Below are 56,211 nucleotides of genomic sequence, written 5' to 3'. Positions count from 1 at the left end.
AACCCACGGCCGTTTGAACAAGGTCCGATCGAAGCGCTGTTGACCCGTGCCATGAATGGTCTGGCGCCAGCCTGATTGACCCGTGCAGACAACCCACGTCGGAATAAAAACAATGACCGATCAAGACAAAGCCATAGAAACCCTGATCTCCGAGCAGGCGGTCAGCAGTTTTGGCGATGCGCCCAATGCGCGTTACAAACAGATCATGCAGAGCCTGGTTCGCCACCTGCACGCATTCGTCAGCGACGTCGAACTGACCGAGCAAGAGTGGTTTGAAGGCATCCGCTTTCTGACCGAGACCGGCCACAAGTGCGATGGTCAGTTGCGCCAGGAATTCATCCTGCTGTCAGACACCCTGGGTGTGTCGATGCTGGTCGATGCGATTAACCATCGGCACAGTGCAAACGCCACCGAGACCACCGTGTTCGGACCGTTCTACATCGAAGGCATGCCAGAGCGGGACTTCGGTGAAAACATGTCCTTCACCGCAGGCGAGACGGCGCTGGTGCGCGGTCGTGTGGTCGATACTCGGGGCAATCCCCTGGCCGGCGCAGTGCTCGACGTCTGGCAGACTGCCGAAAATGGCATGTATTCAGGTCAAGATACCGAACAGCCTTTCGGCAACTTGCGCGGTCGCTATCGCACCGATGCCGATGGCTATTTTGCGATTCGCACGATTGTCCCGGTGTGCTATCCGATCCCCACCGATGGCCCGGTCGGGCGCATGCTCAACGCCGCCAACCGTCACCCGTGGCGGCCTGCGCACCTGCATTTCATGATCGATGTGCCTGGCTATCGCAAACTGGTCACCCACCTGTTCAATCACGATGATCCGTACCTGACATCCGATGCGGTGTTCGGCGTCAAACAGTCATTGCAGGTGATCTATGAAGACCGGATCACCCACGATGATCTGTCCGCCGACCTGGGTATCGACTTGCCGTTCAAGCGCGCCTGTTACGAATTCGTCATGGAAACCGAGTGAACCATGGGACAGTTTTTTGCAGTATTCGCTACAGACCACCCGGATTCCCTGGCCTTGCGTCAGCGCTTGCGGCCGAGTCATCAGGCGCACTTGCGAGCGACTGAAACTCATCGAGTGGTCGTCCGGTTCGGCGGCCCGACCCTCGATGAGACGGGTACGGCCATGAATGGCACGTTGCTGGTCATCGAGGCGGGCAGTCTGCCGGAGGTGGAAGCGTTCATCCAGGACGATCCGTATGTTCAGGCAGGACTGTTCGCCAGTGTTCAGATTCGCCCCTGGTACTGGAGCCTTGGCAACCCGGAATTGCGCGGCTGATCATGACCATCATTACGTTATGCCAACTGGATGACATCATTGATGGCGGCGCCCTGGGTCTGCCCGAACACCAGCAATTGCATCCCGGCGGGCTGGTGGCGGTGCGGCAAGGCGAGCAGGTGTGGGTTTACATCAACCGTTGCCCGCATTTCTCGGTGCCTCTGGACTATCGCCCGCAAGAATTCTGCACCTATCGCGGCAAAATCCTGATGTGCGCTCATCACAGCGCGATGTTTCGTTTCGAAGACGGGCATTGCATCGACGGTCCCTGCAAGGGCGCGCAGTTGGAGCCCGTGCCGGTGCGATGGGTCGAAGACCGGTTGGTCATGGAGGTCTAGCGCCACGCGGTTCACGAATGGAGAAGGGGGGCGGGTGAGAAGGGGTGATCTACAATCTTTTATGCTGAACCACGCTCAGGATCACGAGGTGTGACGTATTGAGCGGTCTGTCTACCGACCCAGTGTGCTTGCAGAGTGCCGGGCCCTGTCGGAGGTCATCATGAAAAGGTTGTCATCCATTAGCCTGTGCATCGCACTGTCGGTTTCCTGGACCCTGGGGTGGGCGGAAACGGTCGTGCCGATGAAAGGGCAGAGTTCGCAACAAACCCAAACGGACATCACCGAATGCCACAACATCGCGGCCGGTCAGAGCGCCTCGGCGGCACCGCCTCCTAGCGGCGGAAGGCTGAAGGGCGCCGCGGCGGGCGCTGCCGCAGGGGCTGCGGGGGCGCAGGTGCGGGGACGTCAGCATGACGAGTTTTATGATCAGGTCGATGATGACCGCAAGCAGGACTATCGCCAGGATCGCGCCAAAGAAACCGCCGTGGCAGGAGCTGTCGTCGGAGGCTCGCGTCAGCGTCAGGAACGCCGGGCGCAAGATAAAACCAGTGCTGCGACCAGTTCTACCGCCTATACCAGTTGCCTCCAGGGTAAGGGGTATCAGGTTAATCCTTGAGCACTTTCCTGCCGTTGATCGAGCAGATGGACCATCAGGCAGGCATACAGCGTCACGAGGATGAACAAGCCCATACGGATGGCGAACGCTGTGTAAACGTCCTTGCCTGCTGCGCTGTCCTGTACCGACTGCCCCAACAGGATGATCAGCGTGATCAGGGTATTGAGCCAGAACCCCGGGGTAAACCGCGTCGGGCTCAGGGCATACAACTTGCGCGCCATCACCAGGCCGAACAGCAGCATCCACAGAAAGAACATCCACAGATGCACGAACAGGCTGAGGGCGCTCCAGAACAGGATCGCCAACAGACCTGCGAGTAACGTCGAGCCGAGCAGCTCGCGACCGGCGATACGGGCGTTCGTCGTGGAGCTTTGCTGACCCAGGCCGACGGCCTTCAGGATGATCGGCAGATAACCGGCCGGGTCGATCAGCGCCAGCAGGAATGCCGGCAGCACAATCAGGGTGGCGCGCAGCGCAATCCGACTGACTTCTTCTGCCGGCAGGGGTGGTGCAGCTGGCGGGGAAGGGGCATTGGGTGGGTCCGGGAATAAGCCATGACTGAGCGCCACGACGACAACGGCCAGCAGTAAACCCTTGACCAGTGCGCCGATGACCATCGCCGCCAGATCGTATTCGGCGATACCGGCCGAGGAAATCATGGTCAGGCCAATCACCAGGAAGGTCATGATCAAGGCGTTGCCGCCGCGCAGGCCAAAGCGGAACGCCAGGAACAGACCGACACTGATCAATAGCACGCCGCTGACGGGGTAATAACGCAGGACCGGGATCAATAGCAGGCCGATGCCGGTGGTCAACATGGCGGCCAGTGCGAGAACCAGTCCGGCCTTGAACGGCAGCGGGCGATTGACCGAGGCCAGCAACAGAAGGCAAAGCACCGGTGCCATAAAGGGAATCGGCAAGCCCAGGCCGAAGCTGGCGGTGAGGCTCAACGCCGTGCCGGTGGCCAGGCGCAGTGCGCGCTGATCCCGCGGCGTGCGCCGAGTCGACATACCCTTAATAGGCATAGCTCAGCCAGCTCATGAACCCCACAAACACGTGGCCGAGTGGGTTCAGCGGATTGCCCTCGGTGGGGAAGGCCATGACTTCGGCCTGCCCTCCGGCACGGATGGCGCGACCGTCACGCAGTATGTCCATTGAGTCTTTGGAAAACTCGATAATCACCGGGAAGCGCTGGGCCGGACGCAACCAATCGCGGCTGTTCTGCACGCTGGGCAAGGTTCCCGGCGGGGCTGTTTGCCCCACGCTGACGCCGTAACCGACACTGCGCACGCGCCCCTCGAAGACCTCGCCCGGCAGAGCATCCAGAACAATCGAAACCGGCGTATCGAGCTTCACCAGGCCGAGGTTGTTCTCGGTCATGTCCGCACTGATCCACACATCATGAATGGCGATCAGGGTCATGACCGGGCTGCCGGCCGCGGCGAATTGCCCAGCGTCAGTGCGCAGATCCGTAATCAGTCCGGCCGAGCGAGCGCGAATCTGCGTGTTGGACAGATCCAGTTCGGCTTTGGACAACGCCGTGGCGGCACTGCGCAGCAAGGCGTTGTCTTCCTCGCTGCCACCTTCCTGCTCACGCGCGCGCTGCACTTCGGCGCGGGCAGCGGCGACCTGGCTGACCGCTTGTTCGCGGTTGGCGCGCGACACTTCGAGCAGGCGTACGGAAATGGTGCCTGGGTCTTCGCGATACAAACCCTCAAGACGCTGATTGTCCTGGCGCGCCTTGAGTTCATTGGCCTGGGCGGCGCGCAGGTTGGCTTGCGCCGAGGCGATACCGGCGGTACTCGCACCGATCTGTCGGCGGGTCGATTCAAGGTCAGCACGCGCACGGTCGACGGCAATCTGGTACGGCTGAGGGTCCACCTCGAACAGAACTTCGCCGGCTTTCACGTCCTGGTTGTTGCGCACGTTCACCCGGATCACGCGGCCCGCCACTTCCGAGGCAACCGGAATCACAAAGGCCCCCACCCGGGCCTGTTGTGTATAGGGTGTGAAACGATCGGCCAACAGGTACCAGGTCAGACTCAGGAGGATCAGCAGTAGCACCCACTTGATGCCTTTTTTCGCCGGGTCGGCAGCCGGCGCTGGCGCCTGGGTGACAGGTGTCTCGGGCGTGGGCTTGGCGGCTTCACTCATTGGTCTTTTACCTTGTAAGACATTGGAATGGCGGGCTGTGCAGTGGCGGGCTCTTCCAGCAGATCGCCCCAGTCGGTACGTTTTTCCATTTGCTGGCGGGTGGCTGGATCAACTTTCGGCTGGGCGCTGTACCAGCCACCGCCCACGGCTTTGTACAAGGCAATGACATTACTCACGGCATTGCTGCGCGCGACCAGATAATTGTCCTGCTGCTCGAGCAAGGCACGCTGCGCATCCAGCACCCGCTGGAAGTCCGAATAACCTTCGCGATACTGCGCGCTGGCCAACACCAGCGAACGCTTGGCGGCTACTTCGGCCTCACCCAGAATGCGTTCGCGCTCCAGGGATTTGATCAGGCCATAGGCTGCATCGTCCGCCTCGCGCGCCGCCTGGCGAACCTTGTCGCGGTAAGCCTCGATCAGTTGCTGCAACCGCGCATCCTGCACGCGCACGTTGTTGCTGATCTGGCCGTGATCGAACAGATTCCAACGCAGACTGGGGCCGCCGATCAAATCCAGATTCCGAGGCGTGCCACTGAGCGTGTCGGTGGACCAGACGATGCTGCCCAGCAAGGTCAGCGACGGATAGAAATCGCTCTCGGCCACACCGATCAGCGCTGACTGGGCGGCGACATTAAGCTCGGCGGCGCGCACGTCGGGCCGACGCAGGAGCAGGTTGGCCGGTACATCTTGCAACACGGCACGGTCGACCAGCGGGATCAATCCCACATTCTCGACCAGTTGCGGCAGCACGCCGGGCGGCTGACCAATCAATACCGCCAACGCATTGCGCGTGCGCTGGCGCTGATCTTCGAAGTTGGGGATGGTGCTCAACGTACCCAGGTACTGGGTCCTGGCTTGTTGCAGGTCGAGCTCGGCGGTTTGGCCGCTATTAAAGAGTTTCTCGGTGATCTCGAAGTTGCGCTTTTGCTGTTTGGCGTTTTCCCGGGCGACGCGTAAACGGGCCTCGGTGGTACGCAGCGAGAAATAGGTATCGGCCACTTGCGCGCGCAGCAGGACGAGCACGTCTTCATAGTTGGCCTGGGCGGCGAAGTAGCTGGCATCGGATGACTCGATGGCGCGACTGAAGCGGCCCCAGAAGTCCAACTCCCAACCCACATCGAACCCCACGCTGTGTTGCCAGAAGTGGCTGTCTTGCGGGTTGGTCCCGCCGGATTGCCTGCGGTTGAAGTAAAGACTGTCGGCACTGGCTTGCTGCACTTGAGGGTAAAGACCGCTCTGAGCAATGCCAAGCTGGGCGCGGGCTTCCATGACGCGCAGGCCGGCGATTTTGAGGCTGGAGTTGCGTGCATCCGACTCGGCAATCAAATGATTGAGGACCGGATCGGCGAAGATTTTCCACCATTGACGCAGATCCGGGTTCAGTCCGCGCTGGCTGGATTGCTCAAGGGCAGGGGTGCTCCAGTGTTTGACCCATTCTTCGCCGGGCGGCTGGAAGTCCGGCCCAAGCCGTACGCAGCCACTGAGGCCGAATACGCCAAGCAGCACGAACCGGCCAGGCCAATTCAGCAGGGTTGTACCTGGATGCATTACGCATTTCCCGACCAACAAAGATCACTGGAGCATAGCCGTCCAAATGGGCACACGGCTGCTACGCTTTTTAAGCGCCATCAAATCTACTGTGATCTGTTAGAAAGGTACGACGATTATGAATAACACCCCAGGTGTTGTTGAACCCCATTCAGCCGGTTGGCGCTTTAAGTTGGGCATTGTCATTATCTGCTTGATGCTGGGTTCCTGGCTGTTGGTGCCACTCGCAGCGGCAGCCGATGTGCCGGGTTCAAAGATCGCTGCACTGACCGGCGTGCTGTTCATCAGCAACAAAATCCTGTTGATCATCGTTATTGCGGTGATGGGCAAAGCCGGATTCCAGCAGTTAAAGCGCAGCCTGTTCGGTTATGTGTCCTCACTTGCTCCTAGCACAGAAGTCGAAGTGGGCCCATGGCGTCACAGAGTTGGCATCGTTATGTTCTTTGTGCCACTGATTTCTTCCTTTCTTGAACCCTACGTCGACAGCATTTGGCCGGGGCTCAGACCCAACCTCTGGCAAGTTCAAGCACTGGGTGACGTCATGCTAATCGGCAGCTTTTTCGTATTGGGGGGGAATTTCTGGGAGAAAGTGCGCGCCTTGTTTATTCGCACCGCTCGTGTCGCAAACACAAGTGCGGCGTGAATAACAAAAGTGGGCGAGGGTGAGGTAGTGAGTACTCGTGTGCTCAAGCTCTAATGGCTAGCTCTACTAAAGAGCTATTTAGCATAGTTATTATTAATCATTCGCATATCTATAATAGACTAAGCGCATTAATTGCACGCTATTTCAAAGGCTGGAGGGCTCAATCAACATGACTACCAACACCTTTGATAGACACATTCCCAGCGCAGAGGCTGTGATCGCAGCACTGAACCTGGAACCCCACATGGAAGGCGGTTTCTACCGCAGAACCTTTCAAACCGATCACCACGCGATGGTTGAGACCGCTGGGGGCCGGCGCTACCTGATGACATCCATTTACTACTTGCTGACCAAGGATTCGCCGATAGGTCATTTTCATCGGAACCAATCGGACATCGTGCATTACTACCATGTCGGAGATGCGATTCAGTACAGCCTGATTTTTCCAGACGGCACATTAAAAACGGTTGTGATGGGCACCGATATAATCGCCGGACAATGTCTGCAGTTGCATGTGCCTGGCGGCGTCTGGAAAGCTTCGCAGCTTACAAATGGACTGGCAGGATACGGCCTGATCAGCGAAGCGGTTACACCTGGGTTTGATTTTGCAGATATGGAGCTGGGCAGTCAGCAAAAGCTTACCGAGCAATTTCCTGAACACGCGGAGCTGTTTGAGAAGCTGATGGGAGAATGAGGGCTGGGGTGAATTGATCGCCTCAAAATCTGCGTGCAACCGGGCTAATCTCGAAACACATTGTTACGTGTAATGTATATTATGTTAAATGATGTGTCAGGGCGGAACTTTTACAATATTCGAGACCAGCAGCACAGTACCCCGAAGTAATTCTCCGAAATCCGAGGTACTAATTATGCGAAACGGGGAATTTATTCCCCATTTCGGAAAATTACTTCGCTTCGGTCCTGAGCCAATCCGCAGCAGTGCACCGAACTAACTCTCGAAATTTTCAGCATGTAAAATTCAAAACTGGGATCGACGTTACCGTTTCTGAATTTCAGTTCCCACGTTTTCACCGTGCGATCCAGACAGCACGGCGAAGAGTTTACCGTCATAGAAATTTAGTTCTTGGGCTTCCGGCGACTGGATACCGCTGGACTACGTGACTTCCTATTGCGAGGCCCTCGCGGACCTAGCCATGCATGACACCGCTAGCTTCTTCGTGTGCAGCTGAAATCACGCGGCTTGGCTCGGTGGAAAGGAGGTCCTGTGGGCGCTTGCCTCCAAGCCATCCGTTGGGAGAGATAAACCAGAATGAAACTCCCCAACCATCTTTCATGGGACAGAGAACAGATAATACGTCTCTAAGGCCGGGAATCGGGCTGGCGCCGCCTTGCGATGGGAACGCGTAAACTGGAAAAAACCTGCAGCCATCGTGATCGATCGAGAAAATCCGGTGGTCCGCTTCCCACTCCTTGAGTGCGGGACTCATGAGCTCAACGTGAATACCCAGATGGTTAGCCAAGTCCTGAACTAGAAAGAAATCGCCGCACGTCAGAATATGAGCTCTGGCAAGGGCAACCATCTTCTCTTCTCTTTCTTCGATAGTCCGACGCTGCTCATCGCTTCCTGCAGGCGCCGCCCTTGGACGAGGACACACGTCTATTCCATGGTCCTTTTGTGGTTTACCTGCAGGAAGTGAGCTCTCGACCCGACTGAATGCCTCGATCGCGGTAGCTTTGACATCTTTATCGGGATCAATCGTCATGGGTTTGCCTTCTACGTACCTTCCAATTCTCCTGCTGCACGAAGCGCGCTGCTGGTGAGCTGCGGGCGAAGTGCCTGACACCTCAGACGTCAACATTGCTATGGCTTGATTATAAACGTCAAAGTGAATGATTGCGTTTAAGCCTGGCTCTCCTCCGCTGTGAAAATACGATTCCAATCTCGAGCCACCAATGTCCGACACGCGATCTCTGATCCCCCGAAGCAGCGTCTTGAGACCGTCTGCATGTTTGCTTCTGTTACATAGCAAATTGACTCACCATTTTCATTGAGCAAAATGCCACCCGCACCTCGCAACAACGCGTGTCCTGCAACGACGTCATGTGCAGAAACCGCGTACAGAGAAACTCCGCAGACGCCATCTCCTGCGGCGACTTTTGCAAGCCTATAGGCAATTGAGGGCATCGCAACAAAACTGCTGGGGGTGCAGAGCTCACGATTGATATCTGGCTTGATGATCGCGGCGGCACTCACCATCACGTAGGAGCTGCTCGACAACGCCAGTCCAGTAAGCTTTCTTGCTACTGGCTGTCCATTGCGTAACAAATCGGGTAGTCCCTCAGACCAGGCGATGCAATCAGGCGAGCCCTCAGCAGTGACTGGTGCGTAGACCACGCCCAATACCGGAATTTGCTTATGCAGAAGGCCTACAGAAATGGCAGACCCTTTGAGACCTTTGAGAAAATCACTCGTACCGTCGTTAGGATCGACGACCCAACACCAGGAATGTCCCGTGAGGCTATGTCCGGTTTCCTCGCCCCAGAAGTCACAAGAAAAAAGTCCTAGAAGTTGCTGGCGTAGAACACGTTCGATTTCTATGTCTACTATGGCCTTATCGCCCTTCCCTCGTGGTCCATTTACCCTCGCCCATTCCGCAATAAGTAGCTGCCCCGCGCGGATAACTACCTCGATAGTCTGAGTGAGTAGCATTGGAAGATCTGATTTGTGCATGGGGCTCTCAATATCGGAAGAAATACTGGGACGCTTGATGAGGGTTAGGCTGTCAGCTAGGCAATTCAGATTTGTCTATGCATCCAGGGGGCATTCTCTGACCACATGTAATGGGTCGAAAATAGGCGTTTGCAGCCACGGTCACCTTGAGGATTAGGGTTATGCTAGCCGCCCGCAAGGCGCCCAGCAGGTTCATGTTCTATTCCGAATTGCGAGGCCGCATCAAGAAATCTATGTGCTACTTCATTAGATCTATTTGCCATCATGCGCTGAGCTTCGGCCTCAAATTGAGCTTTTAAAAACCACTTAGACGTTTTGACTTTACGTCTTCCTTTCATGGCCGCCTCTCGTGAACACTGTTGGGTAAGCGTGCTTCTTCGTCGCGCTCGTAGTGGCCTATCGCCGGCAGCGATGATTAGCGTGGAGGTCGATAAGTTTGAAAGCCTGAAGTATCCGTACCCTCCTCCCCGGTTTGATCTGCAAAAAGGTCTCCTTTGGGATTGAGCTACGGTACCAATGGAGAGTCGACAACTACTCAGGGGCATCCTCCTCATCAGGTAGATTTACTGCGTTGACCATTCGAGTGATGACGATAGACAACCAGGTTTGATGGGCGACAAGCTCTGGATCAACGTCACCATCCGCATTGGACGTTTCATAGAGTGATCTCCAGCCCAGGATATCTGCTGGGTCGACCATAGCGTTGTCTCTGAATACAGCTTTTGAAGCAAGCCGGTAGGCGTATGTATCCAAGCAAGCGTCATCCGCTAACCTTAGCTCCACTCGGCCAAAATCAAACACATTCTCAGCGATCCATCGCGGAGAGCCGTTAAGTTTTGGAGGAATTGCCAGCAGGACACCAACGATGGCCTTATCTGAATCAGGCCGATCCATTTCGTTGAACAGGTCGATCAGATGTTGGCCGGAGAAGCGTTTGACTATCTCTATCCCCTGCTCCGGCTGAGCAACGTTCGCCACCGCGACCATCAGCATGGTTGAAGGACTGTGCTCATTACTCGTCGCAGATAACTGACGGGCGCTTATCTGAAGTGCGGACATAAATCTCTCTCAAAATGAACACTATAGATTGTAGCTCTATAGAGTTCAAAAAGGCTTCATCGTTCCTTTTGTGGATTAAGCAAAATGGAACTGAAGGAAGCGTTCGCCATTGCGTTACGTAACACACGGCTTCGCCGGGGCTTGACCCAAGAAGATTTTGGAATCGTCAGTAGCAGGACATATCTCAGTACGCTTGAGCGCGGCCTTAAGAACGTGACATTGGAAAAGGCATCGGAGCTTGCCGACAGAATGGGTGTGCATCCACTCACCCTCCTCCTTGAGAGCTTTTTGCTCCTCGATCCGGATACAGATTTAGACTCGCTGCTTGAACGAATTCGGCGTGAGATCAATACGGACCAAAACTCTTAGCTAAGCGCCGGTGATGTCGAACTATTGCAGAGCGTTGTCTGGCGTCTCGTGCAGAGTCAAGTAATCTCGACCTTGAGCAACTTGAGGGTTCCGGGGAAGTCCCCCTAGTCAATCTCAAGGTATACGAGAATCTCCAGCATGGCCCCTATGGCGTGCTGGCCAGGTAGGCGACTGGTTTTCCGGCGATATGTCACCTGCCGTTGACCAACCTCTCAGCGGCCACTGAACGATGTTTGCAACGCAGACTACAAAAGGTGCTTCAGCGAAGACAACACCTGCCTTCTTCGCCACAGCGTGGATGGCCCTGCCGGCCGACATCTGCTGCTGGCTGTCATAGAGGCACTTATTGCAGAGCAGACATACCAGATAAAATTGCGCCAAGTGTTCGGCGCTCTCGTGGATTCAGCGGCCATGGCCCAAGTGCGGTCCATCTGACAGCGAGCGTAAAAGCTCAGTGTGAGCCGCTATGTATTGACGCTCTTTAGAGTGACGAGGACGGAGCGATCCTCGGGGATCCTGCAAGCGGCTCACTGCACGGCGGGCCTGGAGGACTGATCTTTACCCAGTATGTGGCTAATGTCCTAGAGGCAACGCTGGAGCACGCTACGGTTCGTAACCTTTCGGATGAGCTAGATCGAGGTACCCTTTCATCCCTAGTAATGCCTGGCGACTTTATATTTGTGCAGGGTCGTTACCAATTCACTGACCTGACGCCTGCATCTCCCGGCAGTCAGCCAGTGACGGGCACTCGCTCAGTAAATAGCGTCGAGATCAAGTTCGTATTTAATCGGAATGAAGGCACGTCGACGTCAGCACGGGAGCTTTGGTTGACTGGGACTCAATCCTTGGGCTGTCTGATAAAAGTGGTATGCCTCGAACGATCCGGAAGCAAGATACATTTGGCCGGTACGGTCCTTGGCATTCGAAACGCCCTACCTGAGCTCAAGACGAGAACCTATGAGTATCGCCTTCACGACTATGGGCTTGGGCTTGATTTTATGGTGGATGAGGGAGCGGAGGATCTTTCAGCTTTTGATGACTTGTGCAGTTAGTTCAGCTCCTTGCTTCGCACCCGGGCAAGGCAGCAGGACTTGGAACGGCGATAACGTTCCGCTATCGTCATAGAGTGTAAGCACAGATTCATCTCCAGGATTTGGCTAGGCGTCCCCGCCTTGCCCCCCCCCCGCCCCTGCAGCACCAGCGACCAATAAGGACATCTCCCAACCCGTATGGAAACAGCGAAACTCAGCACGTATGCAAAGGGCGATGTCTTTGAGGAGAAGGTATTCGATTTCTTGTCCCGCGAAATCGAGGAGGGTCGGTACCTGTTTTTGCCCAAGTACTGCACGATTCACAGAAAAAAGCGTTACTACTCCCGCGACCGGGAGGATTACATCGTCTTCGATATCGCGATCGAGGTCACCATGACTGGCCAAGACAGAGCATCTCTGATCACCCTGGTCGAGTGTAAAAACTACGAGGGAACGGTACCCGTCGGTGATATTGAGGAGTTCGGATCGAAGATCAGCCAGGTTACCGGTTTCAACGTGAAAGGCATTTTTGCTTCAATGAGCGCATTTCAATCGGGCACGCTCAACATAGCCAAGAACAAGGGGTTCGGTGTTGTACGGTATTTCGAGCGAGAAGGTTTTCAATGGGAGCTTGCTCGCACATTGCTGACCGGTGTTAGAAATGCAGGCGCGCGCACGCGAGCCCAGATCGAACATGGGCTGACCCACCCTGGGTTTCAGTCAACCATCTATGACGTCTATGCAAGGACGCCCCAAGGTTATACCAACGTTTGGGACGGGATTTGGCAGGGTCTTGATTTAGAGGGCGCGTTCGACGATCAGAGCCTAAACGCAATCCGCCAGCCTCGCCAGTCGGTGAAGCAACGCGTTGCCTTTCTTTCCAGAGATAAGATTGAAGAGCGCGCTAACCAAATATTGGGTGAGCTTTCGTATATCAGAGGAAGTGTCGACCTAGAAAAGCTGGTCTCTCGTGAGCAGCAAGCCGGCGAGTTCACCGTCAGCTACCTCCCGGAATCTGATTCCGCGTTGGGCAGCATTTCTTTCAGTCCGCCAGAGATTAAGATTTTTACCGATGATCCTCATGCTCATCTGGCAAGGTTCACCCTGGCGCACGAGCTTGGGCATTTTTACTTAGGCCACCAGCGGTATTTGACGCGGGAAAGAATCCGAGCACAGGACATTTCGCAGAGCCAGAGCATCACCATTCCGAAGGGTGATATTGAGCGCCTGGAGTGGCAGGCGAATACGTTCGCGTCTTACCTGCTAATGCCCCGAGAAGATTTTTCCACTGCATTTAAGCTCTTGATTGAGCACCACGAAATTCGGAATCGAGGACATGGAGCGCTGTTCCTCGACACCCAGCGCGCGAACGTGAACAACTTCCATCTTGTCGCCGGCGCGCTCAGCAAATACTTCAGCGTATCCAAGGCAGCGATCAGATTCCGCCTCATTGCGTTGGGGCTACTAGTCGAGGTTTGAAAGTCTTACAGATCAGGACGTTTGCCAGCTCACGCCTCCGCTGACATGCGCTTGATGTGCAGGGCCGTCGTCTAAACAAGAGGCCATAGAAATTTCCATGGGACGCTTCGCTCCGACGAGTTTCGCGAACGCCTCTGGCAGTTCCTGGGCGATTCATGGGACGCGTGGTGGCAACTAGTAGACGCCATGATGGGCCAGGAGTAATTTCGCTTTCTTCTGGATGCTTGGGCTAACAAGCACATCATCAGTATCGGCTGCTTCAAATCACAGCCACGCTTGGGTCTGTGGTTTTCTCACAAGGGACGAGAGAAATGATCGATTCACTGCGCCTGGCAAATATTGCCACCTACGGAAAAGCCCCGGTCGATGTCGACGACCTCAAGGAGATCAATTTCTTTTACGGCGCCAATGGCGCCGGTAAAACCAGTATCAGCCGCCTGATTGACTCACCCTCTTCCTGGTCTGATTGCGAAGTCAGGTGGCGAAAAAGCGCGCCCCTCGAAGCCATGGTGTACAACAATGAGTTCATCGAAAAGAATTTCACCAAAGCGACTGATCTGAAGGGCGTGTTTACACTTGGCGAGGCACAGCAAGCCCAGCTGGATCAGATAGCCGATACCAAGGCAGAAATTGGCAGGCTGGAAGCCCTCAGGGACTCACTCCGTGAGACGTTGAGTGGAGCTGACGGCACTGGCGGGAAAACCTCTGAGCTCAAGAACCTTGAAAGCGCTTTCAAGGACAAGTGTTGGGATCAAAAGCGAAAGCATGACGCTATATTCCAAGAAGCCTTCACAGGATTCCGAAACAGTGCGGACAGCTTTCGAACTAAAGTCCAATCGGAGCAGAAGTCTAACTCCTCAGCTCTGACTACTCTGGAGTCCTTAGCCGAACGCGCAGGGCTACTGTATGGCGACACTCCAGCTCTGGCTTCTAGCATCCCAGGGATTACGCTGGATTCACTGACGGCACTCCACAGCGACCCCATCCTGAAAAAGCGAGTCTTGGGTAGGAGCGACGTTGATATCGCGGCCATGATAGCCAAACTCAACAACAGCGACTGGGTCAGACAAGGCCTCAAATATTTCGAGCAGAACAACGATGCCTGCCCGTTTTGCCAGCAAGCCACCACGAAAGAGTTCGAAAACAGCCTCGCTGAATATTTTGACGAAACCTTCGAGACCGACACATTAGCGATCGAATCATTGCAAAGCGCCTACCAGATCAAGGTCGCGGCAGCGAATGAGCAGACTAACCTTCTCCTCGCGGTCGAATCATCGTTCCTCGACGCTGACAGACTCGCCCCACACATAGGTCAGCTGAATTCACTCCTGGCTATCAATCAGCAGCGAATTCATTCGAAAAAAGCTGAGCCGAGCGCACAAGTTACCCTGGAGTCATTGGACGATGTCGCTGGGGAAATTTCGGCAATCATCAATGCCGCCAACACGAAAATCGTAGACCAGAACAAAATCGTTGCGAGCTTTGCGGCCGAGAAGAAAAAACTCACCGGGGAGGTATGGAAGTACATCCTTGATACAGAATTGAAGGATGCTCTAGGCGATTTTGATGCCAAAAGGGATGCGCTGGACAAGGCAATTTGGGGGCTCAACACAAGGCTGCAAAAAGTTGTGACGGACATCTCACAGAAAACCCGGGTACTGGGGGAGCTTGAGAAAAATATTACCAGTATTCAGCCCACCGTAACCGCTATTAACCATCTACTGAAGAGCTTTGGTTTCCGAGGCTTTTACTTGGACATCGCATCGACGGGCAGCGCTTACAAGCTTGTGCGCGCAGACGGAAGCGATGCGAAACACACGCTCAGTGAAGGGGAAAAAACATTCGTCACCTTTTTGTATTTTTATCACCTGCTTAAGGGCAGCTCCACCACCACAGGCATGACTGCAGACCGAGTTGTTGTCATTGACGATCCAGTATCGAGCTTGGATAGCGACATTCTTTTCATTGTCGGCAGCCTCATCAAAAGGCTGTTCAGCGAGATCCGGAGTAAAACTGGGTACATCAAACAGATCTTCATACTTACCCATAACGTCTATTTTCACAAAGAAATCACCTTCAATCAGGATCGACGTGAACTGGCCCTGAAGGATGAGAGCTTCTGGATTGTGAGAAAGCCTGGGCTGCAGTCGACGCTTGAACGCTACCCCACGAACCCAATCAAGACTTCATACGAGTTGCTTTGGGCGGAGCTCAGGAAACCTCAAATTCAGAGCCTAACCATCCAGAATACGCTACGGCGTATCTTGGAGAATTATTTCAAGATATTGGGTGGTGTCGACCTGAACAACCTCTATCAGCATTTTGAGGGCGAGGAAGTCATCCATTGCAGGTCGCTGATTTCATGGGTGAACGACGGCTCCCATTACACGCATGACGATTTGTATGTGGCGATCGAACAGCCCATGGTTGCCAGTTATACGAAGATTTTCTTCAAAATCTTCAAAGTGACAGAACAAATGCCTCACTACAAAATGATGATGGGCGACAGTTTCGTAGACTTGGATGCTCCGAGTGCTCCAGCCGAGACTCAAGCGCCTGATGCCATGCAGCCACAAGGTGAGACCACAATCGAGGCACTCGACAACACGCAACCCATAATCGTAGACCAGCAAGCACTGCAAGGTGGAGTTGTTAGTAGCTCTAACGTTACGCTGCCGCCAGCTCCAAGCCCACCTGACTCACATGAAGACTCGGATATCCCCTTCTGAGGAAGTTGACCTGAACCAGTACAAAGTTGGCTTGCGACCCTTCGAGATACTTGTCGACAATCATATATAGCGAAAACAGCTCCCTGAGGGGGATTTCTCCTTGGGAGTCATGGGGTTTTTACCTATGAACCGGGTTGTCCGGGATGGTGTAAGAATTTTTGGTGCTGGTCATTTTGAGCCGATTACAGGGTTGATTTTCAGGACAGAGGCCCCATTTATGTTGCTCGATCAAGGGCATTCACCTTGATGCGAGCAATCGCAGCATTGGTTGCCATAGACAATAACTTTCTAAAAAGTTGATGTTATGAAGAAGCAGCAATTCAGCATGCAGATTTTCGGGCTGCCCCGTAGCCCTGATCCGCCGCCATTATCCTGTGCCACACCATGGCCGCCTTGGTAAACCGTGGCCATTGGGAAAGCCAACTTCCAGCCTTAGTCGTCGACTTCTTTCGCGATGGAGTTTTGAACCGCATTTAATTCTTTTGCCAGCTCCGTCGCCTCTCGTGACCTATTTTCTAGAGCCTCAGAGAGCTCGTTGACGTCGCGCTGCAAGCTGCTTACCTGATCCAGCAACACCTGCTTGCCGCCCTCGCCTTGCGCAATCAGCGTTTTCAACGAACTAATTTCGCCCGCTTGGCGCTCTCGGACTGTTTCCAAATCCAAATACCCCTTCTGCTGCTGTCGAGCCTCGGTCAGCAGACGTTCATTGTCGCGATTCAGCTGAGTCAGCTCATCCTGCTTGATGATCAGCGTTTGCTGCAGGTGGCGCAGCTCCATCTGGATCTGTTGCAGCTGTCCTTCGTGCCGAAGCTGTTCTTGCTCGCGCTGCTCCTTAATCGCGCTGCGATAGTGCTCCAGTGCATCGCGCGTATGCAGGTGCTTCTCATCCAAGGAGCGAATCTGCTCGTCTTTCTCCTTCAATCGCACTTCAAGATCCTGGTTGGACTGGCTGAGCCGCGCATTCCGGGTTTGTTCGGCCTGTAATGTCGTACGGCAAGTCTGTAATTCGCTCGACTCGGTGTCCAGCGCGCTACGCTGGATATCGAACTGCTGCTGGAGCTGGCCCAAGGCGTGCTGACTGGCTTTCAGCTGTTCGCTTAATTCACTTTTGTCGGCGTCCGCAGCGGCGAGCGCCCGTTCAATTTGCTCCTCGCCCTCCTCTTTCAGGCGCTGTGCCAGGCGCGCCACCAGCTCACCCAACTCGTCACTGAGCGCCTGCTGGGGAGCACCACGGCGCTGGTCAACTTCGTCCAACTCCTTCAAATAGCGATGAATCGTCGTCTTTGAGCCGGTATTTCCGAGCTCAACGCGCACCGCATCAATGCTCGGGTTCTCCCCGCGCGCCAGCAGCGCCTCACGCGCCTTCTGCACTATTGCCTTGTTGACGCCGCCACGGGCCATTTTCTGCTCCTACGATTTCGTACTGTTTTACATACCATGTATTTACGTTCTATTTTGCCATGATGTAAAGCGCTATAAAACCGCATTTATCTGATAAAATAATCGAGCGTTATCGCATCATAGAGCTGATTTTCATCTTTTCCACGCAGGAAAAGGTACGTTTCGCGCTGAAGGGTCGAGATGAACAAAGTTGATCGTTATCTGCAGGCCGGCACCCGGGAAAACACCCGGCTCAGCTACCGTGCCGCGGTGGAGCACTTCGAAGTGACATGGGGCGGGTTCCTGCCGGCAACAGGGGATGGAATCGTGCGTTACCTTGCCGAGTATGCGGACAAGCACGCTATCAACACGCTGAAGCAGCGCTTGGCCGCATTGGCTCAGTGGCACATCACGCAGGGATTTCCGGATCCGACGAAAACGCCCACCGTTAAACAGATGATCAAGGGCATTCGGACATTGCATCCGTCCCAAGAGAAACAAGCGACCCCTCTCCTACTACTCCACCTGGAACAAGCAGTGAGTTGGCTTGAGCGAGAGGCGGCCCTGGCCGCTGAGCGCGACGACTACAAAAGCGTGATGAGGCATCGACGAGACATTGCCTTGGTGCTGATTGGATTCTGGCGAGGTTTCCGTGGTGACGAACTAGCACGCCTGCAGGTTGAACACACCCAAGCCGAATCAGGGATAGGGATCACTTTCTACCTGCCGCATACGAAAGGCGATCGACAACACCTAGGGACAACATTCCACACCCCCGCGCTCAAGAAGCTCTGCCCCGTTCAGGCTTACATCAACTGGATCACCGTCGCCGGCATTGCGCAGGGCCCAGTCTTCAGAAAGCTCGATCGTTGGGGGCATCTGGCTGAAGACGGCTTGAATGCCAACAGCCTGATTCCACTGCTGCGGCGAATTTTTAATCGCGCGGGGGTGTCTGGCGATCTGTACACCAGTCACTCACTGCGTCGCGGCTTCGCCACCTGGGCCGCGGCAAATGGCTGGGATATCAAAGCACTGATGACGTACGTCGGTTGGAAGGACATGAAGTCAGCAATGCGCTACATCGACACGGCAGATTCCTTTGGGGAGTTGGCGACAGGTCGGCCGCTCACTTCCTTAGCTATTCCCCAAGCGCAAGCGTTGACAGTGGCTGAAAATCTCTAAGGACCGGGTGAGGTGCCGCGAGTCAATTTGTTTCACCGTTGATGGAACGGTTGGACTCGGTTCGCGGGGTTGTGCGCCATCTACTAAGATTTCCGGCCATGGCATCTCGCCATGAGGCCGAGCCCCGCAAAGCGGGCGGCCAATTCGCATGAGAGAGGAAATCACGTGCGCCTATCCAAGCTGAGCATTCGTAATTTCCGCAATTTCACGACCATTGATATCCCGCTAGCAGGCAATGTCGTGTTGCTGGGCGAGAATCGCGTAGGCGAGAGCAACCTGCTGTTTGCCATTCGCTTGGTGCTGGATCCGACGCTCCCTGACTCCGCACGGCAGCTGAAGCTTTCCGATTTCTGGGATGGCGTAGTTGGCAGATAAAGACGGCAAGATTGGTAGCGGATCCTGGAGCGGTGTAGCAGTGAACTTCATGGCGCAATCACGACTCAGTGGAATAGACGTTGTGGCGCCAGTAATGAGCCCGACAGTACGTTGCGTGTACTGGTCTTTATGATCTACATAAATGACAAGGTAATGGGATAGGCCATGCGTTTTTATGTATTGTTTAGGCAACCTGGCTGCACGTCTCATGCTGGCAGCGCGCGCCGGTGCCCTATACTTTCGATTACGTTAATCAATACGCTGGTGGTGGTAATTGCGGTGATCATTCATTACGAATGTTTAATGCGCCTCAATGAATGGCTACCCAAGGCTGAAAGCCTGGAGCTGATTCAGAATGGTTGTGGGGGTATTCGGGGCACTGATGGCCCATGCAGTCGAAGTCTGGTGTTTCGCGCGGGCCAACTGGCCAGTGGGGCAGTTTGCAGGGCAGCTTCGATGGCTCGTTCATGGACTGCGTGTACTTTTCCTTTACCACCTATACGACCATCGGTTTCGGTGATATCTCACCTCTTGGCGATCTCAAGTACCTGTCCGGACTGCAAGCGCTGACAGGTCTGGTGCTGATCTCCTGGATCGCGTCATTTCTATTTGTCGAAATGCAGAAGACGCTCAGGCGCGCTTTCTCGGTTTTGAATGTCATCGCGATCTCGACAATGCAACCCAGGTTATTTACCACCTCCAGCTTTGAGTGTCGGACGGTTAAAGCACGCGTTTCAAAGGGTCTGACTCACGCCCTTTGAAATTGGGCTGATGAGCAGTTCAGGGGAATGGCAGCACCCGACCTGACAACTGATCACGCTTAACTTGACATGGATCAAACGTGGCACCTTGATGTGCTATAGGTTGAAAAAACCAAATCCCGTAATTGAGTTGCCGGGGAAAGCTCCATGCTCTGGTTTCGCCATCATCAAGCTGCGTTCATGCGCCTCGCCATCGTGCTGTGGGTGCTAGCGTTCGGCATGGCGGCGAGCCAAGGATGCCTGGCGCAATCCAGCCATAATCCAGCCACACCCCACGTGTCACTCAGCACCTCACAACACGACGATGGTCACGACGCCCATGCCATCGGCTGTCTTCAATACTGTGCCGATACGGCAATTGCCATTAGTCCATCGCTGCATCTTCCTGTGCTTGATTTCACCAGCTGGGCGTTTCTATTGCTGGCCCCCGCATTGCTGTTGTATCCGACCAAACCCTCTGCTTTCGCCTTTCTTGCATTACAGCGCCCGGCTCCCGCCAGGCCGCCCGCACGCCTGACTTTCGTCCGCTTCAACGATTAAACCGACCCTCAGCGCGCCGAGTTCCGGCCGCACTGCCTGGCTGCGCCAATCTGGCGCGGCTGGGTATTACCTGTGTTGTCCTGACCTTTTGGAGATTGCCATGCATGCCTCATTGAAATTGATCCTCGCCACCCTGCTTGTAAGCAGCCCGCTCATGGCCTCGGCCGCTGATGAGCACCACCCTGAACAGACACCGACCACGCCAACTCAAACGAGCGAAGCGGCCACACCGACGCAAAACAAAGCTATGACCGAGCAAGTGCAAAAAATGCAGGCTGCACATGACAAAGCAGCAGCAGCCAAGACCCCTGCCGAACGACAGGCCGCAATGCAGGAGAGCATGAAGACGATGAAGGACAGCATGGCCATGATGCATAAAAACTGTAATGGCATGGGCATGTCCGGCGGCAAAGACGGTATGGAGATGGGGATGATGAACATGATGATGAACATGATGGATCAGCAGTCGAGCATGATGAAGATTCCCATGAGCAAGTGATGCAGACAAGCCTGTAGCCAATGCCACGGCGGTTTCCCCTTAGCCAGCATGGCAAGGGTAAAACGCCGAGCGTTGATCCTGCCCGACGCCCTACTAGAAATCACTCTTCGGGAGTGCCAAACCATGATGAGTTCACAGCACTCGACCAACGATTCTCCAACATTCTGGAGAAGCAAAACCGGCATAGCGCTGGGCATGCTGCTGGTCATCGCACTGTTCTACCTGGCCAGGGAGCACTACGGCCATATCCTGGGCCTGCTGCCTTACATGATTTTGCTGTTGTGCCCGCTGATGCATCTGTACGGACACCACCACGGTGGTCACCGCCATCACGGTGAAACTGCGAGCTCCGTCAAGGACGACAACAGGAGTTGACTCATGCACGGCACTGAGCTTCATGTCCATCAGACACCTGCGCAATCGTCAGCGGCTACCGCTGAATACACCTGCCCCATGCATCCGGAAGTCCACCAGATCGGCCCCGGCACGTGCCCCAAGTGTGGCATGACCCTGGAGCCGGTGATCCCCGAACTGGAGGAAGAAGAGAACCCCGAACTCAAAAACTTCACCCAGCGCTTCTGGTGGACATTGCCACCGACAGTGATCGTCACCGTGCTGGCCATGGGCGGCCATACCCTGGAGCTGTTCCACGGTCCCACACAAAACTGGATCGAGCTGGGACTGGCCACACCCGTGGTTCTTTGGGCTGGCTGGCCATTTTATGTACGCGGCGTGTATTCGGTGATTCAGCGCAGTCCGAACATGTGGACGCTGATAAGTCTTGGCACGGCAGCAGCCTTCCTTTACAGCGTCGTCGCCACCCTGGCCCCCGACGTCTTCCCCAGCACGTTCATGATGGACGGTCGCATCGGTGTGTACTTCGAGGCGGCGGCGGTGATCATCTCACTGACCCTGCTCGGCCAGATACTCGAGCTCAAGGCTCGCTCGCAAACCTCGGCAGCCATCAAGTCGCTGCTCGGACTGGCACCCAAAACCGCCCGACGGATCAATGCCAACGGCACAGAAGAAGACATCCCATTGACCCACGTACACAGCGGCGACACCTTACGCGTGCGACCGGGCGAAAAAGTGCCTGTCGACGGTCAGGTGCTGCAAGGCGAAAGCGCTGTAGACGAATCGATGCTCACCGGCGAACCGATGCCGATCATGAAAGGGGCTGGCGATGCACTGATCGGCGCCACCCTCAACCTCCACGGCAGTCTGGTGATGCAGGCACAGAAAGTCGGGTCGGCCACCCTGCTCGCGCAGATTGTCCAGATGGTGGTGCAGGCACAACGCTCGAAGGCGCCGATGCAACGTCTGGCCGACGTGATTGCCGGCTACTTCGTGATCGTGGTGATCACCATCGCCGCGCTGACGCTGGTCGGCTGGGGGCTGTGGGGGCCCGAGCCAAGCTGGGTATTTGGCCTGATCAACGCCGTAGCGGTAATGATCATCGCCTGTCCCTGTGCCCTCGGATTGGCGACCCCAATGTCGGTAATGGTCGCCACCGGCAAAGCTGCCGGCAGTGGCGTCTTGTTTCGCGATGCCGCCGCCATCGAGAACCTGCGCAAGATAGACACCTTGATTGTCGACAAGACCGGCACACTTACTGAAGGTCGGCCAGCGTTCCATAGCGTCGAGGCTGCACCGGGATTTACTCAGGATGAAGTGCTGCGCCTGGCGGCGTGCCTCGATCAGGGCAGCGAGCACCCGTTGGCTCAGGCCATCGTCGAGCAAGCCCGCGCCGCGGGCCTGACGCTGAGCACACCTGAAACCTTCGAGTCCGCCTCTGGTATTGGCGTAAGCGGTCAGGTCGAGGGGCGCCGCCTGACGTTGGGCAATACCGTGCTGATGCATGAGGCTGGCGTCTCCACCGAGAGCTTGCAAGTACAGGCCGAGACGCTACGCAGTGACGGCACGAGCATCATGTTCCTGGCGGTCAATGGCGTCCAGGCGGGATTACTGGCTGTAGCCGACCCCATCAAACCTACCTCGAAGCTGGCAGTCGAGCGTCTACAGGCAGACGGAGTCAAGGTCATCATGGCCACTGGCGACGGCCTTACGACGGCCCGTTCGGTGGCTCGTCAATTGGGTATCGAGGAAGTGCATGGCGAGGTTAAACCGCAAGACAAAGAGCGCCTGGTCGCGGCTCTGCAACAGACCGGGCACCGTGTAGCGATGGCTGGCGACGGCATCAATGACGCCCCTGCACTGGCGCGCGCCGATGTGGGTATCGCCATGGGCACTGGCACTGACGTGGCGATGAACAGCGCTCAGGTCACCTTGGTCAAGGGCGATCTGCTCGGCATCCTGCGTGCTCGCAGCCTGTCAGTAGCAACGGTGAGAAACATGCACCAGAACCTGGCCTTCGCCTTCCTTTACAACGCCATGGGTATCCCGTTGGCCGCCGGTTTGCTCTACCCGCTTACCGGCCACCTGCTGTCGCCACTGATTGCCGCACTGGCTATGAGCGTGAGTTCGGCGTCGGTGGTACTTAACGCGTTGCGCCTGCGCCAGGTTTTAATTTAATGAGCGATAAAGGCTGCTTGACCTTACCGTCGTGGCAAGGTTGAGAATAAAACCAGGGTCGCGAAAAAGCCGCATACATTGGCCCTTTTACGATCAATTCCTTATGAGGAGTCATTGATGAACAGCGTTGAACTGCAAGTCCAGGGCATGAGCTGTGGCTCCTGCGTCAAACAGGTAACCCAAGCGTTGCGCGCGCTCAACGGAGTCAGCGAAGTGTCTGTCGACTTGCAATCCGGACGAGTGAGGGTCAACGGTGATCCGGACAGCAATGCATTGCTTGCAGCCCTGCAGGAAGCCGGCTATCCAGCACAGACTTCGGAAGGCGCCCAGAGCGAGAAGAAAACCGCAGGTTGTGGCGCTAAAGGCAGTGGTTGCTGCTGCCGGTAAACTTCTTTTGAACGAAGGTTGTTGGCTAAATTCCCTTGCCGATGTCCATGATCGGCACCCACTATCCTGCGCAAGAGCACTCAATGGTAATTGACTGGATCAATTTCACCCCTTGGAAGTCGTTGGCCGGAGGGGCTCTGATTGGCTTGGCCGCCGGGCTTTTTCTCATACTCAATGGGAGAGTGGCCGGGATCAGCGGTTTACTGGGTAGCTTACTCAGTCGAGATCATGAAGGCCGTTTGGAAAAAGCTGCATTTCTACTCGGGTTGTTCATTGCCCCTCTGATCTGGCTGCTTTTCACTCCCCTCCCCGTCATCGAGTTTCAGAATGGCTGGCTCAGCCTGCTGCCGGCAGGGTTACTGGTAGGACTCGGTGCTCGTTATGGATCAGGGTGTACCAGCGGACATGGCGTGTGCGGCATCTCCAGACTGTCGTTACGCTCCACGGTGGCGACACTGAGCTTCATGACGGCGGGATTCGTCACCGTTTTCGTCGTTCGCCATGTATTGGAGGGCTGACTATGCGTGCGCTGATTGCGTTGCTCGCAGGATTGATTTTCGGACTGGGCTTATTGCTCGCAGGTATGGCAAATCCTGCCAAAGTATTGGGATTTCTCGATCTGACCGGGACCTGGGATCCATCACTGGCTCTGGTGATGGTCAGCGCCATTGCCGCAGCGATCTTGCCTTTCAGTTGGGCAAAACGGCAGAAGCGTTCTCTGCTGGGCGAAGCAATGCAGCTGCCTCAAAACCGAGTACTTGATCGACGTTTGATCGGAGGAAGCCTGACGTTCGGCGCCGGCTGGGGCATCGCCGGCATCTGCCCGGGACCTGCAATCGTTGGACTGGGTGCCGGATTCTGGCAAGCCGGTGTGTTTTTTGGTGCCATGTTGACGGGTATGATCCTCTTCGAAGTGGTTGAGCGCTTTACCGAGAAGGTAGGCATGGGTAATGCCACCCCATAAGGGGCCCCCTCCTCAATGTGACTGCATACGGCGTCGGCTTGCCTGTAATAGAAATCAACGCAGCTGTTGCTAGGCAGCTATAGATTCGAGAGAAGCCATAGTTAGCTGCCCCTTCACTACCCGTCTATTTATCCGTTCTATTACCCATTCCTGGTGGGGATGTCATCACCACTCGTTGAGCTAGCGCTAACGAACCTAATCGGTGACAAACAAAGCCCCTACCATTACAATTTGATTATCATCGAACGACTTAGGGTACCGGTAAAATCATGGAAAATAAGACTGCACGACTGACTGTGCTCATTGATCCCGTCAAGAAAAAAGCCCTTGAGGAGCTCTGTGCATCCCAGGACCTAACCCCTTCACAGGTCGTCCGTCAGCTTATTCGAGACTACTTGGATACGCATGGCGTGACCTACTCGACTTCGACCAAAAGCAGAATTGCGGCCAATGGTAAGTGATGCAATCGCGAATGGGCTGGCACGGCGGGAGTCAGCTCACCGCGCTACCTGAATGCTCCAGTTCAGCTGCGGCCAGGTAACGTGTCGGTCTCTACATAACTGCCCAGTGCAGAACTGAAGTCAGCATGATAATGCTCTGAACCGAGGGCTTGCAGAATCCCTGCCCTGTCGAGCTTGCCAAGGACTTTCTCGTTGGCTTCACACAACTTCACGACGATGCTGCGCTTGCGCAGCTGCTCAATAACCTCGAGCAGCGTCTGTAAGCCCGTGATGTCCATGAACGGCACCCGCTTCAAGCGAATAATCAACGTCCCGGGATCGGTGTGCGTTTGAGCCAGAACGCGCTCAAAGGTTTCTGCTGCGCCAAAGAAGAGCGGCCCCTCAATGGTGTAAACCAAAATACCGGGGGGAAGATGTACATACCCATTCATACGCAACTCTACCTCCAGCTCTTTTTCAACCATTAGCTGAATCTCCACAGAAGACGCCATCCGACGCATAAATTGCAGCATGGCGAGAATGACCCCAATGTTCACGGCGATCGTCAGATCACTGAAAACGGTCAGGCTGAAGGTGATTAAAAGGATGGCAACGTCCGCTTTGGGGGCTCGTTTGACCATGCGCTTGAAGTGCTTCAGTTCGCTCATGTTGTAAGCGACCACGAACAAGATTGCAGCTAACGCGCAAAGCGGGATATCCGAAGCCAAAGGAGCCAAGAAGAAGATCAGCAAAATCAAAGTGAGGGCGTGCGTAAAACCCGCGATTGGACTATTGCCGCCATTGCGGATGTTGGTTGCTGTTCGAGCGATCGCACCTGTCGCAGCAAAGCCACCAAACAGAGGAGTAACCAGGTTAGCAATGCCTTGTCCGATTAACTCCTGATTGGAGTCATGTTTGGTACCGGCCATCCCGTCGGCGACAACAGCCGAGAGCAGCGACTCGATCGCCCCCAGCATCGCGATCGCAAACGCAGGGCCAATCAACTCAATGACCTGCGGCAGCGTTATTTCAGGAAGGCCTATCTTGGGAAGCCCTTGAGGAATGCCCCCAAATGCACTCCCGATCGTGGCCACGCCGTCGAATTGAAAATAGGAATTCAACGCCGTCACAACGACCATAGCAATCAAGGGGCCGGGAACACGCCTTATGCCTGCCGTTTTAGGTGCGAGGATCACCAACGCCAGGCTCAAAAGCGCTAACAGTGTTGTGGGTACATGAAGGCTGGGCAGCGCCTGGATGAGGTGCCACAGCCGCTCGTGGAAATGGTCACCACTGATTTTCGGCAAGCCCAAAAAGTCTTTCCATTGCCCGACCCAAATGATCACCCCGATGCCGGCGGTGAATCCCACAATCACGGGGTCAGGGATGAACTTGATGAGTGCGCCAAGCTTGGTGACACCGAGCAGTAATAAAATTGCCCCGGCCATCATTGTTGCTATCTGCAAGCCATCCACACCGTACTTGGCCGTCACACTGGCCAAAATGACGATAAACGCCCCAGTTGGGCCGGCAATCTGAAGCCGGCTTCCGCCGAACAGCGAAACCAACAAGCCCCCCACAATGGCCGTGTAGATCCCTTGTTCCGGTTTGACGCCTGAGGCGATGGCAAATGCCATCGCCAACGGCAGCGCCACGACGCCGACGATGACGCCTGAGACGATATTTCGAAGCCAATGCTCGCGCCCTAACAAGCCCGCTTTCCAAGCTTCTTGTATCGCAATCATGACTAGCCTCGCTCTGGTGGCATGTGCATACTATTTACACGTAGTGATAATAGAAAAGCAATTGGCCTAGCCTCGGCAGGACACCTGCAACGCTGTCGATTCGATCCTCAGAGAGCTTAACCCTATGCCCGGAGACCCTGCATGAAACGCGAAGACGTCAAAACCAAACACGGTGAAGGCATGCACTTCGACACGCATGTGATCGCCAACCCGGCCAACACGCACGAGTGGATCATTCTTTTCAAAAAGGATGCAGGAAGAAGCTATTTTCTGGTCAATGACAACGAGGAGATTGAGTCATTTGGACGCCTCGATGATCTGATCCATGAGCTTCGCGAGCTTGGTATCAAGTCTGCCGAAGTTCATTTCTGATAGTTACACTCGGGGGGGGATCATGTCAGTAAAGATTGAGCATCTGTCCGGTCAAAGTGAAGAGCTTTGGTCTGTTTGTTTCGGTAGCCGCCGCATCCAATTTCGTACTGAGCAAGGAGCGAAGGACTATGCGGCCACACTCAAAGAAAGAATCGACGCACCGCATACCTTTCCGCGAACTCACCAAGCAGCCCCCAATCCAGACCACTGATCATCGCTGATCTGGACTTTTCCCTCCGTTGGACAGGCTCGACGTCTGGCCAATAGGAACAGAACACCAAGCCCCTTGATGAAAGGCATCGAAGACAGCTCAGAACAACACTGAGCTGTTGCCTATTAATTGACGCTGGCTGACCAGGTTTTTATCACGCTCGATGCTGGAGTCCCAGTGTGGCAAAATCAAAAGACGTGTCAGGTGCCACCATCCCTCCCGGGCTCTCGAACGAAGCAGCCGGAGGTGTAGCATTGCTGGGTACCTCTCTCATCGCCTTTGTCTTGGCCAACTCCCCATTCGCTCCCAGCTATTTTGACCTGCTACACCGCGTCCACTTGGGCCTGTCGCTAACCCACTGGGTCAATGACGGCCTGATGACGTTGTTCTTCTTGGTCATCGGACTGTAAATCAAGCGTGAATGGTTCGGCGGACATCTGGCCACCTGAGAGCAGCTCGCATTGCCTGGCTTTGCGGCGTTGGGTGGCATGATCCTGCCGGCACTTATTCTCTGGACGTTTGATTACCCCCAAGACGAAATCCCAATATTGATGGTTATACCCACGGTCACTGACATTGCATTTGCGCTGGCCGTCCTATCGTTACTCGGCGACAGGGTTCCAGCTTCGCTGAAAGTATTCCTAACCGCCGTCGCGATTCTGGATGATCTTGGCGGGGTCATGATCGTTGCCTTTTTTCACACTCAGCACTTTTTTGTTCCGATGCTGCTCGCCTTATTGCTGCTGTTAAGCCTGCTTGTAGCGCTGAACAGCAAAGGGATAACTCTCCTGCGCCCGTACATACTGACAGGGGTGTTTTTGTGGATTGCTATCGGGTTATCCGGCTTGAGCCCGACACTCGCCGGACTCGTATTGGCGTTGTTCTTACCGCTAGGTAACCCCGATAAAAGATCCAGTTCTCTGTTGCGAACCGTTGAAGAAAAGCTCAGCCCTTATGTGACATTTCTGATATTGCCGATTTTCGGTTTTGCCAACGCCGGCATGTCCCTCAGTGGCATGTCACTGCAAGATTTCACAGCCCCGGTCACGCTGAGTATCGCGACGGGGCTGCTGATCGGGAAGCAACTGGGTCTCCTCGCTGTAGCTGGTCTTGTAGTTGCGCTTGGGCTCGCCAAGCTCCCCGAGAGAAGCAACTGGTTGCAGCTTTACGGGGTTGCGGTAATTGGCGGCATTGGTCTTACAGCGAGCCTATTGATCGGCACCCAGACCGATTCAACGACTTCTCTACCGATGACTGACGTAAAAATCGGAGTGCTGATGGCTTCAGTTTTGTCTGTGCTATTCAGCGTCTTGATTTTGCGTTCTCGAGCCACCCGTTCAGGCCCATCCAGAACTCTACATTCCACCTGCGTCCATCACGCAGAGATCAATCATTCACCACGAAGCAGCACTGATCGGCCTTACCAAGGAGAAACCTAAATATCACGAACACTCATCATAGGTCACAGTCTCTAAGTTATGTAATTGCATCGATTTGACTACCTGTTTGTATTCGACTTGACCAGTTATTTGCATTCGAATTGACCGTGACACCGTTCATGATGTATCGCGCGGTTGAGATGGCATGCAGTGTAAAATAAATAAAGTCAGCATAGACAAAGCGGAGGTTTCGAGTGATGGCGACAGAATTGACGGTGCGAGTAGCACAACAGGACGATCACGAGTGGATTATTGCTGCGAATGGTGACGTCTATGCCACAGAGTTCGGTTTTGACAGGCGCTTTCAGGATGGCATCGCCGAAAAGATGCGCACCTTTCTTGAATTACCAAGTCCATTCAATCGCATTTGGGTTGGATTGGTAGGGGACAAACGCGTAGCGTCGATAGCGATATCGGACAGAGCTGACAGCGTGGCATTTCTTAACTTCGTGCTAGTCCTGCCGCAGTATAGGGGTAAAGGTGCTGGTTCTACGATGATGAAACTCGCTCTTGATCATGCTCGCCAGCACTCATTTAAGCAGGTGCAGCTAGAAACCTATAGCTGCCTTGTCGACGCAAAGGCGCTTTATGGGCGCCTCAACTTCCGAGTGACTGAGGTGTTGCCTGGGCAAAAGGCTTATGGGAAGAAATTCGATCTGGAATTCTGGTCGCTGAAACTCTAGGGATTCTACGAGCCACATCCTCGAAGGTGCTGAAATATAACCTCACCACCTGATCCGAGCCGCCCTTGAGCCAGATGAGCTTTCCGACTTTGAATACGCCGACAAGCGCAAGCAGACACGCCGCGAACGGTTCCTCGCCGAGATGGATCAGATAGTGTCCTGTTGCGGTTTACTGGCATTGATTGAGCCGTATTACCCAAAGGCCAGCGGTGGTCGAAAACCCGCTCAAGCCACCGGCTGACCAACCCTCATTTGTTGAGTTTCAATCGTGCTTGATCGCAGTGTACCAGCGACCCTGCGCCCAAACTTCCCAAGTCACTACGTTGATTATTTGGCAATGCTTGCACTGAACCTCGAACCGATGCCTCGCGTTATCGGGAACGAAATCCATCGTTAGGTCACAGTACGCACAGTCAGACATCCTCTGTTCTTCCTTTTCGCCGTCGCTCATAAAGCAAGCCCCAAGTGAAGCGATAAGCATACCCGTCCTCCCCTTGCATCAGCGTGTTCGACTGGAACAATCGGGGGCAGACCACGGTATTGATGTTGAGGGGCCAGCTCCTGGCCGGTTTCTGCCTGCTTATCTGTCGAGTCGTACGGGAATTGCCATTCAAACAGTGCAGGACCTTATTGATTTCAACAGGTACGTTCCAGGATCTACTGAGGAACGCGAATAATGGCTGTAAATGCTGCGCTGGTATTGATTCACGGGCGAATGACCTACGCAGAAGCCCTATGCAACTGGGTCATGAGCTCACGCAATTGTCGAAATACGCGGATCAGATCCAAGAGGCCATGAGAAAACTCTGAATCCTAATGTGCCGCGCTTAGGGCGTGACACCGCTTGGGACATTCGAGCGCGCAAAAAAATGGCCACACGAGGTGGCCTAAGACGGGTTCAAGCATAGGAGGATCTCTATTGACCAACAGATACAGGCCCACCCTGAAGTCTTAAGGCCAATAGAGTTGGTCCGCTGGCTGACAAACCCCTTCATCAGCAGCGTTCAAGCCGGCAATTTGACCCTGGTCTGTGGGTCAGGATCTCGCTGACTTGTATTATAATAGTGTTAACATCACATTGTAATCAACGTCTAATTAGGGGATCGCATGACTACCGACTTCAAGAAGGCTGCACTGGATTACCACGAATTCCCAACCCCAGGGAAAATCAGCATTGAGCTGACCAAGCCCGCCGACACAGCCGCCCAACTCGCACTGGCGTACAGCCCAGGCGTAGCCGAGCCCGTTCGCGAAATCGCGAAGGATCCGGAGAACGCCTATCGCTTTACTGGAAAAGGGAATCTGGTGGCCGTGATCACCAACGGCACTGCCATTCTGGGCCTCGGCAATCTAGGCCCCTTGGCCAGTAAGCCGGTCATGGAAGGCAAAGCGTTGCTGTTCAAACGTTTTGCCGGCATCGACTCGATCGATATCGAAGTCAATGCTGAGAGTTCCCAGGCCTTTATCGATACAGTCGTGCGCATTGCCGACACCTTTGGTGGCATCAACCTGGAAGACATCAAAGCCCCTGAGTGCTTTGAAATCGAAGAAGCACTGATCGAACAGTGCAGCATCCCGGTCTTCCATGACGACCAACACGGTACTGCCATCGTCACTGCCGCCGGTATGCTCAATGCGCTGGAGATTCAGGGCAAAACCCTGGAGAGCGCGAGAATTGTTTGCCTTGGCGCGGGTGCCGCAGCCACTGCCTGCATGCGCCTGCTCCTCAGTCTCGGCGCTCAAAAAAGCAATCTGTACATGGTCGATCGCACCGGTGTCATCCACTCCGCACGAGAAGATCTCAACCAATACAAAGTACAATTCGTAAACGACGGTGGCCCGCGTACGTTAATGGAAGCCATGAGCGGTGCTGATGTGTTTGTTGGTCTGTCCGGAGCCAACCTTCTTCCGGCTGAAGCGTTGGCAGCGATGGCTCCCAATCCGATCGTGTTTGCCTGCTCAAACCCCGATCCTGAAATCAGCTACGAGCTGGCCATGGCCACACGTGATGACCTGATCATGGCGACCGGTCGTTCTGACTACCCGAACCAGGTTAATAACGTTCTGGGCTTTCCGTTCATCTTCCGCGGGACCTTGGATGTTCGGGCAACCCGAATCAACGAAGCGATGAAAATTGCGGCGGTGGAAGCACTGCGCCAATTGGCCAAAGAGCCAACCCCTGTGGAAGTGCTGCAAGCGTTCAACGTCGATAAGCTTGAGTTTGGGCGCGATTACATTCTTCCCAAAGCGCTCGATGCTCGCCTGCTCGGAGCAATAGCCGGCGCAGTGGCCAAGGCCGCTATCGACACCGGCGTTGCGAAGCTGCATTACCCGACGCACTACCCGCTCTAAGCTGACGTCAATCATGCTGATGTGCCGCAGCTGCACGACCTTTTACAAGGTTGGTAGCTGTCGCACTCGGGGATCATCCAGCCGCAGCACGTCCTGAATATCGACAGCCCGCCACTTACAAGATCATCCGCTCTTGGCTGATCGCGGGGTGAAGCTTTCGGGATCCCCGTCTGCTCCCCCAGCAGGTAATCAGCACACAGAGTTGCCATCCCAGGCAATCCTGATCACCGATCAGAAAAAACGACAGTCAGCGGCTTTAACACTCAACGAGCAGACCAGCCTAAATCGCGAGGATCTGGTGATATCAGATGCGCATAATCGGTTGGCTTTCTTGCTCCTCATACACTTGGGACAGGGGTGAATGAATGCCGATCAAATATGTTAGGAGCCTCACTGGGCGACGGCGTACCACAGACGCAAACCGACATCTTGGATTTGCCTTGGCCTTCGTAGCGGGGGCAATCAACGCCGGTGGTTTCCTGGCGGTGCATCAGTACACCTCACACATGACGGGCATCGTCTCCTCGATGGCAGACAACAGTGTGCTGGGAGCCTACGACCTGGTGCTCAGTGGCACCGGCGCTCTGTTGTCCTTTCTGATTGGGGCAGCGTGCTCGGCGGTCATGGTCAATTATTCCCGCCGCAGACGCATGCACAGCGAGTTTGCAGTGCCACTCTTGTTCGAAGCCTTTTTGCTCATCTGCTTTGGCTTTCTAGGAGCTCGGCTATCCACCGTGGATGGTCTATTCGTGTCCGTCACCGTGATGCTGCTGTGCTTCATCATGGGGCTACAAAACGCGGTGATCACCAAAATTTCCAAAGCCGAAATCCGAACGACGCACATCACCGGAATCATCACGGATATCGGTATTGAGTTTGGAAAACTCTTTTATTGGAATGCCGTCAACACATCGAAGCATCCAAAAGTTCTCGCCAATCGGACCCGACTCAAAATACTGATACTGCTTGCGCTGAATTTCTTTTTTGGCGGCATGGTGGGTGCCTTTGGGTTCAAGCACATTGGTTACATCTCAACGGTACCGCTCGCGATGGTTCTGGTGGCGCTGGGGATCGTGCCTGCCGTTGATGACGCCAGGCTTTTTGTCCGCCGCGTCATGCGAAAGTGAGCAGCTTGCCTGCAAGCAGCTTTCCAGGCGTTGCTATACTGGAGTTTCACTACGTTGATCGTGTCGATATATGACGTGCCCGGTGTCCAGCGACGGATCCCACTCGTTCGAACGCTAAAAGCGGTGCCTTCGCCGAGCGGCTTTTTTCGTTTATACCCCGCGTGGTGACCGGCTCTTCAAGATCATCGAGATGAGGGTTGTGATGAGCCACATATTGGCCTGTATCGACAGTTCAACTACATCTCCGGCCGTCTGCGACTACGCCGCTTGGGCCAGTCTCAACTTTGTATTGCCGTTAACCCTCCTGAATGTTGTAGACCGCCCCGCTAGCGTAGAGATACGGCCCGGCAGCCTGGCGCACGTGCTAGAAGCTATGTCGATGGACGAAAAGCGCCATGAGCAGGCGTTGAAGCAAGGCTTGATAATGCTGCAAAACGCTCGAGAAAGAGCGATTTCTGATGGCGTGATGCAGCCAGAGCTTCGTCAAAGCGACGGAGAACTGCTGGGTCGGTTACTCGAGATGGAAACTGACATGCGCTGGCTGGTCATGGGAAAACAAAGCTCGTTCTGTCCCCGACTCAACCAGCTCGAAACCATCATCCATGCTTTGCACAAGCCGATCCTGGTCACACCTTGTTCCTTCAACCCACCACGTAGCCTGATGTTTGCTTATGACGGAAGCGAGGACACGCACATGGGGGTGGAAATGCTGGCAGCGAGTCCAGTTCTCAGAAAGCTGCCCGTGCACCTGGTCATGGTCGCCGCCAAGACGTCGAAGAATCTGGAACGACTCGATGCGGCAGGAGCCATTCTGCAATCCGCCGGGTGTGACGTGCGGACAGCCATCTGTGGCGGGAGAATAGAGCTCGCCTTACAGTCCTATCAGACCGAACACGATATCGATCTGATGGTCATGGGCGCTTTTGGTCATTCGCGAGTCCGTCGATTATGGCTTGGCAGTACGACTTCAAGAATGATCCGAGCCACAACTCGTCCTCTTCTATTCCTGCCCAAAAGCTACCTCAACATGTAACGCACAGACATTCAAACACCTTACCGTCTCAGGATGAAAACACTCCTTGTCAGCACATGCGATTAACATTACATGTTAATGTTGTGCGCATCTTCGATGGAGTAAATGACAGCATCCTTGATCCGGTAGCTCGCCCGTTATAGCCGCATCCTTGAGTGGTTTTGTGCGGCGCGAGAACTGACACCCACTCAGGTCGCCCGTCTATTGATCCGCGATGACCTGCGCAGTCACGGCGCGGAGGATGAAACACAGCACACTGGCGCGGTGAAAGCCGCCAGACAGTCAATGCCAATCAGCAGACTCGTGACACCAGTCTCAATGACCCAATCAATACAGCGGCTGACAAAGCGCTGTTAAGGAAGAGACCATGAGCAAAACTATCGCAATCATCAAGGGTGACGGCATCGGCCCTGAGATCATGCAAGCGACGCTACGCGTACTCGATGCCCTTGACTGCAATCTTCAGTACGACTTCGTTGAGGCCGGTTTGGAGGCCTTGCAGCAGCATGGGCAACTGATGCCGCCCGCGTCCATAGAGACGATCGCCAAACATGGTGTCGCACTCAAAGGCCCTCTGACAACGCCGATTGGCCGCGGCTTCTCATCGATCAACGTCCACCTTCGCCGCCACTTCGATCTCTATGCCAATGTCCGACCAGCGATCAGTTTCCCAGGGACCCGTTCGCGCTTCGAAGATATCGATATCATCACGGTGCGCGAAAATACCGAAGGGGCGTACCTCCCAGAAGGACAAAGTATTTCGGAGGACGGCGAAGTCGCTCTGGCGAGCATTCGGGTCACACGCACAGCCTCCGAACGCATCGTGCGGTACGCGTTCGAGCTGGCTCGTAGCAAAGGCCGTAAGAAAGTGACCGCGGTGCACAAGGCCAATATCATCAAGTCTTGCTCCGGTTTGTTCCTTGAGGTGGCGCGTGAGGTCGCCGCGGGTTTTCCGGAAATCGAATTCCACGAGATGATCGTCGATAACGCCTGTATGCAGCTGGTGATGAATCCCCATCAATTCGATGTCATTGTCACCACTAACCTGTTTGGCGACATCCTTTCAGACTTGTGCGCAGGCCTGGTGGGTGGATTGGGCTTGGCGCCCGGGTCCAACATCGGCGCCGATGCGGCCATCTTCGAAGCGGTCCACGGCTCGGCACCGGACATCGCCGGCAAGAACATCGCGAACCCCTGTGCATTGTTGCTGGCTGCCGCGGACATGCTTGATTATCTGGGTATGGTGGACAAGGGGACACACGTTCGTACTGCTATCCGCGCTGTTCTAGGAAGTTCGCGTAACCAGGTGACACCGGATATGGGAGGGACTGGTACAACTGAGTCCTTCGCTGACGCCTTGGTGGCCTACTTGCGTGACTAGATAGAGAGTCAAGAAACACGCGCTCCGTCCGCGTCGCCAGCTCAGTACGAGCTGGCGATTCTCTACGTGTGCTCCACCCTGACCTACCAGTTGGACAGTCTGCTGGATTAAATCTTCTTATACTCCACGGGCGGATCCGGCCACGCAGTCAACACCTCAAAGCCATCGCGGGCGACCAAGACCATATGTTCCCACTGGGCAGAGAGCGAAAGATCCTTGGTGATCACAGTCCAGCCCTCCCCCAGCGTTATTACACCATGCTTTCCAGCATTGAGCATTGGCTCGATTGTGAAGGTCATGCCCGGTTTCAGTCTCATACCTTCACCAGGGTTACCATGATGACGGACCTGTGGCTCATCGTGGTAAACCATGCCAATGCCATGTCCACAGTAGTCACGCACTACGCTATACCCTCCACGGTGCGCCACGGTTTGAATGGCGTGACCGACATCACCGAGCGTGGCACCGGGGGCCTACTGCATGAATGCCGGCACACATCGCCGCATAGGTCGTGTCCACCAGCCAACGAGCCTCTGCGCTTGGCTCGCCGACAAAATACATGCGGCTTGTATCACTGAACCAACCATCTTTGAGCACCGCGACATCAATATTGAAGATATCGCCATCCGAGAGCTCTTTATCTGACGGGATTTCGTGGCATACGACATGATTGATGGAGGTGCACAAGGTTTTGGGGAACCCGTGATAACCGATATTGGCTGGAGTGGCCTTCTGCACGTTGACAATATTGTCATGGCAGAGCTTATCAAGCTCATTGGTCGAAACCCCGGGTCTGACGTGAGGCGCAATCATGCTTAGAACCTCCGCAACCAACTTGCCCGCAGCGCGTGACATAGCAATTATGTGCAGGCTTCATAGTGGAACCTTTATCCTCATTATGAACATTAGGGACTGGTTGGGCGGGCGCTCATTTGCCGAGTGCTGTTAAATTACAGAAACGCAGCATGAAAATTAATTCAACTTTGCTAAGCTCCGCAGCGCTCTAAGAAAGAAACAATATTTTGTTTCCGTAACTTTAGCGTTAATAGAAAGTCATTAACCATTATTACTTACTGCAACCGCGCTTGTAGGCGAGCGGCAACGCACGAGGGTATGAGTGCGGAGCTTCAATACGCTCTTTTAGCTTTGCCGCGTAATCTTTTGCACCCTGCTCATTGCGGAATTGAATGCGCCTGGTACCGACACACACGGACCATAGATCTTCACTCTGGCTAGACAGATGCTCGATTTTGACAGACATGGCGACACTCCAAGGAAAAGAATTCAAAAATGAATTTCAGCAACCTTGATACCGATTTCTCGCAGCTCATGAATCAAATCATCAAGGTAGCGAAAGGGTTCGATTTCTTCGTTGTCATTGACCAGGAAGAAGCTTCTTCCTGCATCCTTTTTAAAGAAGGCGATCCACTCCTGGGTGTTGGCCGGGTTGGCAATCAAATGGGTGTCGAACTGAATGCCTTCAGCGTGTTTGGTTTTTACGTCCTCACGTTTCATGCGGGTCTCCAAGCGCTCACATATTGCTGTTCTCATGCATGATTTTGCCTCTCGGCAATCGATCAAAAGACCTCGCCCCTACCTGAAGCAAGGGTGAGTAGATTGCCTTTTCATTATCACTGGATGATAATATTATGCACATATAACCCCTTGGAGGCTAGTCATGAGCAGGACTGTCGAAGCACCTCAGCCATGTGGGTCCGAGTCGCTCCGCCCAATGCCGTGGCTTTGAAGGCGCACGGCCATGCGGCCAGTTTCCCGCGATAACAGGATTTGCCGGCCAGATCGAGAACAAGTAGAACCAAAGGATTCTCACAATAAGTAGCGAGCTATCAATTCCAGACCTTGAAGGTGATTGTCTGCACAGGCTCCGAAATGGCTTACTTTACCGTGATGATTACCACCTTGAAGAGCACATATGGCGTCATGCGCAAAGGCCCCAGATGCGTGCCTCGCAGCAGCGGATTTCCCTTGCTTTTGATTCAACGCGTACGGTTTCTGAATTTTAAGGACGACAGTCATCATGCGAAAAACAGAAATTGAGAAGCGCCTCCCGCTCAATGCTCCGACCCTGGAGCCAGGGCTACAACTGTTGGTTTGCCTTGAGCAATGCGTCGTCGTCCAGCAGCGGGAAACTAGAATCTATCAAGTTGTATTCGACTGCAAATCACCCAAAACAATTCGAATTTTTTGGGCAGAAGATGAATGGATTTTCATCGGCAGGCATAAGCAAAATGCTGAGAAAGATCCTTCATTGGCGACCTTTGTATCAACGCTAAGAACTGGGCTAAAGGCCGTCTAGCGATAAATACGGCTCTGATCTATAGCGGTAATTCAAGACGCATGCGGTTGACTGCTCACTACTGATTTTCTTCGCCTGCCCAAGTGGCACAACGTTGGGGCTCGAATGCGCCCGTTCCAATTCGTCAACATGATTCCGGCAGTAGGGCTGGCAAGGTATCGCGTTTCTGCACATTCGTTCCCATTCGTTCCCGGAGGCTGCGGTTCTTTTTACGAGCTGTAACTCTGACCTGATGAGCGGATTCGGTCGAACATAAGATGGGCTTCTACATACTTCTGAGTTTCAGCGATGAGAGCGGGGAAACGAAATTTTTAACACTGATGGATCGCCCACCACCTCCTTGCTCTGTCTGACTTGGGTGCCCTTCGGCAAGCGCTCAGGCTCAACATTTTTCAGGCACACAATGCGGTACGGTAGAGATCGCCATGCTTTTTTGGTTTAGGTGATACGTCATATATCGCTGGTCAGCTCGAATGCAAACAAATGGTCAGTGGGAATGCAAACGACTGCTCAAGTCGAATGCAAATGGGTGGGTAAGTCTGTGCAATTACCCAGGACTTGAGCAGGACCGTTATCATGTTGCTTCTATGCCGTTGGGTGAATCGGCGCTGCGCATGAATACGTTGGTCGACAACCTGCTGGACATGGCACGCCTCGAATCCGGCAAAGTGGTGTTGAATCGGCAGTGGCAACCCATCGAAGACGTCGTGGGCAGCGCCCTGCGAGCCATCCAACCAATTCTGGGCGGGCGTTCGGTGCAGGTCGCTTTGGACGATGATTTACCTCCCGTACAAATCGACGCGGTACTGATCGAACGCGTCCTTATCAACCTGATCGAGAACGCCGTCAAGTACACACCGCAAGGCACTACCATCGGCCTGGGCGCCAGAGCCACGCCGGACAACATCGAATTGTGGGTCGCAGACGAAGGACCAGGGTTACCGCACGGTCACGAAGAGGCAATCTTCAGCAAATTCATGCGCGGCAAGAAGGAAAGCTCAATACCCGGCGTTGGGCTGGGCCTGGCCATCTGTCGAGCCATCGCACAGGCTCATGGAGGAACCATTTTGGGTGTTACACACCCAGAGGGCGGTGCGCGCTTCACGTTGCGTCTACCCCGTGAGGAGCCGCCAGTCATTGAACCCTTTGCTGAGCAAACAGGCGAGGAGCAACCATGACGGAATCGGTGCTGCACGTCCTGATCATTGAAGACGAAAAAGAAATACGACGTTTCGTGCGAATGGCCCTGCAAGCTGAAGGCCTGGAGGTGCATGAAGCCGATACCTTTCACCGAGGCCTTATCGATGCAGGGACACGCCATCCGGACCTGATCGTGCTCGACCTCGGACTGCCCGACGGCGACGGTGTTGACCTAATTCGGGATGTTCGGAGTTGGTCAGAGGTGCCGATCATTGTGTTGTCTGCCCGTGGTGCGGAATCGGACAAAATCCTGGCCCTGGACACGGGCGCCGATGACTATCTGGTGAAGCCGTTTGGCACCGGGGAACTGCTGGCGCGCGTTCGCGCACTGCTACGTCGACATGTGAAGGGTACCGAGAACCATGCGGTCCTGGCCTTTGGCGAGGTCCGGATTGATATGGAACGGCGTGTCGTGGAACGCTCCGGCGCCCCACTGCATTTGACAGCGCTGGAGTACCGTCTGCTGGTCCATCTTTGCTCACACCCGAATCGGGTCCTGACGCATCAGCAACTGCTCAAGGCTGTGTGGGGCCCATCGCACACCACCGATACGCCTTACCTTCGAGTATTCATGGGAGGCCTGCGTAAAAAAGTCGAAGCAGACCCTTCCCAGCCGCGACACCTCATCACCGAAACCGGTGTTGGGTATCGTTTTATTCCTTGAGCGTAGGATTACCGGAGTAAGCGGCCTGTTACCGCTACATCTCGACCTGTGTGCCCAGCTCAATCACCCGATTCAGCGGCAACTTGAAGTATTTCAAGTTGCTATTGGCGTTCTTCAGCAAAAACGCGAACAGGCTTTCTCGCCAACGGGCCATACCTATGCGTTTGGTCGGGATCACGGTCTCCCGGCTGAGGAAATAGGTCGTGCGCATCGGGCTGAAATCCAGCTCATTCAAATGACACAGACTTAAGGCCATGGGTACGTCAGGCTCCTCCATAAAACCAAAGTGCAGACTGACCCGGAAGAACCCTTCGCCATAGGCTTCTACCTCAAACCTTCGGTCAGCGGTCACCCGAGGGTTGTCTTCGGACACTACGGTGAGCAATACCACCTGCTCGTGCAGCACCTGGTTATGCAGCAGGTTGTGCAAGAGTGCATGGGGAACCGCATCGGCCCTGGCCGTCAGAAAAACCGCGGTGCCTTGCACCCGATGCGGCGGCTGCGAACGAATGCTGCTGATAAACAACGGCAGAGGCAATGCGGTCTCGTCCAGCCGCTCGACGATGATCTTTCGCCCCCGTTTCCAAGTGGTCATCAAGATAAACAGGCCGATACCGGCAATCACCGGGAACGCACCGCCCTGGAAAATCTTCGGCGCATTAGCGGCGAAATACAGACCGTCTACCAGCAAAAATCCAAGCAGCATCGGGATGGCCAACCAGCGCGGCGTTTTCCATAGGAGCAGGACGACAGCCGAAGACAGTATTGTGGTGATCAACATGGTCCCCGTCACAGCGACTCCATAGGCGGCGGCCAACGCACTGGAGGACTCGAAACCAATCACCAGCAGCACGACACCAACCATCAACGCCCAGTTAACCGTACCGATGTAGATCTGTCCCTGCTCCTGGCTGGAGGTGTGCTGGATAAACATGCGAGGGACGTAACCCAGCTGGATGGCCTGGCGCGTCAGGGAGAAAGCACCGGAGATCACGGCTTGAGAAGCGATGATGGTCGCCAATGTGGACAGCGCGACCATCGGCAGCAGTGCCCAGCTCGGCGCGAGCAGATAGAACGGATTGCGCACAGCCTCCGGATTCTCCAGGATCAGTGCACCCTGACCAAAATAATTGAGCACCAGCCCAGGCAACACCAGAATGAACCAGGCACGGGAAATCGGTTTGCGACCAAAGTGGCCCATGTCGGCATACAGCGCTTCAGCACCGGTCAATGCCAACACGACGGCGCCCAAAATCGCCACACCCATTCCCGGATGAACCAGGAAGAACTGCACCGCCCAAGCAGGGTTAAGCGCTTGCAACACTTCGGGCCGCTGTAAAATTCCGTAGATTCCGAGCGCGCCCAACACCACAAACCACAGCACCATCACTGGGCCGAACAGGGTACCGATGCGAGCCGTGCCGTGCTTTTGGATCAAGAACAGCGCCACCAGCACGATCACTGACAAGGGCACAACCCAGTGCTCTATTCCGTCAAACGCCAGCTGTAGTCCTTCAACCGCAGAGAGCACCGAAATAGCCGGGGTGATCATGCTGTCCCCGTAAAAAAGTGCCGCACCGAACAGGCCGAGCAGCACCAGTACCTTGCTCATGTGCGGATAAGGGGTGGCCGCGCGACGGGCTAACGCCGTCAACGCCATGATGCCGCCTTCGCCCTGGTTGTTGGCGCGCAGGATGAACAGCACGTATTTGATCGAGACCACCCAGATCAGCGACCAAAAGATCAACGACAGAATGCCCAGCACGCCGTCGTGATTTACCTGAACGCCGTAGTGACCGGAAAATACTTCTTTCAGCGTGTAGAGGGGGCTGGTGCCTATGTCCCCGTATACCACGCCGACAGCGGCGACGAGCAAGCCGACTCCTGACGTTTTGGATTGGGAATCTGCATGTGCACTGGTCACTGTTTCACTCAAGGGTCGCTTCTCTCAAATTGCGGGGGAGAACTGCATGCCATCCTTGGGCAATACGATTTAGGCGCATGGACGATCTAAAAAATCGCGGCCAGTATCGTTGCGTGCAAAAACAGCTACCGTAAAGAAAACGTAAAAATTTTACGGTAGATACGACCCTCACCCATTCGAACAGTTAGGCACAAGACTAGCTCTGGCACAGAGGATCTCGTCGCTCATGTCGAGGGAAATCAACGTCACCCCCATTTTGTCCGGCTGCATTCTCTTGTACCGGTGTGCGGAGCCATTCCTTCGATTTAGATCAGTGGCTGGGTAACGCTTGTCTTCATCTTATAGTCTGAGATTGCTCGCCATTTACAACCACCTGTAAATGCTAGGTATTTACTCTGTTAAGTAGCTCCCCAAGGCAGGAGAACTTCCGGCTCGTTTCTCCTATCTCGACTGGCAGAAAAGCCTCCTGACCCACTCGATCAGCTATGTATCGGATGAAGGTCGGCATGCCTTGGCAACCCGATAGAAATCAATGCTGCGAGCAGCACGAAGGCGCTCGATATCCATAAGCACGCCCCCAGCCCATACACCTGATAAACCCAGCCGGAGAGCACCGTGCCGATCAGTCGCCCCATGGCGTTCGACATGTAATAAAAACCTACATCCAGCGACACGCCGTCTTCCTTGGCGTAAGAGACAATCAGGTAGCTGTGCAGCGACGAATTCACCGCGAACAGCGCGCCAAAGACCATGAGTCCGCCGAGCAGCACCATCTGCTGCGACAGCCCGGTGTTCAGCCCGAGAGCGATTGCCGCAGGCAGGCCTGCCAGAGCCAGTGCCCACAGAAATGCCGCACGACCATCCGGTACGTGCCCACGTTTCTTGCCGGTGATGTTGGGCGCGAAGGATTGCATAATGCCGTAGCCAATCACCCAGGCAGCAAGGAAGCCGCCAACCTCCCAGAAGTCCCAGCCGAACACGCTGCTCAGGTACACCGGCAAGGCCACCACAAACCAGACATCGCGGGCACCGAACAGGAACATTCGGGCTGCTGAGAGGATATTGATCGCCCGGCTCTTGGACAGGATGTCGCGAAATTTGGGCTTGGCTTTGGCCTTGCCCAAGTCCTTCTTCAACAGGGTCAAGCTGCTGATCCAGATCAGTGCCAGGACACCCGCCATGGCCAGCAAGGCGCCATTGAAGCCGATGAGTGCCAGCAAGGCTCCACCAAGAAAGAAGCCGACACCCTTGAGTGCGTTCTTCGAGCCGGTGAGGATCGCCACCCACTTGTAGAGCTTGCCCTGCTGCCCATCAGGAACCAGAAGCTTGATGGAGCTTTTGGCACTCATCTTGTTCAGGTCTTTGGCTATTCCCGACAGAGCCTGGGCCCCCATCACCCAAGGGATGGTTAGCCAGGTTACCGGAACCGTCAGCATCAACAGCGCCGCAACCTGAATGCCCAGTCCGATGTTCATGGTTCGGTTCAGACCCAGCCGGGCGCCGAGATAACCGCCCACCAGGTTGGTGATCACACCAAAGAGTTCGTAGAACAGAAACAACGCCGCGATTTGCAGTGGGCTGTAACCCAACGCGTGAAAGTGCAGCACCACCAACATGCGCAAAGCGCCGTCGGTGAGGGTGAAGGCCCAGTAGTTGCCCGTCACGAGCAGGTACTGCCGCACTTCCGGAGCGAGGGCTGACAACGCTTTCATTACCGCTCCTTAGACTGCCAGACCGACCATTTTGGCCAGTTCGACGGTGCGATTGGCATAGCCCCATTCGTTGTCGTACCAGGCATAGAGTTTGACCTGGGTGCCATTGATGACCATGGTCGACAGCGCGTCGATAATCGATGAGCGAGGGTCGGTACGGTAGTCGATGGACACCAATGGACGCGTCTCGAAACCAAGAATGTCTTTCAGCTCGTTCTCGGAAGCGTCCTTGAGGAACTGATTTACCTCTTCGACAGTAGTGGCCCGTTCGACTTCAAAGACACAGTCAGTCAGCGAAGCGTTGGCCAGCGGCACACGTACGGCGTGACCATTCAGGCGCCCACGCAGCTCCGGAAAGATTTCGGCAATCGCGGTGGCCGAACCCGTACTGGTTGGGATCAGGCTCATGCCGGAGGCACGCGCACGGCGCAGATCCTTGTGTGGCTGATCGAGGATGCTTTGGGTGTTGGTCAGGTCATGGATGGTGGTGATCGAGCCGTGGCGAATGCCCAGCTTTTCGTGGATGACTTTCACCACTGGCGCCAGACAGTTGGTGGTGCACGAAGCAGCCGTGACGATGCGATGTTCCGCCGCATTGAACAGCTGATGATTGACGCCCATGACGACGTTCAGCGCGCCTTTTTCCTTCACTGGAGCGCAGACCACCACACGCTTAACGCCCTGATCCAGGTAGGCCTGCAACACCGCCACGGTTTTCATCTTGCCGCTGGCCTCGATCACCAGATCGCAACCCGACCAGTCGGTGTCCGCAATCGCTTTGTTCGCGGTCACCTTGATGCGCTTGCCGCCAATCACTACATGATCGCCTTCTGCACTGGCTTCGTTGTGCCAACGACCATGCACCGAGTCGAAGTTGATCAGGTGCGCATGGGTTACTGCATCGCCTGCCGGATCGTTGATCTGCACGAATTCGAATTCTGGCCAGTTCCAGGCGGCTCGCAGCGCGAGGCGACCGATCCGACCAAAACCATTGATGCCAACTTTGATAGTCATGTTGTTGTGCTCTGTATCTGTTGTCAGTGGGAGTTCGACTGAGTGTCAAACTGGCCGATGTATTCAATGTGGGCAGGATGCTGAATGGCACGCGGACGCAACGACTGAACATCGCGGATGGCATCGCTGAAGGGCACACCGCTCTCGATCAACAGTTGAGCGGCGACCAAACCGGTACGGCCCGAGCCGCCCTTGCAATGGATGGCGATGGTTTTCCCTTCGGTCAGCAATTGCTTGAGTCGCGGATGGTGCTGCTCCCATGCGGCTTTAAATGCTTCGCCAGGAGCCTGATCATCTTCTACTGGCAGGTGAAACCACTCGATGCCAAGCATCTGGCACTCTTCGGGCAGCAGGTCGATCTCGTTTTGAAGCAACTCCTCGGACGGCATCAGCGTCAGCAACGCCGAGGCCCCCGCATCTTTCAGGGTTTGCAATGCCTCGAAAGGCCTGGTGCCCTTCGTGCCTGGGCAAGGGGTGAAGATCAATTGGCCATTGAACTGTGCCAGGGGCAGTACGGAATAAGGGTGTTGTTGCACGGTGAAAAATCCTCAGATGGAGCGCTGATTGACACGTTTCATGAGTTCTTCCGCCGACTCCTTGCGCTCGGAGTAACGATCGACCAGATAGTCCTGACGGTCGCGAAGCAGCAGCGTGAATTTCACCAACTCTTCCATCACATCAACGACGCGGTCGTAGAGCGGAGAAGGTTTCATCCGGCCGTTGTCGTCGAATTCCATATAGGCCTTCGGCACGGAGGATTGGTTGGGGATGGTGAACATGCGCATCCAACGTCCCAGCACTCGCAGCTGATTGACCACGTTGAACGACTGCGAGCCACCGCACACCTGCATGACCGCGAGGGTTTTGCCCTGGGTCGGGCGTACCGCGCCCATGGCCAGCGGCACCCAGTCGATCTGAGCCTTGAAGACCGCGCTCATGGAACCGTGACGTTCCGGAGAGCACCAGACCTGCCCCTCGGACCACAGCATCAGCTCGCGCAGTTCCTTCACACGTGGATGATCGTCAGGGGCGTCATCCGGCAGCGGCAGGCCTGACGGATTGAAAATCCGCGCCTCGGCGCCGAAGTGTTCCAGCAGTCGAGCGGCCTCTTCGACCATCAGGCGACTGAAGGAGCGCTCACGGGTTGATCCGTACAGCAGCAAAATGCGCGGCTTGTGGATGGAGGTCTTCTCAATGCCTAGCTTGTCAGCCGATGGGAGATCAACCAGTTCGGTATCGAGTTGAGGGATATGGTCATCAAACATAGTCTTTGTCCTGCGCAACGGCGCTCTTGGATTCATCGAACCAGCGGCGTTTCAACCAAAGGGCCACACCGACCAGAGAAATCAGTACCGGTACTTCCACCAGCGGACCAATCACCGTGGCAAAGGCGACCGGGGAAGCCAGGCCAAAGGTGGCAATGGCCACGGCAATCGCCAGTTCGAAGTTGTTGCTTGCGGCTGTGAAAGCCAATGCGGTGGTGCGCGGATAGTCAGCCTTGAGCAGCTTGCCCATCCAGAAGCTGATGAAGAACATCACCACGAAGTAGATCGTCAGAGGGATCGCGATGCGCAATACGTCCAATGGCAATTGCAGCACCACGTCGCCCTTAAGGCTGAACATGGCCACGATGGTCAACAGCAGTGCCACCAGCGTCAGCGGGCTGATCTTCGGAATGCAGCGCTCGTGGAACCAAGCTTCACCTTTTTGGGCGATGAGGATCTTGCGGGTCAGGAAGCCTGCTAGGAATGGCACACCCAGGTAGATCAGAACCGACTCGGCAATGCTGACAAAGCTGGTCTCAATCACACTGCCTTCCAGCCCGAACAGCGGCGGCAATAGCCCCAGAAAGATCCAGGCATACACGCTGAAAAACAGGATCTGGAAGATGCTGTTGAACGCCACCAGCCCAGCGACGTACTGATTGTTGCCACCCGCGATCTGATTCCAGACCAGCACCATCGCGATGCAACGAGCTAAGCCGATCAGGATCAGGCCGGTCATGTATTCCGGCTGGTCCCGCAAGAAGATGATCGCCAGTGCGAACATCAACACCGGGCCGATGACCCAGTTCTGGACCAAAGACAAAACGAGGATGCGCTTGTCCTTGAAGACTTCCGGCAGTTCCTCATAACGAACCTTGGCCAGAGGCGGATACATCATCACGATCAAGCCGATAGCGATGGGTATGTTGGTGGTGCCCACGGAAAGGCTGTTGAGCCACTGCGGCCAGCCTTCGAACAGACTCCCCAAACCGATGCCCAAGGCCATGGCGAGAAAAATCCACAGGGTCAGGTATCGGTCCAGGAAGGAAAGGCGGCTTTTACTCATGATCATTGCTCCTGTGGTTACAGCGTGCCAATCAGGGCCAGCTCTGCCTTGAGCTGTTCGGCACTCAGTTGCGAAAGCGGTAATGCCAGGAAGGCTTCAATACGGGTTCTGATCTGCTCCAACGTGGCTTCAAAAGCCGCCTCGATCTCTTCTTGAGTTCCGTGGTATTCCGAAGGGTCAGCCAGCCCCCAGTGGGCCTTGGTGGCCGGTCCGAAAAATACCGGGCAGGCTTCACCGGCTGCCTTGTCGCACACCGTGATGACGAAATCAGGAACCAAGTTCACATGGACATCGCTGGACTTACTGAACAGCCCGAGACTCGACATACCAGCGTTTTCCAAAGTCTTGAGACTCAGCGGATGCACTTCACCTTTGGGCTGACTGCCCGCGCTGTAGGCTTTCATGCCTTTCGGTGCCAAGTGATTGAAGACCGCTTCACAGAGGATGCTGCGACAGCTATTGGCAGTGCAGAGGAACAGGATTTTCATCGAGCGATCTCGTGGTCGAAGGCGGAATCAGGCGATTTTGCTTTCACAGCACACGGCTGCCCTTTCAGGACGGTCACCCATTTCATCAAGGCGTTTGGCGTCTGGGCTCAACCAATGCTTGTTGCTTTCCAGCACGGTGGTCAGTACTTGATGAACCCAGTCAGGGAGGTTCGGGTGCAGTCGGTAATACACCCATTGGCCTTGCCGACGGTCCGACAACAGGCCGCAAGTACGCAGTTGCGCCAGGTGCCTGGAGATTTTTGGCTGACTCTCGTTCAACGCGCAGGTCAGCTCGCAAACACAAAGCTCTCCTTCACGGGTGATGAGCATCATCGTGCGGACCCGAGTGTCGTCAGCCAGGCATTTGAAAACAGTGGTCGGTGTCAGATGGTCAGCCATATCGTTTCTCGGTGTTTGTTTTTGACCAAGACGAACATCTTGATGCGCTCATGAATTTCGTGAAGGGTGTGACGGAAGGCATCGGGTTTGGTGCTGGTGACCGGGTCCTCAAAACTCCAGGCCAATGCCTCACCGGCTCCAGGTAAAGACAGGCATTCCGCTGCGGCTTTATCACACAAGGTGATGACGTAATCGAAACGCTCACCACGGAACTCGTCTATCGACTTGCTATGTAACCCTTCAGTACTCACACCGCTGTGTGAAAGCGCCTCAAAGGTGCGCGGATCTACCTGAGTCGGAGTTGTGCCGGCGCTGAACGCCTCGAAATGCTCTGAGTCGGTATGCCTCAGCAACGCTTGGGCCAACTGAGAGCGGGCAGCGTTGGCTGTACAGACGAACAGGGCACGGGCTTTGCTGGTCATTGTGAAACCTCAGCTCATATGCGGTTTAACGAATATATGATTTTCCGCATGCAAGGTAAAGAGTCAACGCCAGATTAATCCATTAAAGCGATTGGACTCGCCGACGACCTTCAATGAAAGCCCTATATTATGGCGTCAACCAGGTAAATCGCCTTCCGGGCCTCTTCAAATATCTGCGGCGGTGTATATATGGTTTCTGTAATGAATCTGTCACTCACACAGAAATAGGTCGCTCCTTGGTTCAAGGACTACCTGGACATGCAAAAGAAAATAAGAAAGTCGCCCCTAACCCGCCCCGGCCATCGAGGGCGGGGTCGGTGGCTGTGCACTAGGCTTTGCAACAACCCGGCGAGGTACGAGGCGCGGCCTCCAACCGAATTACGCTCCTGGCCGTCCGCAACTCTTGGAGAATTGACCCGCCTCGTAGCCAAGCCCGAACGCCGACCAGTTCAATGAGCTGCGCTCCTGTCGCCCCATGAGGAGTGATCGTTACGGGACCATTTCTGCCTGTCGCCACCGTCAGCTATGGGGCTTGGGGCTGGCGACCAGTTAAACATTGAGATGTTGGATGGAGTGATGGTGTTAAAGCCATTCCGCGATACGACTACCGTACCCTAATGTTTGAGGCTTCAATCGACACAAACCGGTCGGGTGACCCGCGGTAACCGAATGCAGTTCATGCCAGGCAAGCGAGCCAAGTGAGAGTGCCCACTTACATCGACTTGACCGACACCACTTCCACAAACCTGAATTTTTTTCTGGCCGTCTTGGTAGCTTCTTGCTCTGCAACTAGAGAACTCAGCGTATCGGCCACATGTACCATCTCGTGCATCTTGCCTTCAAATTCATTTCCCACCCGCAGCGTGACTCTCAGCCTGGGCGTGAAGCCTTTTGAGACTTTCTTTTTCTTCGCTGCCTTTAACGGTTGCACGATTACGACATCCGAGACGGAGCCTTGCACGTCTGAGTGAATTGCCGGCGCAGGGGACTCAGAATCACCGAATAGCGCCCGGCGCATCTCTTCTTCCGTCAATTCTGTATTCATACCATTTCTCAGAAGGGCGCTATCTATGACCTGACCGATTCTATCAGCATGGCCGGACTCTGTAGTAAAGCGTCGCAGGGTCAGACCTGAAGCGGTAGAGGGCCAGCAGATACCGGCGAGCGTCAGCGTCTGGCCATTTGCTGCCTATCGTGGCGGGCAGTTGTCGGGCCATAAATGGACAGTCACTACTTGTCCGAACCAATACCGATAAGAGGCAATCCGCTAAACGCTCTTGTAAATCCTGCGCCATGCGTGCTGGTTAGTATGTATCAATCACCGTGTTGACGGTTTACGGGACTGCATCAGGCGTTTGACGTGTGTCAGGGTCTATACTGGATCGCCCTTTTAGCCAGATCCACCCTTGATCACCGCACAGCCCACTAGGCAGAACACGTGAAACATTCGATACCTACTGCCGCACTGTTCTGTCTATTACTCGGCACTCCCGTCAGGGCCGAGCAGTATCAGGTCGTTACTGAAGAGTGGGCGCCGTACAACTTCCAGGAGAACAATCAGCTCACCGGCATGGCCACGGAGATCGTTCGGGGCATAATGGTGCTGACCGGGGATGACTTTGAGGTGGTGCTGCTGCCCAGTATGCGAAGCACCCGCGCATTGAAGGCCCGGCCCAAGACCATAATGTATTCCTTATTCCGCACGGCGGAGCGCGAACCGTTATACAAGTGGGTCGGACCGATCGTGGAAGAGTCCATTCACCCCTATCAGTTAGCCAATGCGCAGCAGCCGGTGAATTCCTTAGAGCAGCTACTGCACGCCCCACAGATCACGACGAGACATGCCGGACTAATACCCGAGATTCTGCAGTCGCGGGGCTTCAACAACCTCAAAAAAAGTGCCACCGAGAGCCTGCAGCTCTATCGCATGCTACTAGCCGGGCGCACCGACATCATCATAGGCGACACCGCTGCGGGGGTGGCTTACTACAGCCGCCAGTTGAACATCGCCCCCGGCACGCTGCGACAGATCCCCATCGAGCTCTATCGTTCATCGCTGTACATCGCCTTCAGCCGCGACTGTGAAGACGAACTGGTAGCGTCCTGGGCCAACGCCCTGGAGCAACTGCGCCACTCGGGCGAGCTGGAGCGCATCCAGGATCGATACAATCAACCCATCGGGCAATGAAAGCGCGGAACCAGCGCAAGCCCGCTTCGCACTTACCCACCCTTGCTCTCACTCAACGTGGAAGACAAGCCTTGAACACCATTGCGACCTATAACTATCAACCTTGGAACAAGGGAAAGCTAGTCGGGCAGAAAGCCCCGCTCCGAGTCAGAGATATCTGGGCCGCCCTGGCAGTGACGCCAAATAACCCAATCCATCTAGATAAATAATCGATATAGGCTATTTTTCAGTTCACTCGATTGCGCCCGATGCGCTTGGCTTGGTAAAGCGCATCATCGGCGCGAGTCAGAAGGCTCGTGGGCGTCGTCGTGCGGGCGCTGCAGAAGTTCTGACCATGCCAAAGAAGCGCGCGGCAGACACCACTACAGCAACCGCTGCAGACATTGAAAGATCTATCCAGGCCCGGAACAAAATGGCTGAGCGCCTTTGGGGAGATGGTCGAGAGGCCGAGACGAAAGCCCTCCTCGATGCCTGGATGCGTTAAACCGGGCCCTGGATCGGATCAGGATTGGCGAAAGTCGCAGGGTTGTGACTTTCCATTAAGTAGGCACGATTCAACTGGTGCGACGTAAATTTGCAAGGGGGCTAGATGGCACTTACCAAACCCAATCAGCAACTCAGGCGTGACCTTCAAGGTATCGCCTCCGATCTTAAATGGTCCGCGGTGGAGCTAAAGCGTATCGCTGAGCGGCTGACTCTCGCCGGCAATGAGATCGATGCCCAGGCTATCCATCACCTGATCACTATTTTTAAAGCTGACGAAGCAAGACTTAACATCCGGTCGGCCGAGATCTCTGTCCTAAATCCCGAGTCAATAGACTGAGGTCAACATGGCCCTCACCAAACCGAATCAAGAACTGTGCCGCGACCTGAAATCCGCTTCGCGCGCTCTAGAGGAGGCCGCTCATGAGTTACTCGGGGCAGCAAAGCAGTGCAGCGAGATCGAGTTGAAGGTAGCGATGCAAAAGATCGAAATGCTGCACCGGCTGGCAGACCGGCTGATTGCACATGCAGATAAGGTGAAGGCAGGAAGAATTGCTCATGATCCAGAGATGGGTAGTTGGCCTGACGGGGATATTTAGGGGACATGCCCCTAGCCGATCTGGAACGAGGCTTGATGGCATGGCGCACTCACTTCAATACCAAATAACCGAATCCGTTCGCGTCGTTGAGATCGAGGTAGGGAAACTGCTCGATTTGGCAACAATGCTGAAGGACGCTGGAAATGATGTCTTGGCGACGGAGGTCTCGAACCAGGCGAATAAGCTGCTTGAGGCTGCGGTAGCGCTGAGAATTGCGATGGCAGGCTGACTGCTTGTTGATAAGAAAAAGCTTGCCTCTTTAAGTCTACAGACGAGTTTTTTCAATCAAAATCAAGGCCATATCCACACGAGCAATTCGGATCCAAAATAGTTCAAAAATTTAAATGCAACTCATTGTTATAAAAGAGCTTTTTAGAAAAAAGACGCTAACTTTTTTCAAGTACTAGCCGATGGCCTCTTAAAGGAACCAAGGAGCAATCGGAATGAGAAATAATCAGCCAGTTACGCAGCGTGAGATTTCACTCGCACCTCAGCAGAAACTCATCTCGACAACAAATGATCGAGGAGTTATTACGTACTGCAATGACGCCTTCGTAGAGATCAGTGGTTTTGATAGAGCCGATCTGATTGGCGCCCCCCAAAATATCGTTCGCCATCCTGACGTACCCCCTGCCGTATTTGCCCATATGTGGGGTGCTCTCAAGCAAGGCCGCCCGTGGATGGGTATCGTCAAGAACCGTTCTAGAAATGGCGATCACTACTGGGTCAACGCGTACGTCACACCGATATTTGAAGGCAGCCAGGTGGTGGGCTTTGAATCGGTCAGAGTCAAACCGACGACTGATCAGATTCGCCGTGCCGAATCCCTGTATAAGCGCATCAGCCAGGGAAAGCCGGCCATCCCCCGCCAAGACGCTTGGCAACCTGCCCTGCTAGATTGCTTGCCGTACTTAGCCATGGGACTGGCGGGTACCATGAGCGGCTTGTTCTTCAGCGCGCCCGTGGCGATTGCCGTGGCCGTAGGCATAGCCGTGCCGATCGGCTTGCTCTCTTCACGCTGGCAGATGCGAGGAACTTTGCGCCTGCTGTACATGGCTGAGCCCTCTACCTCCGACTCACTAATCGCTCAGATGTACAGCGATGCGCGCGGACCACAAGCCCGCCTGGAAACCGCCTTCGTCAGCCAGACATCGCGCCTGAAGACTTGCCTGACGCGCCTGCAAGACACCGCCGAGCAACTCAGCGAGCTGGCGGGACAATCCGACGTACTTGCCACTGACAGCTCAAAAGGCCTTGATCGCCAGCGCGTCGAAACCGAACAGGTGTCTGCCGCGGTCAACCAGATGGCTGCGACCACCCAGGAAGTCGCCAGCCACGTCCAGCGCACGGCTGATGCCACCCAACAAGCTAACCTGCTGACCAGTCGCGGCCGAGATGTGGCCCGAGACACCCGAGAGGCTATCGAGCGCCTCTCCGCCGTTGTCGGCGAGACAAGTCTGACAGTTGCACAGCTGGCCAGGGACAGCAACGAAATAGGGACAGTCGTTGACGTGATCAAAGGAATCGCCGATCAGACCAATCTGCTGGCACTGAATGCCGCCATCGAAGCAGCGCGCGCCGGCGACATGGGCAGGGGTTTCGCTGTCGTGGCCGATGAGGTTCGCCAACTGGCCCAACGCACCTCGCAATCCACCACCCAGATCCATGACCTGATCACCAAGCTCCAGACGTCGTCCAACAATGCCGTGCAGACCATGGAGAGCGGTCATCGTCAGGCCCAAGAAGGTGTGACCTGGGTACTTGAGGCAGACAAGGCATTGGTGGGCATCAGCGAAGCGGTCTCCCACATCACCGACATGACCACCCAGATTGCCGCGGCCACTGAAGAGCAAACTGCCGTCGCCGAGGAAATCAGCCGAAACATCACCACGATCGCCCACTTGGCCGATCAAACCTCGGAACAGGCGCACCAATCGGCAGATCTGAATAAGGAACTGACCAAGACCGCGTCCACGCAGTACTCATTGGTTGAGCGGTTTAACCGATAACCGATCAATCCTCATCATGCCCTGAGCCTCTCCGTCAACCCGAAGCTTCCTCCACCGGTGCCTCTATCAATGTTGATCCCCGGCGTATTAAGACCTGCAGGTAAGCCTTTTCGTCATAGACGCTGCTGGTTTTCCAGCACCGATAGACGATTCTGATCCACTTGAAAGCGAGTGCCCTCAGGGCCGCTTGGTATGAGCAGCCTTTAGCCCGCTGCTGCCGATAATAAGCCCCGGCCCACCTTGATTGAGTGATGCTGTGAGCGGCCCATTCGACAACGGTCTGACGCAAAAAGGTTGAGCATTGGTAGCGCCAATACACGACTGTCTTCTTGCCGCTACGCTGGGTAACCGGTGCGATTCCGGCATATCGCTGCACCGCACTGGCGTCGCTAAATCGGTCACGCTGCTCACCAAAAGCCACCATCAGGCGCGGTGCTAGATGTTGCCCGGCACCAGGCAGTGCCTTGAAGATCGGGTAATCGGCCAAGCTGTTGGCCGTTTCTCCGATCTCGCGATCAAAATCCTTGATGGTTGCAATAAGCCCTTTGAGTTGCGACGCCAAGGCTGTCGCGTACAACTGCGAAGGACGTATTACCCCCGGATCCTGCGTCAAAGGCATCGCTTGGGTGATGATTTCCCAGCGCGCTTGATTGAGTTGAGGGTGACGAGCGTTGTGTTCGTTAAAGAACTTGAGAAAGGCACTCTGGCGAGAACGCTTGATGTGTTCAAACGTGGGCCAGCGCATCAGAAAATCACAGAACACCACCGTGTCATGATCGTTAAACAGTTCCAAGGCCAATGGATAGTACTGTTTGAGCGTGCAGATCAAGCGGTTGCCCACCTTCACTCGCTCGTCGACCAGTGCGCGCCGATGTTCCGTCAGGCTGGCCAACATACGCATGGCAGGGCTTTGCGGCCTCAACTGGGGAAACCGTTGGGGATAAGTGAGCAACAACTCAAGCGCCCATTGAGCATCGGTCGGATCATCCTTGGCTCCGCTACGGACAAAGGTTTGGCGGTGCTTGGCCAAGGTGCTCGGATTAATCGGAAACAGGCAAAAAAACTCGTATTTTTGCAGGGCCGCCACCAACGGGCCCTTGTTGAGTTCAAGCGCAATCGCAATCGGAGCACCGTAACGCTCAAACAACGATCTCGCCCAACGATCAATCGAGTGGGGCGTGTGGTCGATGACAGAGAAGTGCCGCCGGGCTTCCCCCGCGACCTGCAAACACACGTCGTGCTTGGTATCTGCCCAATCTATTCCGACATAAGCAGTGAATTTCTGAGACAGGAGCGTTTGCATCAACCACCTCCACAGGCGCTAAAGTACATGCAGGGACATGCATGCTTGCGTCCAGCGAAAGCGATATAGAGAGCCGTGTCGGGCTTTCCCTGAGTATTCGTTAAAGGGCGCAAGCGCACCTGGAGGCTCGAAGATGATGGGGTAATCATCGAGTGCTTGAGAGGCATATTCGTAGCCCCCAGGTGCATGTTCCTTCTCTGATCAAAACTGACTTCGAGACATCGAAGTATGGAAGAAGGAACGGACAACTTATATCGAGAGGCCCGCCTTACGCGGGCTTTTGCCCGCGCTTTCGTATCCGCCGTGTCATGCCTTTGTCACACCCACCAAGCACATTGCGGTCAGCCAAAAGGATTTGGCCCATCGACAGAGAGCCCGGATAAGTGCCAGGTTTTTTCGTTCCAGCGACATGCTTTTCACGAAGTGCTCACAGAACGGAGCGCAGATTGAACGGACAAAAGGATTTGACCCCATACAGAGAGCCCGCAATACGCGGGCTTTTTGTTGTCAGCCATTCCCGCGGCTAAGCTCCCCACTCTCTCGAATGGAGTCGAAGCTATGCCCTCCCCCGAATACTCTCTCCCCGATGTTCTTGAACGCCTGGATCACAACCAACTCGCCCTGGAGGCTGCGCTGATGGCGCTGACCGTATTGGTTGAGAGCCAAGGCCATGCCGAGACTGGCGACAACGTCCGCGGCGCGCTTCACACGATCGGTGAGAACGCCGGACACATCAAGCAGGGCTTGGCCAAGCTGAGGGCCCAAGGCCCACACTAATCAAGCTGTCCCCGACGTCCCGCCTGCAACACCTTTTTTGGACTCTGTGCACATGCAGTCCGGAGCAGCACACGCTGTTCGGCGCGGCGGATGAACCCGTACGACCCAGTTCGTCAGATACAGCTCTCAAGCTATGTGCTCCTGGGCAAAATGGCATAAATTGCCAATGGTCGAAAAAACCTGTTTGCCCAGAACTGGAGCTAATTATGGCGACGCGAAACGTTGTGCTCACCCCTCACCAGGAACAGGTTATCCATGACCTGGTGCAGTCCGGCCGTTATCAGAATGCCAACGAAGTGATGCGAGAAGGTTTGCGGCTATTGGAACAGCGCGCCGCCGAAGACACCGCCAAAATTGAGGCCCTGCGTTAGGCGACCGCAATCGGCATCATGGATCTTGAGCACGGGCGCTTTACTCAGTTGAACGGAGGGGATCTGGAGCCTCGAGGGCTTGAGCCTGAAGGCAACCATCCTCGCGAGAGAGAAACATTGAGCATGCCGCAGTATCGGGTTCCGGCGCGGCGCGCACCGACATTGTCGACATCCTCAGGCTCTCCAAGACGCAGTTCGGCGATCAAGCACGCCAGCAGGCCAAACACCCCAGTGGAAAGGTCAAAAAACCACGCCAAATGGTGTTCTATCGTGTGGCAAACGACGACGTGATCGAGGTCGTCAGACTCCTTCATGAGGCCATGGAAGTACCTAATGACTGATCACCGACCTAGCCCAAAGGCTTAACTGGCCATGAACAGCGAAGGTAAGACGCCCCCTCTACATCGCAACCTGAGCGCCCTCGCTGTCAGCCGACTCGGCGGCCAATTGAAGCGGGAGGTTCTGGGCCCGACCGGACTATCGAGACCCACGACCAGAAACACGATGTTCAACTTTGCGTACCACTTTCAATGCTGACCCAGTTACTCACGACGTCCAGTCAGACCTCTTCGACACACAGCCCGGCCAAGTGCCGAGCATTCTAATTCTTGTACCGGCGAGAATCCCAGCCCCTAGAAAGTGGCGCT

56 protein-coding genes and 8 pseudogenes (1 of these 64 running past the window's edge) are annotated in these 56,211 nt (G+C 55.0%); 42 read left to right on the top strand and 22 right to left on the bottom strand.

The window, feature by feature from the left end:
* The 5 genes from ACSQ87_RS17150 to ACSQ87_RS17130 form a co-directional block, all read left to right on the top strand.
* On the top strand, positions 1-75 hold the 3' portion of the coding sequence (locus ACSQ87_RS17150) for a maleylacetate reductase (RefSeq protein WP_223430431.1). 993 nt of this gene lie to the left of the window's left edge; the window shows 75 of its 1,068 coding nt (coding positions 994-1,068); its start codon lies off the left edge, out of view; it ends in the stop codon at positions 73-75.
* A gap of 37 nt (positions 76-112) precedes the next feature.
* Positions 113-985 (top strand): dioxygenase, encoded by an 873-nt coding sequence (locus ACSQ87_RS17145; protein WP_223430432.1) that lies wholly within the window; start codon positions 113-115, stop codon positions 983-985.
* A 3-nt stretch (positions 986-988) separates the two neighbouring features.
* Positions 989-1,300 (top strand): YciI family protein, encoded by a 312-nt coding sequence (locus ACSQ87_RS17140; protein ID WP_223430433.1) that lies wholly within the window; start codon positions 989-991, stop codon positions 1,298-1,300.
* A gap of 2 nt (positions 1,301-1,302) precedes the next feature.
* Entirely contained in the window at positions 1,303-1,638 is a 336-nt protein-coding gene (locus tag ACSQ87_RS17135; RefSeq protein ID WP_223430434.1) for a Rieske (2Fe-2S) protein, read from the top strand.
* A 160-nt stretch (positions 1,639-1,798) separates the two neighbouring features.
* A complete protein-coding gene (locus ACSQ87_RS17130) occupies positions 1,799-2,254 on the top strand; it encodes a hypothetical protein (RefSeq protein WP_436273894.1) in 456 nt (151 codons plus the stop codon).
* Here ACSQ87_RS17130 and ACSQ87_RS17125 read toward each other — a convergent pair.
* The 3 genes from ACSQ87_RS17125 to ACSQ87_RS17115 are packed head-to-tail and all read right to left on the bottom strand — an operon-like array spanning position 2,239 to position 5,958.
* Positions 2,239-3,264, bottom strand: coding sequence for a DUF2955 domain-containing protein (locus ACSQ87_RS17125; RefSeq protein ID WP_436275099.1), 1,026 nt, complete (start codon positions 3,262-3,264; stop codon positions 2,239-2,241). The genes ACSQ87_RS17130 and ACSQ87_RS17125 overlap by 16 nt on opposite strands.
* Before the next feature lie 4 nt (positions 3,265-3,268).
* Positions 3,269-4,408, bottom strand: a complete 1,140-nt coding sequence (locus tag ACSQ87_RS17120) for an HlyD family secretion protein (protein ID WP_436273893.1) — start codon at positions 4,406-4,408, stop codon at positions 3,269-3,271.
* Entirely contained in the window at positions 4,405-5,958 is a 1,554-nt protein-coding gene (locus ACSQ87_RS17115) for an efflux transporter outer membrane subunit (protein WP_436273892.1), read from the bottom strand. Before ACSQ87_RS17115 ends, ACSQ87_RS17120 begins: the two co-directional genes overlap by 4 nt.
* A 118-nt stretch (positions 5,959-6,076) precedes the next feature.
* Here ACSQ87_RS17115 and ACSQ87_RS17110 point away from each other — a divergent pair, with 118 nt between their 5' ends.
* Together ACSQ87_RS17110 and ACSQ87_RS17105 are read left to right on the top strand one after the other, a co-directional pair.
* Positions 6,077-6,601 (top strand): transporter suffix domain-containing protein, encoded by a 525-nt coding sequence (locus tag ACSQ87_RS17110; RefSeq protein ID WP_223430963.1) that lies wholly within the window; start codon positions 6,077-6,079, stop codon positions 6,599-6,601.
* Positions 6,602-6,770: 169 nt separating this feature from the next.
* Positions 6,771-7,295, top strand: coding sequence for a cupin domain-containing protein (locus ACSQ87_RS17105; protein WP_436273891.1), 525 nt, complete (start codon positions 6,771-6,773; stop codon positions 7,293-7,295).
* Positions 7,296-7,749: 454 nt separating this feature from the next.
* Here ACSQ87_RS17105 and ACSQ87_RS17100 read toward each other — a convergent pair whose 3' ends face one another.
* From ACSQ87_RS17100 to ACSQ87_RS17085, 4 genes are all read right to left on the bottom strand, one after another.
* Positions 7,750-8,325 (bottom strand): hypothetical protein, encoded by a 576-nt coding sequence (locus ACSQ87_RS17100; protein WP_436273890.1) that lies wholly within the window; start codon positions 8,323-8,325, stop codon positions 7,750-7,752.
* A gap of 137 nt (positions 8,326-8,462) precedes the next feature.
* A complete protein-coding gene (locus ACSQ87_RS17095) occupies positions 8,463-9,293 on the bottom strand; it encodes an inositol monophosphatase family protein (RefSeq protein ID WP_436273889.1) in 831 nt (276 codons plus the stop codon).
* A 164-nt stretch (positions 9,294-9,457) separates the two neighbouring features.
* On the bottom strand, positions 9,458-9,631 hold the full coding sequence (locus ACSQ87_RS17090; protein ID WP_436273888.1) for a hypothetical protein: 174 nt from the start codon (positions 9,629-9,631) through the stop codon (positions 9,458-9,460).
* 193 nt (positions 9,632-9,824) lie between these two features.
* On the bottom strand, positions 9,825-10,352 hold the full coding sequence (locus ACSQ87_RS17085; protein ID WP_436273887.1) for a hypothetical protein: 528 nt from the start codon (positions 10,350-10,352) through the stop codon (positions 9,825-9,827).
* Positions 10,353-10,436: 84 nt separating this feature from the next.
* Here ACSQ87_RS17085 and ACSQ87_RS17080 point away from each other — a divergent pair, with 84 nt between their 5' ends.
* The 3 genes from ACSQ87_RS17080 (at position 10,437) to ACSQ87_RS17070 (ending at position 15,960) form a co-directional block, all read left to right on the top strand.
* A complete protein-coding gene (locus tag ACSQ87_RS17080) occupies positions 10,437-10,721 on the top strand; it encodes a helix-turn-helix domain-containing protein (protein WP_019649822.1) in 285 nt (94 codons plus the stop codon).
* Positions 10,722-11,950: 1,229 nt separating this feature from the next.
* On the top strand, positions 11,951-13,231 hold the full coding sequence (locus tag ACSQ87_RS17075) for an ImmA/IrrE family metallo-endopeptidase (protein ID WP_429571071.1): 1,281 nt from the start codon (positions 11,951-11,953) through the stop codon (positions 13,229-13,231).
* 311 nt (positions 13,232-13,542) lie between these two features.
* Entirely contained in the window at positions 13,543-15,960 is a 2,418-nt protein-coding gene (locus tag ACSQ87_RS17070) for an AAA family ATPase (protein ID WP_436273886.1), read from the top strand.
* A gap of 432 nt (positions 15,961-16,392) precedes the next feature.
* Here ACSQ87_RS17070 and ACSQ87_RS17065 read toward each other — a convergent pair whose 3' ends face one another.
* Positions 16,393-17,361 (bottom strand): DNA-binding protein, encoded by a 969-nt coding sequence (locus ACSQ87_RS17065; protein ID WP_436273885.1) that lies wholly within the window; start codon positions 17,359-17,361, stop codon positions 16,393-16,395.
* A gap of 180 nt (positions 17,362-17,541) precedes the next feature.
* Between ACSQ87_RS17065 and ACSQ87_RS17060 the strand changes: the two genes are divergently transcribed.
* The 11 genes and pseudogenes from ACSQ87_RS17060 (at position 17,542) to ACSQ87_RS17010 (ending at position 25,041) form a co-directional block, all read left to right on the top strand.
* Complete coding sequence (locus tag ACSQ87_RS17060) at positions 17,542-18,522, top strand: site-specific integrase (protein ID WP_436273884.1); 981 nt, start codon at positions 17,542-17,544, stop codon at positions 18,520-18,522.
* Between the two features lie 165 nt (positions 18,523-18,687).
* Positions 18,688-18,897 carry a DUF2813 domain-containing protein gene (locus ACSQ87_RS17055; protein WP_436273883.1) on the top strand — a complete coding sequence of 70 codons (210 nt, stop codon included), beginning with the start codon at positions 18,688-18,690 and terminating at the stop codon, positions 18,895-18,897.
* Between the two features lie 234 nt (positions 18,898-19,131).
* Positions 19,132-19,523 (top strand): annotated as a pseudogene (locus ACSQ87_RS17050) (potassium channel family protein); the annotation flags it as partial.
* 282 nt (positions 19,524-19,805) lie between these two features.
* A complete protein-coding gene (locus ACSQ87_RS17045) occupies positions 19,806-20,198 on the top strand; it encodes a hypothetical protein (RefSeq protein WP_436273882.1) in 393 nt (130 codons plus the stop codon).
* 100 nt (positions 20,199-20,298) lie between these two features.
* Positions 20,299-20,697: a hypothetical protein gene (locus ACSQ87_RS17040; protein ID WP_436273881.1), complete on the top strand. Its 399-nt coding sequence runs from the start codon at positions 20,299-20,301 to the stop codon at positions 20,695-20,697.
* A gap of 126 nt (positions 20,698-20,823) precedes the next feature.
* Positions 20,824-21,072 carry a DUF2933 domain-containing protein gene (locus tag ACSQ87_RS17035; RefSeq protein WP_436275098.1) on the top strand — a complete coding sequence of 83 codons (249 nt, stop codon included), beginning with the start codon at positions 20,824-20,826 and terminating at the stop codon, positions 21,070-21,072.
* 78 nt (positions 21,073-21,150) lie between these two features.
* Positions 21,151-23,229, top strand: a complete 2,079-nt coding sequence (locus tag ACSQ87_RS17030; RefSeq protein WP_436275097.1) for a copper-transporting P-type ATPase — start codon at positions 21,151-21,153, stop codon at positions 23,227-23,229.
* 117 nt (positions 23,230-23,346) lie between these two features.
* Positions 23,347-23,616, top strand: coding sequence for a heavy-metal-associated domain-containing protein (locus ACSQ87_RS17025; protein ID WP_436273880.1), 270 nt, complete (start codon positions 23,347-23,349; stop codon positions 23,614-23,616).
* A gap of 83 nt (positions 23,617-23,699) precedes the next feature.
* Positions 23,700-24,134: a YeeE/YedE family protein gene (locus ACSQ87_RS17020; protein WP_436273879.1), complete on the top strand. Its 435-nt coding sequence runs from the start codon at positions 23,700-23,702 to the stop codon at positions 24,132-24,134.
* A 2-nt stretch (positions 24,135-24,136) separates the two neighbouring features.
* The gene (locus ACSQ87_RS17015) at positions 24,137-24,580 is read left to right on the top strand and encodes a DUF6691 family protein (protein WP_436273878.1); all 444 of its coding nucleotides are present in this window, start codon (positions 24,137-24,139) and stop codon (positions 24,578-24,580) included.
* Positions 24,581-24,849: 269 nt separating this feature from the next.
* A complete protein-coding gene (locus ACSQ87_RS17010) occupies positions 24,850-25,041 on the top strand; it encodes a ribbon-helix-helix protein, CopG family (RefSeq protein ID WP_419115986.1) in 192 nt (63 codons plus the stop codon).
* A gap of 62 nt (positions 25,042-25,103) precedes the next feature.
* Here ACSQ87_RS17010 and ACSQ87_RS17005 read toward each other — a convergent pair whose 3' ends face one another.
* Complete coding sequence (locus tag ACSQ87_RS17005; protein ID WP_436273877.1) at positions 25,104-26,765, bottom strand: SulP family inorganic anion transporter; 1,662 nt, start codon at positions 26,763-26,765, stop codon at positions 25,104-25,106.
* Positions 26,766-26,906: 141 nt separating this feature from the next.
* Between ACSQ87_RS17005 and ACSQ87_RS17000 the strand changes: the two genes are divergently transcribed.
* The 8 genes and pseudogenes from ACSQ87_RS17000 to ACSQ87_RS16965 all read left to right on the top strand — a co-directional run bounded on the left by ACSQ87_RS17000 (position 26,907) and on the right by ACSQ87_RS16965 (position 35,363).
* On the top strand, positions 26,907-27,137 hold the full coding sequence (locus ACSQ87_RS17000; protein WP_150802557.1) for a hypothetical protein: 231 nt from the start codon (positions 26,907-26,909) through the stop codon (positions 27,135-27,137).
* A 390-nt stretch (positions 27,138-27,527) separates the two neighbouring features.
* Positions 27,528-28,787, top strand: a pseudogene (gene nhaA, locus ACSQ87_RS16995) (Na+/H+ antiporter NhaA).
* 197 nt (positions 28,788-28,984) lie between these two features.
* Positions 28,985-29,470, top strand: a complete 486-nt coding sequence (locus ACSQ87_RS16990) for a GNAT family N-acetyltransferase (RefSeq protein ID WP_436273876.1) — start codon at positions 28,985-28,987, stop codon at positions 29,468-29,470.
* Between the two features lie 65 nt (positions 29,471-29,535).
* Positions 29,536-29,693, top strand: a pseudogene (locus ACSQ87_RS16985) (IS5/IS1182 family transposase); the annotation flags it as partial.
* An 884-nt stretch (positions 29,694-30,577) separates the two neighbouring features.
* Positions 30,578-31,822, top strand: a complete 1,245-nt coding sequence (locus tag ACSQ87_RS16980) for a malic enzyme-like NAD(P)-binding protein (protein ID WP_436273875.1) — start codon at positions 30,578-30,580, stop codon at positions 31,820-31,822.
* Positions 31,823-32,262: 440 nt separating this feature from the next.
* Positions 32,263-32,949, top strand: a complete 687-nt coding sequence (locus ACSQ87_RS16975; RefSeq protein WP_436273874.1) for a YoaK family protein — start codon at positions 32,263-32,265, stop codon at positions 32,947-32,949.
* Positions 32,950-33,151: 202 nt separating this feature from the next.
* Positions 33,152-33,982, top strand: coding sequence for a universal stress protein (locus ACSQ87_RS16970; protein ID WP_436273873.1), 831 nt, complete (start codon positions 33,152-33,154; stop codon positions 33,980-33,982).
* Between the two features lie 367 nt (positions 33,983-34,349).
* Positions 34,350-35,363 carry an isocitrate dehydrogenase gene (locus ACSQ87_RS16965; protein WP_436273872.1) on the top strand — a complete coding sequence of 338 codons (1,014 nt, stop codon included), beginning with the start codon at positions 34,350-34,352 and terminating at the stop codon, positions 35,361-35,363.
* 107 nt (positions 35,364-35,470) lie between these two features.
* Here the strand turns inward: ACSQ87_RS16965 and map are convergent.
* Both map and ACSQ87_RS16955 read right to left on the bottom strand, forming a co-directional pair.
* Positions 35,471-36,218: pseudogene (map, locus tag ACSQ87_RS16960) on the bottom strand (type I methionyl aminopeptidase).
* Positions 36,219-36,647: 429 nt separating this feature from the next.
* Entirely contained in the window at positions 36,648-36,878 is a 231-nt protein-coding gene (locus ACSQ87_RS16955) for a hypothetical protein (RefSeq protein WP_150641276.1), read from the bottom strand.
* A 523-nt stretch (positions 36,879-37,401) separates the two neighbouring features.
* Here ACSQ87_RS16955 and ACSQ87_RS16950 point away from each other — a divergent pair.
* The 3 genes from ACSQ87_RS16950 (at position 37,402) to ACSQ87_RS16940 (ending at position 39,544) form a co-directional block, all read left to right on the top strand.
* Positions 37,402-37,680 carry a hypothetical protein gene (locus ACSQ87_RS16950; RefSeq protein WP_436273871.1) on the top strand — a complete coding sequence of 93 codons (279 nt, stop codon included), beginning with the start codon at positions 37,402-37,404 and terminating at the stop codon, positions 37,678-37,680.
* A 614-nt stretch (positions 37,681-38,294) separates the two neighbouring features.
* Positions 38,295-38,858 carry an ATP-binding protein gene (locus tag ACSQ87_RS16945; RefSeq protein ID WP_436273870.1) on the top strand — a complete coding sequence of 188 codons (564 nt, stop codon included), beginning with the start codon at positions 38,295-38,297 and terminating at the stop codon, positions 38,856-38,858.
* Entirely contained in the window at positions 38,855-39,544 is a 690-nt protein-coding gene (locus ACSQ87_RS16940) for a response regulator (RefSeq protein ID WP_436273869.1), read from the top strand. The genes ACSQ87_RS16945 and ACSQ87_RS16940 overlap by 4 nt, the downstream gene beginning before the upstream one ends.
* Before the next feature lie 34 nt (positions 39,545-39,578).
* Here ACSQ87_RS16940 and ACSQ87_RS16935 read toward each other — a convergent pair whose 3' ends face one another.
* From ACSQ87_RS16935 to ACSQ87_RS16890, 10 genes are all read right to left on the bottom strand, one after another.
* A complete protein-coding gene (locus ACSQ87_RS16935) occupies positions 39,579-41,480 on the bottom strand; it encodes a potassium transporter Kup (protein WP_436273868.1) in 1,902 nt (633 codons plus the stop codon).
* Positions 41,481-41,947: 467 nt separating this feature from the next.
* Positions 41,948-43,180, bottom strand: a complete 1,233-nt coding sequence (gene arsJ, locus ACSQ87_RS16930; protein ID WP_436273867.1) for an organoarsenical effux MFS transporter ArsJ — start codon at positions 43,178-43,180, stop codon at positions 41,948-41,950.
* A 9-nt stretch (positions 43,181-43,189) separates the two neighbouring features.
* The gene (locus ACSQ87_RS16925) at positions 43,190-44,194 is read right to left on the bottom strand and encodes an ArsJ-associated glyceraldehyde-3-phosphate dehydrogenase (RefSeq protein WP_436273866.1); all 1,005 of its coding nucleotides are present in this window, start codon (positions 44,192-44,194) and stop codon (positions 43,190-43,192) included.
* Positions 44,195-44,217: 23 nt separating this feature from the next.
* Positions 44,218-44,730, bottom strand: coding sequence for a cyclin-dependent kinase inhibitor 3 family protein (locus ACSQ87_RS16920; RefSeq protein ID WP_436273865.1), 513 nt, complete (start codon positions 44,728-44,730; stop codon positions 44,218-44,220).
* A gap of 12 nt (positions 44,731-44,742) precedes the next feature.
* Positions 44,743-45,459 carry an arsenical resistance protein ArsH gene (gene arsH, locus ACSQ87_RS16915; RefSeq protein ID WP_436273864.1) on the bottom strand — a complete coding sequence of 239 codons (717 nt, stop codon included), beginning with the start codon at positions 45,457-45,459 and terminating at the stop codon, positions 44,743-44,745.
* Positions 45,452-46,525: an ACR3 family arsenite efflux transporter gene (gene arsB, locus ACSQ87_RS16910; RefSeq protein WP_436273863.1), complete on the bottom strand. Its 1,074-nt coding sequence runs from the start codon at positions 46,523-46,525 to the stop codon at positions 45,452-45,454. The genes arsH and arsB overlap by 8 nt, the downstream gene beginning before the upstream one ends.
* A gap of 17 nt (positions 46,526-46,542) precedes the next feature.
* The gene (locus ACSQ87_RS16905) at positions 46,543-47,013 is read right to left on the bottom strand and encodes an arsenate reductase ArsC (RefSeq protein ID WP_436273862.1); all 471 of its coding nucleotides are present in this window, start codon (positions 47,011-47,013) and stop codon (positions 46,543-46,545) included.
* Positions 47,014-47,040: 27 nt separating this feature from the next.
* Positions 47,041-47,412 carry a metalloregulator ArsR/SmtB family transcription factor gene (locus ACSQ87_RS16900; protein WP_010455862.1) on the bottom strand — a complete coding sequence of 124 codons (372 nt, stop codon included), beginning with the start codon at positions 47,410-47,412 and terminating at the stop codon, positions 47,041-47,043.
* Complete coding sequence (locus ACSQ87_RS16895) at positions 47,397-47,834, bottom strand: arsenate reductase ArsC (protein WP_436273861.1); 438 nt, start codon at positions 47,832-47,834, stop codon at positions 47,397-47,399. Before ACSQ87_RS16895 ends, ACSQ87_RS16900 begins: the two co-directional genes overlap by 16 nt.
* A gap of 712 nt (positions 47,835-48,546) precedes the next feature.
* Entirely contained in the window at positions 48,547-48,879 is a 333-nt protein-coding gene (locus ACSQ87_RS16890; protein WP_436273860.1) for a hypothetical protein, read from the bottom strand.
* 393 nt (positions 48,880-49,272) lie between these two features.
* Here ACSQ87_RS16890 and ACSQ87_RS16885 point away from each other — a divergent pair, with 393 nt between their 5' ends.
* The 7 genes and pseudogenes from ACSQ87_RS16885 to ACSQ87_RS16855 all read left to right on the top strand — a co-directional run bounded on the left by ACSQ87_RS16885 (position 49,273) and on the right by ACSQ87_RS16855 (position 53,113).
* The gene (locus ACSQ87_RS16885) at positions 49,273-50,022 is read left to right on the top strand and encodes a substrate-binding periplasmic protein (protein ID WP_436273859.1); all 750 of its coding nucleotides are present in this window, start codon (positions 49,273-49,275) and stop codon (positions 50,020-50,022) included.
* Between the two features lie 71 nt (positions 50,023-50,093).
* A pseudogene (locus ACSQ87_RS16880) lies at positions 50,094-50,186 on the top strand (integrase); the annotation flags it as partial.
* A 170-nt stretch (positions 50,187-50,356) separates the two neighbouring features.
* Positions 50,357-50,565, top strand: a pseudogene (locus ACSQ87_RS16875) (hypothetical protein).
* Positions 50,566-50,611: 46 nt separating this feature from the next.
* The gene (locus ACSQ87_RS16870) at positions 50,612-50,845 is read left to right on the top strand and encodes a hypothetical protein (protein ID WP_436273858.1); all 234 of its coding nucleotides are present in this window, start codon (positions 50,612-50,614) and stop codon (positions 50,843-50,845) included.
* A 7-nt stretch (positions 50,846-50,852) separates the two neighbouring features.
* Complete coding sequence (locus ACSQ87_RS16865; protein WP_436273857.1) at positions 50,853-51,104, top strand: hypothetical protein; 252 nt, start codon at positions 50,853-50,855, stop codon at positions 51,102-51,104.
* Positions 51,105-51,144: 40 nt separating this feature from the next.
* Positions 51,145-51,333 carry a hypothetical protein gene (locus ACSQ87_RS16860; protein ID WP_436273856.1) on the top strand — a complete coding sequence of 63 codons (189 nt, stop codon included), beginning with the start codon at positions 51,145-51,147 and terminating at the stop codon, positions 51,331-51,333.
* Positions 51,334-51,547: 214 nt separating this feature from the next.
* Complete coding sequence (locus ACSQ87_RS16855) at positions 51,548-53,113, top strand: methyl-accepting chemotaxis protein (protein WP_436273855.1); 1,566 nt, start codon at positions 51,548-51,550, stop codon at positions 53,111-53,113.
* A 34-nt stretch (positions 53,114-53,147) separates the two neighbouring features.
* Here ACSQ87_RS16855 and ACSQ87_RS16850 read toward each other — a convergent pair whose 3' ends face one another.
* Positions 53,148-54,416, bottom strand: coding sequence for an IS110 family transposase (locus ACSQ87_RS16850; RefSeq protein WP_436273854.1), 1,269 nt, complete (start codon positions 54,414-54,416; stop codon positions 53,148-53,150).
* 558 nt (positions 54,417-54,974) lie between these two features.
* On the opposite strand from ACSQ87_RS16850, the gene ACSQ87_RS16845 reads away from it, so the two are divergent.
* From ACSQ87_RS16845 to ACSQ87_RS16835, 3 genes and pseudogenes are all read left to right on the top strand, one after another.
* A complete protein-coding gene (locus ACSQ87_RS16845) occupies positions 54,975-55,193 on the top strand; it encodes a hypothetical protein (protein WP_436273853.1) in 219 nt (72 codons plus the stop codon).
* Positions 55,194-55,399: 206 nt separating this feature from the next.
* Positions 55,400-55,675: pseudogene (locus ACSQ87_RS16840) on the top strand (type II toxin-antitoxin system ParD family antitoxin); the annotation flags it as partial.
* 12 nt (positions 55,676-55,687) lie between these two features.
* Positions 55,688-55,905, top strand: a pseudogene (locus ACSQ87_RS16835) (hypothetical protein).
* The last annotated feature ends 306 nt before the right edge of the window (positions 55,906-56,211 follow it).

It is taken from the genome of Pseudomonas sp. LjRoot277 (genome assembly GCF_964253845.1).
Classification (GTDB): Bacteria; Pseudomonadota; Gammaproteobacteria; order Pseudomonadales; family Pseudomonadaceae; genus Aquipseudomonas.
The sequence above is the reverse complement of the archived record's forward strand: the minus strand, read 5'-3'. Positions and strand labels throughout refer to the sequence as shown.

Bases quoted from the DNA above. Each gene is read 5' to 3' on its own strand.
- ACSQ87_RS17145 (WP_223430432.1), top strand. From the start codon at position 113: ATGACCGATCAAGACAAAGCCATAGAAACCCTGATCTCCGAGCAGGCG.
- ACSQ87_RS17140 (WP_223430433.1), top strand. From the start codon at position 989: ATGGGACAGTTTTTTGCAGTATTCGCTACAGACCACCCGGATTCCCTG.
- ACSQ87_RS17135 (WP_223430434.1), top strand. From the start codon at position 1,303: ATGACCATCATTACGTTATGCCAACTGGATGACATCATTGATGGCGGC.
- ACSQ87_RS17130 (WP_436273894.1), top strand. From the start codon at position 1,799: ATGAAAAGGTTGTCATCCATTAGCCTGTGCATCGCACTGTCGGTTTCC.
- ACSQ87_RS17125 (WP_436275099.1), bottom strand. From the start codon at position 3,264: ATGTCGACTCGGCGCACGCCGCGGGATCAGCGCGCACTGCGCCTGGCC.
- ACSQ87_RS17120 (WP_436273893.1), bottom strand. From the start codon at position 4,408: ATGAGTGAAGCCGCCAAGCCCACGCCCGAGACACCTGTCACCCAGGCG.
- ACSQ87_RS17115 (WP_436273892.1), bottom strand. From the start codon at position 5,958: ATGCATCCAGGTACAACCCTGCTGAATTGGCCTGGCCGGTTCGTGCTG.
- ACSQ87_RS17110 (WP_223430963.1), top strand. From the start codon at position 6,077: ATGAATAACACCCCAGGTGTTGTTGAACCCCATTCAGCCGGTTGGCGC.
- ACSQ87_RS17105 (WP_436273891.1), top strand. From the start codon at position 6,771: ATGACTACCAACACCTTTGATAGACACATTCCCAGCGCAGAGGCTGTG.
- ACSQ87_RS17100 (WP_436273890.1), bottom strand. From the start codon at position 8,325: ATGACGATTGATCCCGATAAAGATGTCAAAGCTACCGCGATCGAGGCA.
- ACSQ87_RS17095 (WP_436273889.1), bottom strand. From the start codon at position 9,293: ATGCACAAATCAGATCTTCCAATGCTACTCACTCAGACTATCGAGGTA.
- ACSQ87_RS17090 (WP_436273888.1), bottom strand. From the start codon at position 9,631: ATGAAAGGAAGACGTAAAGTCAAAACGTCTAAGTGGTTTTTAAAAGCT.
- ACSQ87_RS17085 (WP_436273887.1), bottom strand. From the start codon at position 10,352: ATGTCCGCACTTCAGATAAGCGCCCGTCAGTTATCTGCGACGAGTAAT.
- ACSQ87_RS17080 (WP_019649822.1), top strand. From the start codon at position 10,437: ATGGAACTGAAGGAAGCGTTCGCCATTGCGTTACGTAACACACGGCTT.
- ACSQ87_RS17075 (WP_429571071.1), top strand. From the start codon at position 11,951: ATGGAAACAGCGAAACTCAGCACGTATGCAAAGGGCGATGTCTTTGAG.
- ACSQ87_RS17070 (WP_436273886.1), top strand. From the start codon at position 13,543: ATGATCGATTCACTGCGCCTGGCAAATATTGCCACCTACGGAAAAGCC.
- ACSQ87_RS17065 (WP_436273885.1), bottom strand. From the start codon at position 17,361: ATGGCCCGTGGCGGCGTCAACAAGGCAATAGTGCAGAAGGCGCGTGAG.
- ACSQ87_RS17060 (WP_436273884.1), top strand. From the start codon at position 17,542: ATGAACAAAGTTGATCGTTATCTGCAGGCCGGCACCCGGGAAAACACC.
- ACSQ87_RS17045 (WP_436273882.1), top strand. From the start codon at position 19,806: ATGCTCTGGTTTCGCCATCATCAAGCTGCGTTCATGCGCCTCGCCATC.
- ACSQ87_RS17040 (WP_436273881.1), top strand. From the start codon at position 20,299: ATGCATGCCTCATTGAAATTGATCCTCGCCACCCTGCTTGTAAGCAGC.
- ACSQ87_RS17035 (WP_436275098.1), top strand. From the start codon at position 20,824: ATGAGTTCACAGCACTCGACCAACGATTCTCCAACATTCTGGAGAAGC.
- ACSQ87_RS17030 (WP_436275097.1), top strand. From the start codon at position 21,151: ATGCATCCGGAAGTCCACCAGATCGGCCCCGGCACGTGCCCCAAGTGT.
- ACSQ87_RS17025 (WP_436273880.1), top strand. From the start codon at position 23,347: ATGAACAGCGTTGAACTGCAAGTCCAGGGCATGAGCTGTGGCTCCTGC.
- ACSQ87_RS17020 (WP_436273879.1), top strand. From the start codon at position 23,700: ATGGTAATTGACTGGATCAATTTCACCCCTTGGAAGTCGTTGGCCGGA.
- ACSQ87_RS17015 (WP_436273878.1), top strand. From the start codon at position 24,137: ATGCGTGCGCTGATTGCGTTGCTCGCAGGATTGATTTTCGGACTGGGC.
- ACSQ87_RS17010 (WP_419115986.1), top strand. From the start codon at position 24,850: ATGGAAAATAAGACTGCACGACTGACTGTGCTCATTGATCCCGTCAAG.
- ACSQ87_RS17005 (WP_436273877.1), bottom strand. From the start codon at position 26,765: ATGATTGCGATACAAGAAGCTTGGAAAGCGGGCTTGTTAGGGCGCGAG.
- ACSQ87_RS17000 (WP_150802557.1), top strand. From the start codon at position 26,907: ATGAAACGCGAAGACGTCAAAACCAAACACGGTGAAGGCATGCACTTC.
- ACSQ87_RS16990 (WP_436273876.1), top strand. From the start codon at position 28,985: ATGGCGACAGAATTGACGGTGCGAGTAGCACAACAGGACGATCACGAG.
- ACSQ87_RS16980 (WP_436273875.1), top strand. From the start codon at position 30,578: ATGACTACCGACTTCAAGAAGGCTGCACTGGATTACCACGAATTCCCA.
- ACSQ87_RS16970 (WP_436273873.1), top strand. From the start codon at position 33,152: ATGAGCCACATATTGGCCTGTATCGACAGTTCAACTACATCTCCGGCC.
- ACSQ87_RS16965 (WP_436273872.1), top strand. From the start codon at position 34,350: ATGAGCAAAACTATCGCAATCATCAAGGGTGACGGCATCGGCCCTGAG.
- ACSQ87_RS16955 (WP_150641276.1), bottom strand. From the start codon at position 36,878: ATGAAACGTGAGGACGTAAAAACCAAACACGCTGAAGGCATTCAGTTC.
- ACSQ87_RS16950 (WP_436273871.1), top strand. From the start codon at position 37,402: ATGCGAAAAACAGAAATTGAGAAGCGCCTCCCGCTCAATGCTCCGACC.
- ACSQ87_RS16945 (WP_436273870.1), top strand. From the start codon at position 38,295: ATGAATACGTTGGTCGACAACCTGCTGGACATGGCACGCCTCGAATCC.
- ACSQ87_RS16940 (WP_436273869.1), top strand. From the start codon at position 38,855: ATGACGGAATCGGTGCTGCACGTCCTGATCATTGAAGACGAAAAAGAA.
- arsJ (WP_436273867.1), bottom strand. From the start codon at position 43,180: ATGAAAGCGTTGTCAGCCCTCGCTCCGGAAGTGCGGCAGTACCTGCTC.
- ACSQ87_RS16925 (WP_436273866.1), bottom strand. From the start codon at position 44,194: ATGACTATCAAAGTTGGCATCAATGGTTTTGGTCGGATCGGTCGCCTC.
- arsH (WP_436273864.1), bottom strand. From the start codon at position 45,459: ATGTTTGATGACCATATCCCTCAACTCGATACCGAACTGGTTGATCTC.
- arsB (WP_436273863.1), bottom strand. From the start codon at position 46,525: ATGAGTAAAAGCCGCCTTTCCTTCCTGGACCGATACCTGACCCTGTGG.
- ACSQ87_RS16905 (WP_436273862.1), bottom strand. From the start codon at position 47,013: ATGAAAATCCTGTTCCTCTGCACTGCCAATAGCTGTCGCAGCATCCTC.
- ACSQ87_RS16900 (WP_010455862.1), bottom strand. From the start codon at position 47,412: ATGGCTGACCATCTGACACCGACCACTGTTTTCAAATGCCTGGCTGAC.
- ACSQ87_RS16895 (WP_436273861.1), bottom strand. From the start codon at position 47,834: ATGACCAGCAAAGCCCGTGCCCTGTTCGTCTGTACAGCCAACGCTGCC.
- ACSQ87_RS16890 (WP_436273860.1), bottom strand. From the start codon at position 48,879: ATGAATACAGAATTGACGGAAGAAGAGATGCGCCGGGCGCTATTCGGT.
- ACSQ87_RS16870 (WP_436273858.1), top strand. From the start codon at position 50,612: ATGGCACTTACCAAACCCAATCAGCAACTCAGGCGTGACCTTCAAGGT.
- ACSQ87_RS16865 (WP_436273857.1), top strand. From the start codon at position 50,853: ATGGCCCTCACCAAACCGAATCAAGAACTGTGCCGCGACCTGAAATCC.
- ACSQ87_RS16860 (WP_436273856.1), top strand. From the start codon at position 51,145: ATGGCGCACTCACTTCAATACCAAATAACCGAATCCGTTCGCGTCGTT.
- ACSQ87_RS16855 (WP_436273855.1), top strand. From the start codon at position 51,548: ATGAGAAATAATCAGCCAGTTACGCAGCGTGAGATTTCACTCGCACCT.
- ACSQ87_RS16850 (WP_436273854.1), bottom strand. From the start codon at position 54,416: ATGCAAACGCTCCTGTCTCAGAAATTCACTGCTTATGTCGGAATAGAT.
- ACSQ87_RS16845 (WP_436273853.1), top strand. From the start codon at position 54,975: ATGCCCTCCCCCGAATACTCTCTCCCCGATGTTCTTGAACGCCTGGAT.